Below are 57064 nucleotides of genomic sequence, written 5' to 3'. Positions count from 1 at the left end.
GGCGACGACGTCCGCCCAACCGCGCACACCGTTGGGGCGAGTGGGGTCATCGTCCCCGACTCCCTCCGTGAACGAATCCCCCAAGGCGACATATCGGGCTGAAAAATCCATGCCGCCAGTCTGCCACTTCAGCACTCGGCGCCACAAAGCGCTGAACTGCTATGTGGATCAGGAGTCCCGGAGGATCCAATGATTGTTGTCCAAACGGGCCACAATCTTCTCGCCGATCCGGGCCAGGTCCGTGACGTCGTCGGGCGTCAGGGAGTCCAGCATCAGCGTCCGCACCGACTCCACATGATCCGGCGCCAGGGCCAAAATGGTGGACATGCCGGCGTCGGTCAGGTGCGCCACGGTGACCCGGGCATCGCGCGGGTCTGCCTGCCGGTCCACCCATCCGCGTTTTTGCAGCTTGGTGACCACATGAGAGAGGCGTGACAGTGATGCGCTGGTGCGGGCGGCCAACTCGCTCATGGGAAGGTATCGCCCCTCAGTTTCAGAGAGCATGGCAAGGACGTTGTAGTCGAAAAGTGATAATTTCCCCGCCGACTGAAGCTGGGTGTCCAATGCCGAAGGCAGCAGTGTATTGATGCTCAGAAGCGCCAGCCAAGCGCGGCGTTCATCGGCGTTCAGCCAGCGGGTTTGAGTCATACATCCATCTTAGGAGAATCAGCAGGTTACTTAGGTCTCCCCCTGCTGCCCACCGATAAGCTGACAGCATGTTCGTTGTCTCTTTGACCTACAAGGTCCCCGACGAGATTGTCGACTTCCACCGCCCGGGCCATATGGCGTGGCTTAAGGAAGCGTTCGACGCCGGTGTGTTCCTTGCGTCCGGACGTCGCGTACCAGCTATCGGCGGGGTGCTGCTCTCCAACGCGGACAAGGCCACCCTGGACGCATCACTGGCCGAGGACCCCTTCTACAGCAATGGCGTGGCAGACTTCGAGATCATCGAATTCAGGGCCACCAGCGTGGCCACCGGCTACGAAAACCTGCTGGACAGCTGACGCCCCGGCACACTGACGCCCCGGCCCAACCCCAGCAGGCTCACTCGCCACGCATTCTCACATCCACCAGCTTCTTCAGCCCACCCTTGCGTGGAACCTTCACCGGTTGGGGCCAGCGGGGCTGCAACGAGTCACCCAGGGTGACGCCTCGAAGTTTGCGCCCGAACAAGGGCACCACCCAATCATTGACCCAACGGCGCTGCCGGCGTTCCCATTCGCGCAATTTGAGGCGCTCGGGTGGATCCCATTCTTTCGGGAGGATTTTGTGCGGGACGTTGAGGTGATCCAAGACCTGTGCGGCCAGATACTTATGTCCGGCCTTGGACATGTGGAGCCGGTCCGGCGCCCACATACGTGGGTCCTTATAGGCTTCGAAGCACCAGTAATCCACCAGGACGGCACCGTATTTTGTTGCGAGGGCGCGGACCCTTTGGTTGTAGAGGGTGTTGCGTTTCTTGAATGGCTCCAGGATTGCAGAGACTTTGACGTCGAAACCGGTAAAGAGGACCACCGTGGCGCCCGTGGCGGCAAGCTTTTCCACGAGCATCTCGTAGTCGCTCAGCAGGGCATCCATGTCCGTACCGAAGTCCAGGATGTCGTTGCCGCCGGCGTAGAGGGTGATAAGGGTTGGTTCCATCGCCAGCGCGGGCTCAAGCTGTTCGTCGACGATATGGCGAAGCCTCTTGCTGCGGACAGCCAAATTGGCGTACTCCCAGCCCGGCTCAGCCTTGGCCAGCTTCTCGGCAACCCTGTCAGCCCACCCCCGAACCCCGTTGGGCAGGACATTGCTCGGGTCGCCGACGCCCTCGGTGAAGGAATCGCCAATGGCGACGAACCGCCGTCGCCCTTTCTCCCCAGCACCCACCCCGCTAAGTTATCCCCGGCTGGTGACTTCAGGGGAAAGGGAATGTTAACACAGCTATCAGAGACGCCCGCCCTGCAGCCCGCTTAGCCCTCTGCCTTGCCGCGCCGCCAGTACCCCATGAAGGCCACCTGCTTCCGGTCGATTCCCACATCCCGGACCAGATAACGCCGCATTTCCTTGATGACAAAAGCTTCACCGGCCAGCCATGCGTAAAAGGGAAGCGCGCCGGCAGGGAGGGTGGGGTTCTTGGTGGCTTCGATGGCTGCGGCATCCATTCTTTGGGGAGTGTCCCAGAGAATCTCCTGATCCACGTTCACGTCTTCGGGCTCCGGGCCGGCGGCTGCGCCTGTTCCTGTGAATCCCACCCAGCCGGGCAAGGGAACAGTGCTTGCGACCGCTTGCTTGAGGAGCTCGCCGTGGGGCCGCGACCTGCCTAGTGCGGCGCCGCGCGCCAGCCAGGTGATTTCGACGTCGGCGGCGGTGTTGATGTCGCGGAAGTCGCCGGCCTGGGGCACTTCGAGGAAGGCGTGGCCGGTCATCTGTTGGGGCAGGCTTTCGAGAATGGCGCTGATGGCTGGAACCGCAGTTTCGTCGCCGGCCAAGAGGACATGCTGGGCTAGCCCGGGACGCCATTCGATGCCGCCGTAGGCACCAGCGGTGGAGCACTGGGCTGCCCGGTTATTGGGCCCGATGATGGTCAGAGCGTCCCCTGGCTTCGCAGCAACAGCCCAGTTTGCTGCGGGACCGCCTTGACCGCCGTCGTCGAAGTGCATGACGAAGTCGATGTCGATTTCCGGGTACACAGCGTCGAGGCGCTCGGACCTGACCGTGTAGGTGCGCATGTGGCCGCGGGTAGCCGGGTCCATCGCCAGCCATTCCCGGTACCAGCTTGCCTCTCCCAACTTCAAAGCCGGCAGCGGGAGCGCACGGCCGGACGGGTCCACGGACGGAATCATCAACTTCACCCGCAGGTCCAGCATGTCACCGGCCACGCCGAAGTCGCGCAGGGAGTAGCCACCGAACGTGATCCGGCGGAAAGTGGGGCTGAGTTCCTGCACGGCCGTCACGGTGACGTCGAAGGCAAGAGTCATGGGTTCCACTGCCGCGTTCGACGTGGCCTTCGCCTTGGCTGGTTGCGTGCTCATGAAGCGGTCTCCAGTTCGTTCGTTGGCACATGGTCCGCGTAGTGGCGCCCGATGGGGATGATCAGCGGGGTACCTGAGATGGGGTCCGGAACCACGCGGGATTCCAGGCCGAAAACGTTGAGGACCAGTTCCTCGGTTATCACCACTGAAGCCGGACCTTCGGCCACGATGCGTCCCCCCTTCATGGCGATGACGTGGTGGGCGTAGCGCGCTGCGAGGTTGAGGTCGTGGAGCACGATCGCCACGGTGGTACCGCGGCTGCGATTGAGGTCGGTGATCAGGTCCAGGACCTCCACCTGGTGTGCCAGGTCAAGGTACGTGGTGGGCTCATCGAGCAAGAGGACGTCGGTTTCCTGTGCCAAGGCCATCGCAATCCACACTCGCTGGCGCTGCCCGCCGGAAAGCTCGTCGACGTTTCGATCCGCGAGCTCAAAAGTGCCAGTGGCTTCGAGAGCGCGTTGCACAGCATGATCGTGAAGGGAGGAGTCCCCCGCGCTCCAACTGCGGAAGAAGCCTTGGTGCGGAAACCGACCCCGGCCCACGAGGTCGCGGACGGTGATGCCATCAGGAGCCGTAGGGTGCTGCGGGAGGAGGCCCAACACACGGGCCAGTTGCTTGGCGGGACGGCCATGGATGTCATTCCCATCCAGTGTCACGGAACCGCTGGCCGGCTTGAGTAGCCGCGACAAGCCCCGCAAGAGCGTCGATTTGCCGCAAGCATTTGCTCCCACGATCATGGTCACTTTCCCTTCGGGGATCTCAGTGGAGAGTCCCTCCACCACCTTGCGGTGCTCGTATTTGAGCGTGAGGTCCTTGGCGTTGAGGCGGGCCATATCAGGCTTCCTTTCGGTTCGAGGTGACGAGCAGCCACAGGAGGAAGGGCGCACCGAGAGCGCCGGTGACGACGCCGACAGGCAGCACGGTCCCGTCGAGGATGACGGGGGCAATGTTGGCGGCGAAGAAGTCTGCCAGCAACACAATCAGCGCGCCCACAAGCGCCGACGCCGGGAGGCTGGGTTTACGCACGAGGCGCCGGGCAAGCGGTCCGGCGAGGAAGGCAACGAAAGCGACGGGACCCGCAGCTGCCGTTGCGACGGCGGCGAGGCCGGCGGCGGTCAGCACCAGTCCCAGCCTGGCCGCGTTCACCGTGATCCCAAGACCGGCGGCGGTATCGTCACCGAGTTCGAGAATGCGGAGCGGGCCGGCAAGCGCAATGACAGCGGGAACGAGGATCAGCAGGGACATCCCGAGGACGCCGGCTTTCTCCCAATCGGCCGGGTTCAATGATCCGTTCAACCAGATCAAGGCATCGGCTGCGACGCGGATGTCCGACCTGGTCATGAGGAAATTGATCACTGCTTGCAAAGCCGCGGCGACGCCGACGCCTGCGAGGATGAGCCGGTTACCCGCCGCGTTGCCACGGCTGCCGCCCGCACCCGGACCACTGCGGGAAATTACGTAGATGATAGTGGCGACCCCGAGCGCACCGCAGAGGGAGGCGGCGGAAACCACGGCTCCGGAAGCACCGAAGACCAGAATGGCCGTCACGGCACCTGCGCTGGCACCTGAGCTGATGCCAATGATGTCCGGGCTCGCCAAGGGGTTCCGCAGCATGGTCTGGAAGAGCCCGCCCGCCAAGCCGAAGGCGACGCCGACCATGGTTCCCGTGACAGCGCGGGGCAGTTTGTGTTCCATGACGATAAAGCTGGCGCCCGGAATCTTCTCGCCGCCCGTCAAGTGGTTGAGGACGATGGTGACGAAGTCCGGAATGGTCACCGTGTAGCTGCCCAAGAGCACGTACACCGAGAACATGATGAGAAGGGCCAGGCCCAGGAAAAACGTGGGGCTAGGGACCCGTCGAAGTGGCAACGGATGGGCATGTTTGTCCCGACCATTGCCGTTAAATGCCAGCTCGGCGCGGGCGCGGGGCTTGTAAAAGGTGCTCACAGTCCCGCTCCCTTTCCGCGGCGGATAAGCCAGATAAACACGGGGGCACCCAAGAGGGCCGTCACGATGCCCGCAGGAACCTCACCCGGAAGCAGGATCACGCGGCCGATGATGTCCGCCGTGATGAGCAGGATGGGCGCAGAAACCAGCGAGAACGGCAATATCCAGCGATAATCCGGCCCCGTGATGGAACGGACAGCGTGCGGGATGACCAATCCCAGGAATCCGATGGGCCCAGCCAGCGCAGTAGCGGATCCACAGAGCAATACGACACCCACGGCGGTGATGGCACGCGACAGGGCCACGTTGTGTCCGAGGCCCCGGGCCAAGTCGTCACCCAGCGCCAGGCCGTTGAGGACCCGGCCACTTGCCAGCACGATCGATGCCCCAACAACGAGGAACGGCAGCGCCGGTAGCAGGACTGACCAATCGCGGCCGCCGATGCTACCGACTTGCCAGAACCGGAAACGGTCAAAGATATCTTGGCTGGAGACCAAAATAACGTTCATCAGCGAGAACAGCCCGGCGCTGAGGGCCGCACCCGCCAGGGCGAGTTTGACCGGCGTCGCACCGTCACGTCCCCTGGACGCAATGGCATAAACCACGGCCGCCGCCGCGCCGGCACCGAGGAACGCGAACCAGATGTAACCACTCAGTGAGCTGACTCCGAACAGATAAATACTGACGACGACGGCGAGCGCTGCCCCGGCGTTCAGGCCCAGGATCCCTGGATCGGCCAGCGGATTCCGGGCCACACCTTGCATTGCGGCGCCGGCCAGCCCGAGGGCAGCGCCCGCCAGCACCCCCAGGGCCGTCCGTGGGATCCGGGCGATAACCACAGCGTGGTTCCCATCGTTTGGATCAAAGATGGTGAGGGCTTCCCACACCGTGGTGAGGGAAAGTTCGCGGGCACCTATCGCCAGGGATGCGGCACAGGCTGCAGCCAGCACGACGACGGCGAGCACCAGCCACGTGGTTCGCTTGCCTACCCCATCGGCTGGTCGCGGGCCGCCTATCCCCCTGGTCTGGAGCGCCGTCGTCGTACTTAATCTCATGGGCGTTACTTACCCGTCACGGCTGCTTTATCGGCGGCGGCGCCCAGCTGCGGAAGGAACGCGTCCAAGGCCCACGGGAGGCTCAACGGCGACGAGGCCGAGACGGACAATGTAAGGGTCTGGTCAGTGTCGGCAACCAGTGCACCCTTCTTGACCGCGGGGATCTGCCCGAGTAGCGGGTCGGCCTTGATGGCATCTGCGGTGGTGGAGTCCGGGACCCAGGTGACGAAGACGTCGGATGCGAGTTCGTTGGCCTTTTCCGCGGACCACGGGATGAAGAAATCCGTGGCGGTCTTGGTGTTTTGCGCCACCACGGGCGCGAGCTTCATGCCGATCTCCGTCAGGAAACGGGGCCGGTTGTCGATGGCGGTGTAGATGTTGGCGCCATCGCCCTTGGCGGGTTCGAGGTTTCCGTAGATGAAAGTCTTGTCCTTGATCTGTGGGTATTTGGACACTTTGTCCGTGATGGTCACTTCGGTGTCCTCCACCAACTTCTTGGCTTCGGCTTCCTTGCCCAGCGCCTTGCCGATGACAGTGGTGGTTTCCTGCCATGGGGTTCCATAGGCCAGTTCGGGGTAGGCAACCACCGGGGCGATGTCTGAGAGCTTCTTGTAATCGGCTTCCGTCAGGCCTGAGTAAGCGCCGAGGATAACGTCCGGGTTGAGCTTTGCGATCTCGGTGAAGTTGATGCCATCCACCTCGGAGAACTGAACCGGCGCCTTGTTGGTACCGAATCCGGCTCCCAGTTTCTCCAGCGCGGCGTCCTTCCAAGGCGTGGAGCCTTTGCTGTTGTTGCCCCACGTGTTCTTGGGAACCCCCACCGGAACTACGCCCAGTGCGAGCGCGACGTCATCGTTGACCCACGAAATAGTGACCACTCGCTGGGGCTGTGCCTTGATGGTGGTCTCACCAAAAGCGTGCTTGATGGTCACGGGGAAGGCAGACGCTTCCGCTTCGGTGCGCTGCGTTGCCGAAGCAGCCGGTCCGGTGGAACAGCCCGTGAGGGAAAGGGCGACGACGGCCAAAGCTGCCGTAGCGCTTGCGGCGGTCTTCAGCAGGGCACGGCGGGGAAGAGGGGAAGCCACGAGACTCCTTAGGTAAGTGACGGGAACCTAAGTAAGGCTAGCCTAACCGTTTGCTAATTACGAAACGTTTGCATCACGTAATTCGTCTCACTGGACAGTGGTAGTGAAAAGTTGGCAGGATAGCGGCAGCGGACTACCGCTTCCGCTATCACGACGAGGGGATGAGCATGCGCGCTGTTTCAGCTGCTGCGGCCATGGTTGGCGAGGTGGCCGCTATGGCCTGCTTGGCACAGCCCCACACGTCGGCATCGCACGGGCTTTCCACGATCTAGCCCTTCCAAGCAGCACCTTCCTTTCGATGACCGACGTTTCCGCCATCCCGTGCGCCCATCCCGCGCGCGCCGACGTCGACCATTTCCGAAAGAAGCTTTCGTCATGCAAAAAATTAGCGCCCAACAGATCCGCGCGTCCTTCATCAACGCGAGCCGCTCCGAGGCCGCCAAGCTCAACCTTCCCCACGACTTCGAAACTCTCGACTGGGACAACCTCGAGTTCCTCGGCTGGCGCGACGAGAAGATGCCCCAACGCGGCTACCTGGTGGTCGAGTACCGCGGAAAGCTGACCGGCATCTTGCTCAGGGCGCCCGAAGGCGGCTCTGGAAAGAAGCGCGTGGTCCTCTGCGAGCTCTGCCGCGACGTCTTCTCCAAGGACGACGTGTACCTTTGGGTGGCCAAGAAGGCCGGGCAATCAGGCAAGGACGGAAACACGGTGGGAACGCTGATCTGTGCTGAGTTCGGCTGCAGTACCAACGTGCGCAAGGAACCGCCGGTCAACGAGATCAACCCGGACCCGGCCGTCGTCGTGCTTCGGCAGATCGACGGACTCAAGGCCCGGACGGCCCAGTTCCTGGACCGCGTCCGCGGCGACTCCAAGCGTTAGCCCAGCAGGCGCACGCCGAATGCCACCTAGCGCAGGACAATGTCCACCGGGTTGGCTTCCGAGCGCCAGGCGCCTGGCTCCCCCTGACCGGCAATAACGGGGGCAGTCAGGACGCCTGAGCGGTTGGTCCTCTTGTCCCGCAGAATTTCAGTGACGGAACCGAGGTGCCGGGACAGGTCAATCACGTTTTCGGGAGCGGCCAACAGCAACTGGAACCCAAACTCGTGCAACGCCTTGATGCCCGCACCCGCGAACTCCTCCGAAGCCAGCACGAAAGCTTCGTCCATCATCACCGTGCCGTACGTGGTGAAACCCTGTTCGGCAATGCCCAACTGGTAGCTCAAAGCCGCTGCCATGATGAACGCGGTGAATCGTTGGCGCTCGCCGCCGGACATGGAGCCAGTGTCCGCGTGCATGAAGACTTCCGTCCTCTTCTTGCTCGACTTGCCCGGAACGTCGGCCTTGCCCGGGACGTCGCGGTGCTCCTTGCATTGAATGAACAGGTGCCCGCGGACATCCAACACCTCGGCCCGCCAACGACGGTCCTCCGGAGTTTGCGATCCCAGCCTTTTCACCAGGGATTCCAGGGACTTGTAGCGGGCCGTGAGTTCGGCGTCGTCGTCGCCGTGTGGCGCCGGACCAGTAGCGGCGGCGCGCGAAGGACGCGTGTGCTTTGCCTTCAAGGCGTTCTGGATCGCATCCTTGAATTGCTTGGCCGTGGCCGGAAGCGTCTGCTTGATATCCAGCTCAAGGTAACTTCCCTCGTGGAAGTTCACTTGGGACAGAATTCCGTTGAGCGGCAGGATGCGGCTGGTGATGCTGCGGCGCTCCTCGTCCAACAAATGCAAGAGCGTGCTGAACGATTCGTGCGTCCGCTGGTTGAAGAACAGCCGGAACTCGGCCTCCTGCGCCGGCAAACCATCGCTCACGATCGCGTGGTACCGGGATTCGAAGTCTCCGGCGGCGGCAATTGACGTTCCATGGTCAGCGCTGATCGCGCTGCCCCAGTCGCGCACAAAGGCCTCGAACATGCGCGTCAACCGTTCGGCTGTCGCCTGGCCGCGGGACTCGGCCGAGTGGAGCTCCTCGAGCAACTTGGTGCGGACGTTGTTGGCCAGGTTGTCGAGTTCATAGAGTTGCGTGAGGTCCGCCGCTCCGACGAAGTACGGTTCCAGTGCGGCCACCGTGGAGGCCGACGGCGGTGCTTGGTCAAGCTTTCGCCTCGCGGCATCGAGCAGGCCGTCAGCCGTGGTCATTTGGTGGTCCAGCGCTTTGTATTCGCTCTGGAGCACGGCAGCGGCACCTGTGGAGGACTGGTGCTTTTCACGCACGGACTCGATGGTGGCGCGCAATGGTTCCAAGTCCGCCTGGGCAGCGAGCGCGTCTGCCAGGCGTTGCTCGATCCGGGCCAGCTCTTCTGCTGCCACTGCGGCTGAAACCTGTTCCCACGGACGTTCGTCTTCGGCCACCCTGCGCAGGGCTTCCAGTTGCCGGGCCATGCCCTGATGGGAGTCTTCGCGGCTCTGCGCCAACTCTGCAGCCTTGGCCAACTCGTTTTCCAGCTCCCCCACCCGCGCAGCGACGAGTTCGAGCTTGGAGGCGTTGTCAAAGCCGAGGACGTAGTCCTGACGACTCGTGAACCGGTCGTCCTTTTCCACGGTGTGCCGGTTGCGTTTAACCACGCCACCAAGGCTCAAGCCTTTGTCCAGCGAAGCCAACTCATCCGGGTCCTCCACGCACGGATACGCAAAGTCGACGGCGATCCGCTCACGGACCCATTGCCCGGCGTCGGCGTTGGCCCCCGTGGTGAGAATGTTCAACTTAGTCAAGAGGTCGCCGTCGGACACCTCCTCCACGGCCAGCGCGCCACCGGCCAAAGGCTTGGACACATCGACGGCGCGCAAGGCGCCACGGATCGTGTTGCTGTTCAAGTACCTGGTGACGGCCGCGAAATGCTCGCCCGGAACCAGCAACGTGGTGGCGAGATTGCGCAAGGCACGCTCGGCGGCGGGCCGCCACTGATCCTGCCCCTCAGCCAGGTCGACCAGTTCGCCTCCGAACGGCATCCGTTCTTCCGGGACGCCGGTGGCGGCGGCGATGGCGGCCCGGTTTTCGATGCTCGACGGCGGCAACAGAGACTTGCGCGTCCGTAGCGACAGCAACTCCTGTTCAGCGGCCGCCAGTTCGCGCTTCTTGGTTGCATGGCCGTCGAACGCTTCGAAACGAAGCTCCTTCAAGGCCTCCGAGTCGCCCTTCAATGCCGCTGATCGATCTGCAGCCTGCTCGTGCGCCTGATCCCAGCCCTCGGCCGACCACTCAAGGTCCAAACCGGCGTCGGACAATGCTTTTTTGGCCGCCTCCTCCACCTGCTGGCGCAGCTTGAGTCCCACGCGGGCGTTCTCCAGCGACTGCTCAATCGCCGAGATAGCGTTGCCGCCACGGTTGTTGTAGTCCAGCTCCAACTCCCGGAGCTCCTTGGCCAGCCCCTCCCGGACCGCCCGCTCGCCGGCAAGCTCCTGCGCTTTGGTGTGCGTGAGCTCTTTGAATCGGGCCAACGTCTTCGCGTGAACCGTCACCGCCAACTGCTGCTTGTAGGCAACAAATTCTTCGCCCGCGAGCTCCCGGAGACGGTTTGCCTCCAGCAGCGCCTGGGCGTATTCCTTGTTCAGCCCTGGGACCGGAGCCAACTGGTCGCGCTGCTGCCGGACATCTTCCAACCGTTGGCGGATGGACATCAGGTTGCTGAATTCCTCCACGACGTCGTCCGCGGCGGCCAGCGTGGCCGGAGCATCCAACACCTGGTCACGGAAGAATGTATTGACGCTCCCACCCAAGCCTTTGCCTGCTTGGATGACACGAAGCAGTGGAAGCGCCTGATCCGAATTGATGCCAAGCAATCGGCGGAACCGTTCGGCAAACGCCTTGTGCACATCGAACACTTGGCCGTCCGGGAAAATGCCCTCCAACCCGCCCTTCGTAAACCGTTTCTGCGCGATCCCCTCAATGGCTTCAAGGTCCAACGGCTTGCTGTCAATCACGTAAAAACGTCCGACGCTCGACTCCGTGCCATTCTTGGGCAGGTCGAACAGGGCCGAGACCGTCACCTTCGTGCCGGCCGCGTTGTCGTACGTCAGTGCGACGGCGGACCACGTAGCTCCCGGGCGTTGGAAGGCACTGGCCGAGCCCTCACCAACAGCCTTATCACCAACTTTGCCGCGCATGTAGGTAAAGGTGGTCCGCTTGTCCTCCACAGCACCTCCGGACCGCTGTGCCGCGGCCTCATTGGAGCGCGGACGGGCATCGAAGACGCGCAGCATGGCATCGAACAGCGTAGATTTGCCGACCCCCGAGTTACCGGTTAGGAGGGTGCCGTTGCGATCCACATGCATGGTGTGCGCGCCGTGGAACGTGCCCCAGTTGACCACTTGGACGAGCGCAAGGCGCATCTGGCCGGGGTTGATCTGGTCACCCAGCGGAAGCATGGTTGCGATGGTCACTTGCCTGCCTCCTCATCCTCGGAGCGAACATCCCGATCAAGATCGAGCAAGGGTTCCGTTCCCGATTCATCCGCGGCAACCGCCACCAACGCCTCGATCTGGGCCGGGATGTCGCCAATGTTCTCGAACGGAAGGGCCAGGGGCAGGGCGTTGCTGATGGTGTAGGTATCTTCCAGGGCAGTGGGGAGGAGCAGTTGGCGCGCCAGCAGCTTGTTGATGGTGCGGGTCACGACGTCGGAGTCCCGCAACGCATCCTGCTGGCCGGAGGGGGTGTAGTTGGCCACCAAGTCAGAGATTTCCTCACGGGTGATGGTGGGATCCGTCTGGGCGGTGATGTGACGGTCCAGCAATAAACGCAGGCGCAGCAGCACGATGGTTTCCACGCGGCTCAGTGCCCGTTGCTGGCGGAGGATGCTTGAGCGCGAATTCGAGCCCACCACCTCGGGATCAACGGGGCGCAGCACCGCGATCTTCCGGTCATGGTCCAACTGGAGGGAAAGGAAGAGCTCAGAGAGCCTGCTCCGGAGGATCACTTGGTTATCAAGCAGCGTCGTCCACAATTTCTCTTCACGGCCGCCGTCGATGTATGGCCCTTTCAGGAGCTTCACCAACGCGTGCCGGACCTTCATGGGCAGGACACCCGTATCCCCGGGGAACAGTGCGGCGCCGTCAACGAACGTGTCCCGCGGCGTGACCTGGAAGGGATCCACCGCAACGGCCTCCACCGATTCATCGGCGGCATACTCTTCGGGGGCATCACCTTCGGCGACGTCATCTACGGTGACGTCATCTACGGTGACGTCATCCGCCTCGGTAACGTCCGTCGTCGTGATTTCCTCAGTCATCAGAATCCTCATTCAGTGTGACGACGGGCAAGTAAGCCGTACGTATGCTGCCGTCGATTTGTTCGAAGTCAAGGGGCTCCCAGGCGGACCGGTCAAAGGCGGCGCCGGTGTGAAGTGCCATGGAGAGCAGCGTGCGGACTGTGTTGATGTGCCGTTCTTCGGCCGGCAAATTCTCCCACGCTGCACCGAGCGTCGCCGCCCCGGCCATGGCGGCCCTCACAGCAGCTGGTTTGGCTTTACCGGTGCGCGCGGACCTGACACGGTCAGAATCGCTGAAGGCGATGGGATCGGCCAGGCGTGGCGGCGTCGCGAACTCGTCGGGATCGAACAGCTTGACCATGGCCAGGGACTCGAAACCCGCGTTGTACAGCACCGGCCCGGCCACCAAACCCGGCCGGTCACGCTCGTACGGCATGGACCGGATAGCCTGTTCGGCCTCGGCGAGGACCTTCCGTAGACTGACCGACTGCCGAACGTCATCGCTCTGTATATACGTGTTCAGGCTCTCCGAGAGCTTGCCGTAAATCCGCTGGATCTGGCTGTGTTGCTGCCGGAGTTCGGCCACGAGGTTCTTCAGGGTCTCCCGGTCTTCGTGCGAGAGGTCGTCGGCGAACTGCCTGCTCAGGACTTCACCGATCGCAGAGCGGAAACGCAGTTGCTGCTGCGGGTCCTCCAGGAAAGCCGTGAACGAGCGGAACGTTCGGCCCTCCGGACTTTGCCGCAGCCGCTTGTCTGCCTCGAGGACTTGGGCCATGGTGGCCCCTTTGCTCAAGGACTCGTCGATGATCTGGTTGCGGAGCTCGCCCACCAGTTCTTCGATGCGATCCCGCATCTTCTTGTAGTCCGCCGGAAGGCTGGCAGCAAGGTCAAGGATGTTGCCCGCGGCTTCAACAGCCTCGTCATCATCCAACAGGCCATCGAACTCACCGGAGCTGATGTCCTCCACCAACTGTTGGCGTTCCTGGATTTCCTCTTCGAGGGCTTCCAGGCGGGCGCTTTGGTCCGGGTTGGTTTCGTTAGCGAGCTTCTCCACGTCACCGAGGAGCGTGCCCAGGCGCGAACCGTTCAGCGTTGAGCGGTCGCTTGAAAGGCTGTCAAGGAACGCCAGCACCCGGGCGGCGGGTTCGGTAATTTCATACACGATCTGGCCGGACTGGTTGCGGCGGGTCAGGAAGTGTTTCCGGGTCCACTCATCACCGAAGAGTTTGCCGTTCTGTTGGCCTCCGAGCCCGGGTTCCTGCTTCCGGAGCTGCTCAAGGAAAGCGTCGACGTCGGCGTGGAACTCTTCCAGGGGAAGCTGGGGCCGCGTCCGGGTGAAGGAGGCTTGCAGCACCGCAATGACCCAGGGCGCGGAACGGGTCAGCGCCCACGCGGGACCCTTGGTCAGCTGCTCCAGATCACGAAGGCGGGCACTGATGGCGTCCGCGGAGGTCAGGGCTGAACGGGGCAAGTACTCTCCTTCAGCTGCTGCGAAACGTGGCAGGCAGTGGAAACTGCCCCGTACAAGGTTAACGCAGGGGGCCCACCCAGGCTGCCGCAACCATTCCGTAACCTACCCCTCGGTACGGTTTCAATCACGTATCAACCACTCAAGGGCACGCTTCGTGAGCTGCCAGCACGCGGTCCCCACCCATACAGTCGGTACATCGACGCAGTCACGCAGCGTCCACCACGTAATGCCGCTCCGGGGGGAACAATGAACTTCGATTTCACCGCGCTTGATTCAGCTACGTACGTTTTCATTGGAACACTGCTCATCGCCGCACTCTTGGTGGCCTTCGTTGCAGCAGCCGCATTCGCGGCGATCATTCTCATCGGCGCCATGAGCACTGCTTGGTACGTCGTCAAAGGGGTGCTCGTCACGCTGGTCCAGGGCATCAACTTTGGCTGGGATCGGTTGGTCCATCACGCCGGACAAGTTGAGATCCCGGGCGATTTCCAGACCCAGATTGCCCCTAGTACGGGTAGCTACTCGCGGGTAGCATTGAAGGACAGCTGAAGGGTTCCCACCCAAGGCGGACCCTGGCTCCATCCGGCACCACCGGCCAGAGGAGTGAGAACATGACGTCCGCCACAGACAGCAGCCAGACTGCCGCCAGCGTCAATGCCACCGCAGAAGAAGCACGCGCTGTAGCTGAAGCCGCCCGTGAACCCGAGTGGAACAGGCCCAGCTTCGCAAAGGGCCTCTACCTGGGCAGCTTCGACCTCAGCCTTATCCACCCGTGGCCACAGGCAAACCCGGCAGACGTCCAGCGAGGCGAAGCGTTTATGGCCAAGCTGCTGGCGTTCGCAAAAACCATGTCCGGCCGCACCATCGAACGCGACGCGAAGATCCCGGACGAGTACCTGGCCGGACTGGCTGAACTTGGCGTATTTGGCATGAAGATCCCCCGCGAATACGGCGGCTTGGGGTTGTCCTTGGTCTACTACGGCCGGGCACTGGCGCTTCTGGGCTCCGTCCATCCAAGCTTGGGTGCACTTATCTCCGCGCATCAATCCATCGGCGTGCCGGAGCCGGTCAAAGAGTTCGGCACTCCGGAGCAGAAGCAGCAGTACCTGCCACGTTGCGCCTCGGGTGCCATCACCGCCTTCCTCCTGACCGAGCCCGACGTCGGCAGTGACCCCGCCCGTATGGGCGCCACTGCCGTCCTTTCCGACGACGGCGGATCCTACCTTTTGGACGGCGTGAAGCTTTGGACCACCAACGGGGTGATCGCCGAGCTCGTGGTGGTCATGGCGAGGGTCCCTGCCCATAGCGATCCCGATGGCACCGAGCATAAGGGGGGCATCACGGCGTTCGTGGTGGACATGGACTCTCCCGGTATCACGGTGGAAAACCGCAACGCCTTCATGGGTCTGCGCGGGATCGAGAACGGCGTCACCCGCTTCCACCAGGTCAGGGTGCCTGCCGCCAACCGGCTGGGCCGTGAGGGGCAGGGCCTCAAAATCGCCCTCACCACACTCAACACCGGCCGTCTTTCCATCCCGGGACTCTGTGTCGCAGCCGGGAAATGGAGCCTCAAGATCGCGCGGGAGTGGTCGAATGCGAGGACCCAGTGGGGCAGGCCGATCGGCCATCACGAGGCAGTGGGCAAGAAGATCGCCTTCATAGCAGCCACCACCTTCGCGTTGGAGGCGGTGTTCGAATTGTCGGCGGAAATGGCGGACGCCGGCGTCAAGGACATCCGGATCGAAGCTGCCTTAGCCAAACTCTGGTCCACCGAACTCAGCTGCCGCATCGCCGACGAACTCGTGCAGATCCGTGGTGGTCGGGGCTTTGAAACCGCTGACTCCCTCCAGGCGCGGGGCGAAAGAGCCGTGCCAGCCGAGCAACTGCTCAGGGACCTCCGGATCAACCGGATTTTTGAGGGCTCCAGCGAAATCATGAAACTCCTCATCGCCCGCGAAGCGGTGGACGCCCACCTTGCGGCTGCCGGCGACCTGGCCTCGGCCGATGCAAGCCTCCAGGACAAGGCGAGGGCCGCCGTCGGAGCCTCTGGTTTTTATGCGAAGTGGTTGCCGAAACTTGTGGCAGGGGCGGGGATGGACCCGCGTTCTTACGCCGAATTCGGCCGGCTCGGGAAGCAATTGCGGTTCGTGGAGCGGTCGTCCCGCCGGCTTGCACGGCAAACGTTCTACGGTATGGGGCGCTGGCAAGCCAAGCTCGAATACAAACAGGCATTCCTTGGCAGGATCGTGGATATTGGAGCCGAGCTTTTTGCCATGGCCGCCTGCTGTTCACGGGCGGAGATGCTGCTCCGCACCCATCCCGAACAAGGCGCGGCCGCCTTCGAGTTGGCCGAAGCGTTCTGTGAACAGGCCCGCGTGCGAGTGGACGAATACTTCGACCAACTGTGGCGCAATACCGACGACGGCGACCACGACCTGTCGCGCAAAGTCCTCAACGGCGACTACGCATGGCTGGAGGCTGGGGTCCTGGACCCCTCTGAAGGTACCGGACCGTGGATTGCGGACGCTGTCGCCGGGGCTTCCACCAAGGAGAACCTGCACCGCAAGTACCGCTAGATCGGAAGTACCGCTAGATCGAGGCGACTTCACCGGCCACGTAATACCAGCGCTTACCTTCCCTGACGAACCTGCTGGACTCACGTTGCACGCCACGTTCGCCCCCGGATCGATAGTGCGCAGCAAACTCCACCACGCCCTCACTGTCCAACGGACCGCCCTTGGAAACCGCGAGGATGTCCAGCCTGCGCCACTGCACGTCCGGGTCCAACTCCAAGGAACGCGGGCGGGTGGAGGAATGCCACGTACGCAAGAGGTAGTCCGCATCAAGGACCGCAAAGGCTGAATATCTGGAGCGCATCAGTTGCTCTGCCGTTGGGGCATCAGCCTCGCCGCGATGGAAACGGGCACAGCAATCGGCGTACTGGTCGCCGGACAGGCAGGGGCATGCGCCGCCGCGAAGCAGGGCATGTTCGGGAGCAACGTCACGGGGCATAAAAGCTCGCAATCCGGGGCTGTAAATGAGAGCTGGGCAACATATTTTCCCATGCCAGATAACAGCTTTGAAACAACCCTGCTGTAGCGCCCGGCGGCGCGTGATTCCGTCGGTACTGGACCTTAGGCTAGGTATGCAAGATAGGTGGGCAAGGCGCGCATCACAAAACGACAGCCAGGGGAGGCTACGTGGATGATCCGACAACACTCGCCATCAATCTGACCTACTTCGGGACTTTGGGGCTTGCCGTCCTCATGTTCCTAGGACTCGTGTTCGTGGTCATCATCACGTTGGTTGTCGCCGGAATCGGGCGGCTGCTCGCCGTCGCGCTGATGGCGTTAATCGGAATCTTCCCCAAGAAGGCCAACACACCCATCGTCCATTTGCCGCCCCTTCCGGAACGCAGGCCCGGGGAGGCGACTGCCGACGTCGTCGAGCCCGCAGCGCCCGTGACGGCAACCCCGGCGTCGGGCGGTGCTGCCGCTGCCGCTACAGCGCCCAAGCGTGACCTTTGGGGTGCTGCTCGACGACGACTGGTCGGCGCATCGGCCCCGGCCAAAGACACCCCTGCCCTCGCCAAAGACTGGGCGGACGCAGTTGCCGAAGCCAAGGAAAGGGAAGCCGCCCGGGCCAAGGCCGGTCAACCGCCCGCGATCAAGGTAGCTGTTCGCGAGATCGAGGACCCCACTCCGCCGTCGACCAGCGGGAAAACCCCTACCCCCGCGGCTCCGGATGTCCCGCCGTCGCTACCCGGGAACGGTGGGCCAAAAGCTGGCGCCACACCGCGGAAAGGGAAGTCGTCCAGCGCGATCCGGAAAGGCTCGCTGAGCGGCGCCAGCCGTAACTCGTAGCGCTAGGCTGCCAACTGCCGGAAAGCAGCGCCGTGGTAGATCAATGGTTTCGAGTTGAGGTTGACCGTGCTGGCCTTGACTTCCAACACCACGATCGAATGGTCCCCGGCCACGGTTTCGGAAACAATTTCGCACTCGAACCCCAGTACTGCCCCGTCGATCAGGACCGCCCCCGAGTCACTCACACTGGTATCCAGGCCTGCGAACCGATCGCCCGTTTTCGAAGCCAGTTGCAAGCAAGCCGCTTCCTGGCCCTCGGCCAGGACCGAGACCCCGAGTCGTTGGGCAAGACGCAGCTTGGGCCAGGTTGTGGAGGAGTTCTGGACGGCGAACATGACCAGAGGCGGGTCCAGGGACACCCCCACGGTGAAGGACGAGGCCACTAAGCCCTCGGGTGTGAAGTCAACCATGGCGCTGAATGCGGCAACTCCTGATGGGAACTGTGCGAAGGCAGCCTTGATGGCCGCTGTTTCCTCAACCGTTGTCTGTCTCATTCCGCGGTGCCTTTCGTCCGATACGTGCGTTCCCATCCCATGATTCACGGGGCAGGGAAGACCACAACGTTTGTTGATTCGAAAGACATTTGTGTTTCGCCATGTCAAGAAATGGTGCGAACCGGTACGCGTTCCATTACTTCGAAAGACGAAAAACGAAGAAGTTCTACCACGTGCATTTATGCCCCGAGCGCCCATGTGTAGCCTCGAGTAATCCACCAGCACAGTCCCTCCACAGGAAGCCTCCATGAGCCTCAACGAGCTACGTACGCTGGGACGCACTGGCGCCCTGATCAGTCCCCTCACCCTGGGCACCCTGAATTTCGGTAGTGGTGCCGCGCCCACTGGTCCCGCCGAGAGTGTCCGGATCATCTCGGCCGCACTGGACGCCGGGATCACCAGTATCGACACCGCGGACATCTATTCACAGGGCGAGGCTGAAACAGTGGTTGGCCAAGCCATTCATGGCCGGCGCGATGATGTCTTCCTCGCTACGAAGTTCCACGGACAAATGGGTTCAAACCCAGCGCATGGAGGCAACTCGCGACGCTGGATAGTCCGGGCCGTGGAGGACAGCCTGCGACGGTTGAAGACGGACAGGATCGACCTCTATCTGGCCCACCGCCCCGACTACACCACCGATCTGCTGGAAACCATCACTGCCCTCAACGACCTCATTCGCCAAGGCAAAATCCTGTACTACGGAACGTCTGTGTTCAGCCCCGCGCAGCTGGTCGAAGCCCAGTGGATCGCGAACACCAACCACCTGATTCCTCCCGCCGTGGACCAAGTTCCGTACTCACTCCTGGTCCGCGCCAACGAACGCGACGTCTTCCCCATCACGCAGCAATACGGCGTCGGGGTTTTGAGCTACGGGCCGCTCGACGGCGGCTGGCTGGCCGGTGCGTATCGGGTTGGGTCCGGGCAGCCGGACAGCTCGCGCTTCTCCGCAGTTCCCGGACGCTTCGACGTGCAAGCACCTTTCAACCAAGGCAAGCTGCACGCGGCCGATGCCCTGGCACAACTTGCTGCCCGCCACGGGTTGACGCTCATCCAACTCGCGGTCGGCTTTGCCTTGAACCATCCCGCCGTCACGAGCGTGGTGATCGGGCCACGCACCGAGGAGCACCTCACCGATTACCTGAAAGCCGCAGATGTGGTGCTCAGCGAGTCGATTCTCGATGAAATCGACGAGATCGTGGTCCCCGCGGTCAATTTCCTCGAACGTGATGCCGGCACGGTTGCACCGCACCTCGAGTACCCGGAATTACGACGCCGGTAGTCCTCTTCCGTTGCGAGGCCCGGTTTACCCCCTACTCGCCCCTCGTAGCCTGCAAAGCAGACCCCGCAAACAGGTATTGACGGTGTTCTGTTCGCGGCGTGATGCTTGACCTAAGTGCTGCGGCACGCCGCAGCGTTGGTTTCCAGTAGAACGCCGCAGGCCCATGACCAAGCACCACGTCAAGCAAAGTCCTGCCAGGGCTGTCACCGCCGGACAGCCGACCGAAGGTCCGCTAACTCCTGAAGAACTGCAACTTTCCGGGCGAAATCACTCCATGCCCTTTGAAGCTCTGCACGACGACATCACGCCCGTCGGGCTCCACTACCTGCTGATCCACTTCGACATCCCGCATCTTGCGACTGACTGCTGGAGATTGCGTTTGAGCGGTTCTTTTGAACGCTGCCTTGAATTGAGCCTGGAAGACATCAAAGCCAGGCCGGCCGTCACCATGCCGGTCACCATGGAGTGCGCCGGTAATGGGCGGTCGCTCCTTAAGCCACGGCCGCTGAGCCAGCCGTGGGGCCTCGGGGCCGTGGGCACCGCGGAGTGGACCGGTACGCCCTTGGCACCGTTGCTGGACGAGGCAGGCTTGGCCGATGACGCCGTCGAGCTTGTCTTCACCGGCGCGGACAGCGGCATTCAGGGCGGCGTGGAAGAACCGTACGCCCGCAGCCTGACCATCGAGGAAGCGATGCATCCCGATGTCATGCTGGTCTACGCGATGAACGGCGAACCTCTGCCCCTCCAGCACGGCTACCCGCTGCGGCTACTGGTTCCAGGCTGGTACGGCATGGCGAGCGTGAAGTGGTTGACCTCGATTGAAGCCGTGACCACCAGATTCCTGGGGTACCAGCAGGCGGTGGCGTATCACTACCTGCAGGGTCCCGACGGGCCCGGACTGCCCGTGACACACATCCGCGTCCGCTCACTGATGGTGCCGCCCGGGATACCGGACTTCTACACGCGGCGACGCGTTGTTGATGCCGGTCCCGTGATGTTGCATGGCCGGACTTGGTCGGGACACGGGGAAGTTGAGCGGCTGGAAGTAGGGATCGACGGCGAGTGGATGCCTGCGCATTTGGAACCGCCATTGGGTGACTACGCGTGGCGGCGATGGTCCATGGTGTGGGTCGCGAGCCCGGGCGAGCATGTACTGCAGTGCAGGGCGATGGATACGTCCGGCGCCCTGCAACCCGTGGAGCAGGTGTGGAACTACCAGGGCATGGGAAATAATATAGCGCAGCGGGTTGAGGTGACGGTGCGGTAGGGCCGTTTTGGCGGCTGGGGTTCGTGGTTTCGCCGCGTTAGACTCGTTCAAATCATGAGTATCCCGTCTTCATCCCCGGCGAACGTCCGCGTTGATGCTTGGTTGTGGGCAATCCGCGCCTACAAAACCCGATCAGCGGCCACTGCAGCCTGCCGGGCCGGGCACATCCGCATTAATGGAAATCCTGTGAAGGCATCACAAAGCGTGATTATTGGCGACACCATTCGTGTCCGGGAATCCGGGTGGGAGCGGATCCTCGAGGTACGGAGGTTGATCGCCAAGCGTGTTGGAGCCGAGGCGGCATCGCACTGTTTCACCGACCACACTCCCCCGCGCCCCGTTGCACCCAAGCTCGGGCTGCCCCAGCGGGACCGTGGTGCCGGGCGCCCCACCAAGAAGGACCGCCGGGATATGGAGAAGCTGCGGGGGTAAGTGGCTTACGGGCGCCACTTCTTGATCCAGCACATTTCGCCTGCCATTCGGGGCATCGGGGTCGGTTATCCACAAGCCCTCATTCTTGACATGAATCCACTTCAGCACCCGGCCTAGACTGGCCGACACATCACCGAACGGCTGCTGGGGGAGCTTGTCATGTCACGATTTTCGTTCGCCTTTTTTCCATCTTTGGGTCTCCGGACAGCGTGTCTCGGAGTCATCGCACTTCTGCTTCTTAGCGGGTGCCAAAACGGCCCCGCACCTGCCAGCTCACTCTCCGAGACAAGCTCGACGACGGCGTCGCCGACCTTATCGGGGCCGGCCTCCCCCGCGTCTGCTGGCCCTTCGACGGCTGCGGGGTACAAGCCGGCGGATGCGAAGGGGAAGGCGCAAAACGTGCCGGTTCCGGTGATGCCGGAGCTAGCGAAGGAAAACTCGAAAGCAGGGTTGGAGGCGTTCATCCGGTACTGGTACGCGGTCAAAAACTACGCCAATCAAACTGGTGACATCACAACGTTAGCTACTTTGAGCACGCTGAATGCATTGTTTGTAGTCACATGCAGGCCGCAGCAACGGACAGTAACAGGGATGGGCGATGGACGAACGGCGGTACGCTGCACATTCCCAACGTGGAAACAGATTGGACATCCCAGAGCGACTCACAGGTCACCAAGGTTCAGGTGATTCAGGATGCAATCCACTATTTCAACCGGGATGGGACCGAAGGCCGCCCCTCGGACGCAGCAACCAATGATGCTTTCGCGGTCGTAGCGAAGTTCCGGTCGAGCTGGAAGGTCGTCGATACCGGTGTCATTCGTTAGGTACGTCCGTGGGGCGATATCGGTTCTAGCTCTTTTCGGCACTCTCCTGACTCTCGGTGAACAGGCCCGAACGGAGGCTGACCCCGGTGAGTGGATGAGTTTGAACGACTCTAAGGGAAGCATCGATCTTGACGCTAACTGGGCCTTTGATTCCCTCACAGGGGTAGCTACGGCGAAGCCGGATGGCCCCGCGGCGGAGGATCCGAATCAGTACATGGCTGATGTCCACTGCCGCACCGACAGCCCCGACACCAGAGACCCCGGCTGCAACACCCTGGACTGCCCGCCAAAAACACCCGGCGGCCAAGAAGGAACACCCGTCATCTGGAAACAAGCACCCAAAGCCATCACCAACCCCGGCTGGACCGACTGGATCCCCATCACCGGACCCACGTGCCTCTACGATCCCCAACCAGAAAACGTCCTGGCCAACATCGCAGCCCGCATCCTCACCGACTTCCGACAACTACCCGTCAACCCCGGAACACTCCAAACCCAACCCGCCCCCAACACCCTCAAAGGCGGACCCACCAACTTCTACACCAACACCACCGGCGAACAGACCTTCAACCTCACCATCCTCGGCCAAAACGTCCACCTCACCGCCACCCCCACCAGCTACACCTACACCTACGGCGACGGCACCACCCTCGGACCAACCCCCACCCCAGGCCAACCCCTCCCCCAAACCCAATGGCTCACCACCAACACCCGCACCAGCCACACCTACACCCAAACCGGCAACTACCAAACCACCCTCATCACCACCTTCACCGGAACCTACACCGTCAACAACGGACCCCCACTCCCCATCAACGGAACCCTCAACCTCACCACACCACCCACCACCATCCACGTCTGGAAAACCCAAAAAACACTCGTCGCAGACACCTGCCAACAAAACCCCAACTCCTGGGGCTGCCCCGGAGCAACCCAGTAGCCACGCAATTGCCAACGATTGGTGCAGGGCACGTGATGCTGTCGTGCCCAAAACCAATCTCAAACCCATCAGATCGAAGACCTCAAATGCCGCTTGCATGGGTGTTTCAGGGATATCCACAGGTCTTCGAATCCCACTTCGGCCATTCCCCCGGACCGATCTAGGCTGATCGACACAACACAAACCAGCTAGGAGTACCGAATGATTCGAGACCTTCACGCCTGCAAAAAGACAGTTACGCGTCTAGGTACGGTGGCGATGGCTGTGTCCAGCTTGCTTCTCGTATCTGGTTGCCAGGGCGGCGAAGACCGTTCCACTTCCATAAGTCCCGCACCGCTGTCGAAACAGGTGTCGTCGCCCGCTTCGGCACAGGGCACCATCATCTCCTCCGACGGCTTGTATCAACTCATGCCAGACTTCCATTGCCGTGATGATGGCCCGGATTCCGAGGACAACAGATGCCTGACGCTGGAGTGCCCTGCCACCGCTGACAGCAAGGCAGAAGGGAGGCCTGTCATCTGGAAGAAGGCGTTACGAACAGTAGCCAGCCCCGGATGGCAGGACTGGGTTCCGGTAAGCGGTCCAACGTGCTTCTACGATCCCCATGCCTGATCAGGGGTGCAAGAAGCAGTCGGCTCAGGAGCTGAGAAACCGTGGCGGACGGCCCGCAACGTCACTGCGCGGGAAGCGACTCCCGGTGCCGGATCCTCGAATCGCCGAACTCTATGGCGACAGGCGCAAGCTCCGTGGCCCCTTGCTGTCGGGACTGGGCCTTGCCCACGGCAATGTGGGGCAGCCACCGCGGGGACCTGTAGCCCAGGGCATGGGAAGACAGGATGAAGTCGTCAATGTTGTCGAGCCCAAGGTCGTCCAACAGCACGTGAAGTCCTTGGACAAGGAGTGCTTGGTAGTCATGCACTTCCTGTGGAACGTCCACTTCGAGACCCATAAGGCGTCCGCCGCCCAAAGGAACCAGCCTGTCAGACTTGCCTAGGAATCCCTCCAGGACCGGCAATTCGGTCAGCCAGCTCACAATTTCCGGAAGTACCCTTTCCGGCGTCGAGCGCCCTTTGGTCCAGGCCTCAATGTCCGCCACCAAGTGGTCCAGGATGCCGACGTGCAGCAGTGTCATGTGCAGTCCCTGCGGCTTGCGGAGTGAGACGACGAAGCGGCTGAGTCCCTCGTAGTCGTCAAGTCCGGCGCCAATTCGAAGGACCGGAACCTCAACTGTGACGCGAGGTTCCTCCGGTTTGCCGGGGGTGCGATCGCTGGCGGTCATGAACCACATTATGCGCCGGATGCAAAGCCAGCGGCAGGCCGACGACGGAACGAACTGCCGCCGTCGGGGAGCTACTTCCTTGGACGGGCCTGGACGAGGTTGGCGAACGGAAGCCTCCCGAAGATGGCAATAAAGTCAGCGTGGTAGGCGGCTTCGGCCGCGTTCACGTCGGGCGCGGGGAGTTCCTTCCATGCAATCACCAAGTCGAGGGCGTCGCGCAGTTGCCAGATGAGCCGCGCATCCCAAACGACGGTCGGACGTCCACGGCCGTAGTCCAAGAACTCCTGGATCTGCTGACGAAGTCCTCGGTTGCCTTGACTGCCGGCGCTGGCTTTGCCCAAGTAGAGTACTGAAGCTTCCGGTAGCCATTCGGCTTCCAGGGCTTCCCGCTTGAGGGAGGGGTCCTTTTTCTTGAATGTCCCGGCCGTGCTCTTGCTCAGGAATACTGGCTGGAATTCTGCAGGGCGGAGCACCGCGAAGATACCGGGTCCTTGGGGAATTCGCATGGGGTCGAGTTCATCGAGCGGCCTGAACCCGGTGAAGCCATCCGCGGTGAGGGACTTTTTGGTGAAGAGCATGGTCCATTGTGCTTCAGCGAAGGACAGCACTAAACCGTGAAGCGGTTCTTTCAGCGTTGACAGTGCCTTGTGACCCGTGCCATATTCAAAGCGTGAACCTGTCAGACAGCCGGACAGCCGGACAGCCCGAGTCCCAGAGGGCCCAAACGTCGCACACCCCTATCTCCCGCATTTCGGCGGCCGAGGCGGTCTTCGCGGCTCTCCGGCGCGCCATCGAGGGCGGTCAGTTCGACATCGGGACAAAGCTGAGCTCCGAGGCAACCTTGGCTGCGCAGTACGGCGTGAGTCGCTCCGTTATCCGTGAGGCTTTGAGGTCCTGCAATACTCTAGGCCTCACCGTGACGAAAACCGGCAAGGGCACCTTCATTGTGGCCAACAAAGTCGCAAACGATCTCACGTTGGGCCAATACAGTGCACGCGATCTCAACGAGGCACGGCCGCACATCGAGGTCCCCGCGGCCGGATTAGCAGCTGAGCGCCGCACTGACGAAGAACTCGAGCACCTCAAGGAGATTGTCCAAGAGATGCTCCAGGAAACCGACCCCGAAGCGTGGGTGAACCTGGACGCGAGCTTCCACTCCGCCGTCGCCCGCGCAAGCGGAAACAGGGTGTTCGCCAGCGTTGTCTCGGACATCCGGGAAGCCTTGGCTCACCAGTCCGAAACCCTCAACCTCATTGCAGACCGTCAACACCGCTCGGACGACGAGCACGTGGCTGTGCTCAACGCCATTGAAGCGGGCGATTCCGAGGCAGCCAGCCAAGCAATGGCACACCACCTCCAAGCCGTCAGCATCGCGCTGGACACGATCCTCAGCAAATGACGCCCCAGCACATGACACACATAAAGGACACCATGCCCGCCCCCGAAACATCGGACAGCCCACCGGCCCAGAGAACGCCGCGACACGTCCCACTCGTCGAGGTAACCCGCGATGGCTTGGTGGAAAGCGTTCACTACGGATCATTGGCCGCCCTGGCCCATGATGGAACCCCGGTGATCGAAGCCGGCGAGCCGCAAGCTCCGATGTACCCGCGCTCCAGCCTCAAGCCGCTCCAGGCCGTGGCGCTCCTGAAAGCCGGACTGGACCTACCCCAAAATCTTCTGGCCCTCACCGCCGCCAGCCACTCGGGCGCATCGATGCATCGCGAAGGCGCCCGGGAGATCCTGGGCCTGCACGGCCTGACGGAAGCAGCGCTCGGCAACAGCACCGACCTTCCTTACGGGGTAAAAGAGCGCGAAGAATGGCTCCGCGCTGGCAATGGACCCACCCAGATCGCCCAGAACTGCTCCGGCAAGCATGCTTCCATGACGGCCGTATGCGTCATCAATGGATGGCCTGTGGAGGGGTACTTGCACCCTGAACACCCATTGCAGGTCCTGGTCCGGGACACCATCACCGAACTGACCGGCGAAGAAGCCGCGGCCGTAAGCACTGACGGTTGCGGCACTCCGTTGTTCGCCCACTCCTTGTTCGGCATGGCGCGCGCCTACGGTCGCCTCGCCGCTGCCGATGAGGAAACCAACGAAGGCAAAGTGGCCCACGCCATGCGCCGCTGCCCCGAGATGGTTGCCGGTGAGGGGCGCGACGTGACCGCACTCATGCGCGCCGTCCCGGGCTTGCTCGCCAAAGACGGCTTCGAAGGCCTTCAACTTGTCGGGCTTCCGGATGGCACCGGGTTCGCAGTCAAGATTTCCGACGGCGGCGACCGGGCCCGCATGCCCATCACCGTCGAGGTGCTCCGCCGGTTAGGCGTCGACGGCGGAAGCTTGGACACGCTTCAGAGCCCACCCGTGTTGGGCGGCGGCCACCCGGTCGGCGAGCTCCGCGCGGCCCCTATTTTCAGCAAGAACTAATCCAAGGACAGCGATGACCACCGTTGATCAAGCGATCCCCCTCCGTTCCGAACACGACCTCCTAGGTGACCGCAACGTTCCCGCGGATGCCTACTGGGGTGTCCATACTCTCCGAGCCATCGAAAACTTCCCCATCACAGGGCAACCCCTATCCACCAACCGGCACCTCGTCCGAGGTTTGGCCGCGGTAAAGCTGGCAGCTGCCCGCACCAACCACGAGCTCGGCCTCCTCGACGCCGAACGAGCCGGAGCCATCGAGCAAGCTTGCCAGGACGTCATGGACGGCATGCTCCAGGACCAGTTCATGGTGGATGTGATCCAAGGCGGCGCGGGCACGAGTTCCAACATGAACGCCAACGAGGTTTTTGCCAACCGCGCTTTGGAGATCCTGGGCTACCCCAAGGGCGAGTACTCCAGGCTCCACCCGAACGATCATGTCAACCTGAGCCAGTCCACCAATGACGTCTACCCGACGGCGGTGAACCTCGCCACGATCTTCTCGGTCAAGGAGCTGCTCCTGGCCCTCGAAGAGTTGGAGCTGGCGTTCGCGGAAAAGGGCCGCGAGTTCCGAACCGTAGTGAAGATGGGCCGGACCCAATTGCAGGACGCTGTTCCGATGACGCTGGGCCAGGAGTTTGGCGGCTACGCCGTAACCATCGGCGAGGACCGGGCCCGGCTGGATGAGTCAAACATGCTCATCCACGAAATAAACCTTGGCGCCACAGCCATCGGAACGGGCTTGAACGCCCCTGCCGGCTACGCGGAAGCCGCCTGCCGCCACTTGGCTGAGATCACCGGCCTTCCCCTCCTTACCGCGGTGGACCTGATCGAGGCCACCCAGGACGTTGGTGCCTTTGTACACCTGTCCGGCGTGCTGAAGCGCGTCGCGGTGAAGCTGTCCAAGATTTGCAACGACCTCCGCCTGCTCTCCTCCGGACCCCGCGCGGGACTGGGCGAGATCAACCTTCCGGCAGTGCAGTCAGGTTCGTCGATCATGCCCGGCAAGATCAACCCGGTGATCCCGGAAGTGGTCAGCCAAGTGGCCTACGAGGTCATCGGCAACGATGTCACCGTCACCATGGCCGCAGAGGCGGGACAGCTTCAGCTCAACGCCTTTGAACCAATCATTGTGCACAGCTTGCACAAGAGCATCTCCCATCTGGAAGCAGCCTGCCGCACCCTGACAGCACGCTGCGTCCGGGGCATCACCGCAAACACCGAACGGCTACGGCTTACCGTGGAGCAGTCGATCGGTCTCGTCACGGCATTGAACCCCCATATCGGCTATGCCTCCGCAACCGCCATAGCCCAAGAGGCGCTGGCAACCGGTAAGGGCGTAGCAGAGCTGGTCCTGGAGCATGGCCTGCTGACAGCTGGCCAGCTGGAGGATCTCCTCAGCCCTGAACGTCTGGCAAATCTGAGTAAACAGGCTGAACCCAGCCAATGATCCGGGAGCTCCAGCCAGCCCCAACGGCTTGAGCTATCCGTCCCTTCGATAAGCTACACCCCACGTGGCAGTGTCCAGTGAGCCCGGAACCCAGCCGGACGCGTCAGGACACCCAAATAGGACATCCCTAAGGATTCACATGAGCAACCCCATCACGGACCACACAGTCCCGCCGCAAGCGCACGCAACCGAGAAGGCACTCCACACGGAGGACTCCGGCTACCACAAAGACCTAAAACCCCGGCAGATCCAGATGATCGCGATCGGCGGTGCAATCGGTACCGGCCTGTTCCTCGGTGCCGGAGGCCGACTGAACGCTGCTGGCCCGTCCCTTGTCATCGCCTACGCCGTCTGTGGTTTCTTCGCCTTCCTGATTCTCCGTGCCCTCGGCGAACTGGTCCTCCACCGCCCGTCGTCGGGCTCGTTTGTCTCCTACGCCCGCGAGTTCTTCGGTGAGAAGGCCGCGTTTATCTCCGGTTGGTTCTACTGGATCAACTGGGCCACCACCACCATTGTGGACATCACGGCGGCGGCCCTTTATATGAACTTCTTCGGTAAATACGTGCCCTGGATGGGCGCCGTGCCGCAGTGGGCCTGGGCGCTCATTGCCTTGGTTGTGGTGCTGAGCCTGAACTTGGTTTCGGTCAAGGTCTTCGGCGAGATGGAATTCTGGTTCGCGCTGATCAAGGTCGCGGCCCTGGTTTCGTTCCTGCTGGTGGGCACCTACTTCGTCATCTTCGGCACCCCGGTCTCCGGCCAGCAAGTGGGCTTCAGCCTCCTCTCTGACCACGGCGGGATCTTCCCCAACGGCATTCTGCCCATGATCATCCTGATGCAAGGCGTACTCTTCGCCTATGCTTCGATTGAGCTCGTAGGCACTGCGGCCGGTGAAACGCCCAATCCGGAGAAGATCATGCCCAAGGCCATCAACTCGGTGGTTTTCCGCATCGGCGTTTTCTATGTAGGTTCCGTCATCCTGCTCGCGTTGCTGCTCCCCTACACCTCGTACCAGAAGGGTGTCAGCCCGTTCGTGACGTTCTTTGGTTCCATCGGCATCCAGGGCGTGGACGTCATCATGAACCTCGTTGTCCTGACGGCCGCGTTGTCCTCATTGAATGCAGGCCTTTACTCCACCGGTCGCATCCTCCGTTCCATGTCGGTTGCCGGCTCGGCGCCAAAGTTCGCCCAGCGGATGAACAAGGCCGGTGTCCCGTACGGTGGTATCGCCATCACCGCAGGTGTCTCCTTGCTGGGCGTTCCGTTGAACTACTTGGTCCCGGCCGACGCTTTCGAAATCGTCTTGAACGTAGCGTCCGTGGGCATCATCGTCACGTGGGCCACGATCGTCCTGTGCCAGATGCAGCTCAAGCGGTGGTCCGAAAAGGGCTGGCTCAAGCGGCCGTCCTTTCGGATGTTCGGGGCTCCCTACACCGGTTACCTTGCCTTGCTGTTCCTGGTGGGCGTCCTGGTCATGGTGTTCATCGAATCTCCCCTCACCATGCTCGTTACGGCCATCGCCTGCGCCCTGATGATCGTTGGTTGGTTCATGTGCCGTAAGCAGATCCACGAGCTCGCCGCCACCCGCGACGGCTACACGGGCAGTGCCCCTGTCATTGCGAACCGCCCGCTTCCGGCCAGCGATAAGTAGCACCGGTACCAACTACCGACGTACGACGGCGGCACCCGGGTTCCGTACTTTCGGAACCCGGGTGCCGCCGTCGTACGTTAACGCGTCGCAGTCCAGACGTCCGATGACTCGTGTCTACTATTGGTCCATGGCTGTCACAGACGAAGCGATCAGCAAGATCAAGGACATGCTGATCCGAGGGGAGCTCAAGGCTGGCGACCGTCTTCCGCCGGAGAAAGAACTGAGCGAAAGGCTTGGCCTGTCCCGCAGTTCCCTGCGCGAGGCGGTTAAAGCCCTCGAGCTGATCCGCGTGCTGGACGTCCGCCGCGGAGACGGCACCTACGTGACCAGCCTGAACGCAAGACTGCTCAACGAGGCAGTCGCCTTCGTAGTAGATCTGCACCAAGACCGCTCGATCCTGGAGCTCTTTGAAGTCCGTCGGATCCTGGAGCCGGCCACTGCCCAGGTGGCGGCTGGAAAAATCGGCGACGATGAACTGGGCGCCCTGCGCGGCACCCTGGAGGGCATCGACGAAAACACGGACGTCAAGGAACTGGTGGCCCACGATCTCACCTTCCATGGCATCATCACCGATGCGGCCGGAAACGAGTACCTCGGCGGCCTGCTCGAGGCCTTGTCCAGCAGCACGGCGCGGACCCGGATCTGGCGTGGATTGGTGCAGGAAAATGCCGTAGCGAAGATGTTGGACGAGCATCGCGCCATCGCGGACGCACTCGAACGGCGCGACGCTGAGCTGGTGAGGGCCCTCATGACCGTGCACATCAGCGCAGCGGAGAAGTGGCTGCGGCAAACCTTTTAAGGCGGGCTTCCTCGAAGGAAAAGCGGCTAAACATCAGATCGGTAACCTGCGTCGGGTCACATTTCCGAAATCCTGGCGGATGCAGCGACACTGGAGTCCGGATGTCAGTCCCGATCGCACGGAGGAAGCCATGACCTTGAAATTCGCCAGGCTGGGTAGTGCCGGAAACGAACAACCCGTTGTCATTGCCCCGGACGCAGACGGTTCGGAGAAGTACTTCCGCCTCACGTCACTGACTCAGGACATCGACGGCGGCTTCCTGGCCTCGGGCGGCATCGAACGCACCCGCGAAGCCCTGAATACGGGCAAACTTCCCGAGATCTCACCGGAGGGACTACGCGTTGGGGCTCCTGTTGCGCGCCCCGGTGCCGTCGTGGCCATCGGACTGAATTACGCCGCCCACGCTGCCGAATCGGGTGTCGCCGCGCCCGAAGCTCCCGTTGTGTTCCTCAAGCCAACCAACACCATCGCCGGTCCGTTCGACGCCGCACCCATCCCGCCGTCGTCGGAGAAGTACGACTGGGAAGTGGAACTGGCCATTGTCATCGGGCGGGAAGCGTCGTACCTTTCTTCCGTTGCCGCGGCGGCGGAATGCATCGCTGGCTTTGCCGTGGCGAACGATCTCTCCGAGCGCGAATACCAGATCCCCGGGGCCGCCGGACAGTGGACCAAGGGCAAGTCGCTTCCCGGATCCACGCCCTTGGGCCCGTGGCTGGTACCGGCCTCGGAGGTGGACCCGAACAATTTGCGCCTCCGGACCCTGGTCAATGGCGACGCGAGACAGGACTCGGTTACCTCGGACATGATCTTCGATCCGGCCACGATCGTCCACCACCTCAGCCAGTACATGGTCCTGGAACCGGGCGACGTGATCATCACGGGAACACCCGAGGGCGTGGCGATGTCCGGGCGCTTCCCGTTCATCCAGCCTGGTGACGTGGTGGAACTGGAAATCGAGGGCCTGGGACGTCAACGCCAGGAGTACTTCCGGGCAGAAGTCCGCTGACGTAGCAACTGCCGGAGCTCAAGAGAGAGCCCTACTCGCTCACCAGCTCGTCAAGTTCCGGCAGCAAGTGGGGGTTGATCCGGCGCAGGATTGCCTCCACCTCCTCGCGGGGAACAGCGGTATAAAGCACCGGCCGGGCATCGTCATGACGGGACACCGGTGGCTTGTCCGGCCACTTCTCAGCCAACGCTTGGACCCGTTCAGGCAGGGAGTTGTGCGCGTTGTCGGCAATTTTCACCAGCGTCGCATCGTGGTCCTTGGCGACGTCATGGATGAAGGCTGCGTAATCATCGGGATGCTCGTGGAAGCGCTGGGTAACGCGTTCGATGATGTCCGCGGCCCGCTCTGAAACGCCCATATCCAGCAGGGCCTGCCTCGTGATGGGAGTATCCTCGGCGATGGCATGGAGGTATCCGGCGATCTGGATATCGTCATCGAAGTCGGCGAGCGCATCTCCGACGGCCAGGACGTGCTCGCGGTATGGACGCTTGAGTTTGTCCTTCTGACGGTTGTGAGCCACCTCGGCCAGGACCCGGGCGGTCTCGACGGTGAAGCGTGGTTCGGTCATGTAGTGCCTCCGATTTGATGACGTGCCTGGGGGATCGGCCCTCACCTCAGGCTAGCCGGTCCTCGGCGTCTAATCCTGCACGGCCCTAGCTGCGATCGCCACAGTGATTGCCCGAGGCAGGCGCTGGGCGAACCCGGCGGCCAAGCGGTTCGCCCAGCCGGACACCACGCTGCCGGGCGTTCCGCTGCGGTCCAGGGCTTTGATAGCGGTCTCGACAACCTGCGATGGCATTTGCATGCGGCCCACCGCGGCAGACTCGCTTCCGAGCACCTCGAAGAACTCGGTGCTCGTAGCTCCGGGGCAAAGGGCCAACACGCTGAGGCCCGAAGCCCTGGTTTCGTGCGCTACAGCCTCAGTGAAGCTCAGGACAAAAGCCTTGGTGGCGCCGTATACAGCCATGCCCGGGATGGGCTGGAAAGCTGCGGTGCTCGCAACATTGACCAGCGCGCCCTTTGCTGATGACAGCATGCCTGGAAGGAAAGCGCGGGTGATGTCCACCAAGGAGGCGACGTTCAGTGATATCTCGGAGGCAATCGCGTCAGGGTCCTCCTCCGCGAAAGGGGACCGGGTGCCGAAACCTGCATTGTTGATCAAGGTATCCACCGTGATTCCCCGGCTGCCGAGGTCTGCGGCCAACTCCCGCCCTGCGCCAGGGCGGGCCAAATCCATGGGCAGTACTGTCACGGTCACCCCGTGCTGGGAACGGAGTTCCCCCGCCAGCTCTTCGAGGCGGTCAGCGCGCCGCGCTACCAAGACGAGGTTTGCGCCACGGGCAGCGAAACGCTCGGCGAACTCGGCCCCGAGGCCGGAGCTTGCTCCGGTGATGAGTGCCGTGGTGCCGCGGTAGGTCATGGTCATGGTGTGTCCGATCGGTGGGCTGAGGGTCTGGGAGATGCGTCGAAGCAATGTAGTCGCTGACAACATGGTAGGCACCGACTACTTTGTTGTCAATGCCAACATTGCCTTAGGCTTGATACATGACCGACCAGCCCTACCACCACGGCAAGCTGCGCGAGGCACTCCTTGAGCGGGCCATGGAAACCATCGAAGAAGCCGGGCTGGAGGGGCTATCCCTCCGGCAGTTGGCGCGGGACATGAACGTCAGCCATGGTGCCCCGGCAAAGCACTTCCGGGATAAACAAGCGTTGATTGATGCCATGGCGCTGGCCGGATTTCGCTCCATGAATCACCTTTTATCTGAAGCATCTGCCTCAGGCGAGGATCTGCAAGATCGCTTCCTCAGCGTCGCGAAGGTTTACGTGGACTACGCGGTGGCCCATCCGGCCCTCGTCAACGTCATGTATTCCACCAAGCACCATCCCGGTTCCAGCACTGAGCTTCGCACCACCGGGGAGCAGAGTATCGAGATGGCCCGCGCCCTCATCGCCGAGGCCCAAGAGGCAGGGGCGTTAGCTCCGGGGGATCCCGATACCTTGGCAAAAGTCTGTTTCGTGAGCCTGCACGGCGCCGCCCTCCTGGCCGCCGGTAGGCATCTGGACGGGATGGCCGTGTCGGACATCGTCCAGGCCACGACCGACACTTTATGGGCCGGCATGGCCGCCGGGGTTCCAGCAGCCCAGCTTGGCTGATTTCGGGTCGGGGGCTCGCTGACACCGCCAGCCAGCAACTCAGCTGACCGGCGTTTTCCACACCCATGCTTGCCGAGGCAACAGATCCGGCGCGAACTCCCCTAGCGCTGATGGCAGCGGGCCCGGTGGCAGCCCCAACGACTCCAGGATCAGGTCCCGCACGCGCTCTGCGGAAAGTCCGACGGCGGCAAGATCCGCCAGCGTCACCGCGCCGTCCCGCTTCGCCAGCCTCGCGCCGTCGTGGTTAACCACCAAGGGAACATGGGCAAATTCCGAGGTGGGAAGGCCGAGCAGGTTCGCCAGGTACGCCTGCCGCGGGGTGGACGGAAGAAGATCCTCGCCGCGCACCACCTGGTCGATCCCTTGTGCGGCGTCGTCCACAACGACGGCGAGATTGTAGGCCGTCACCCCGTCATTCCGACGCAGCACGAAGTCGTCCACCACGCCGACGTATCGGCCATGCAACCCGTCCTCAACAGCCCACTCGGTGACGTCGGAACGTAAGCGGATGGAGGCCGGACGCGAGGCTCGCCTGATCTCACGTTCGGCCTTGGTTAGCCGCCGACACGTCCCGGGATAGGCCCCCAGGGGTGCGTGCGGGGCGGACGGCGCTTCCTGGATTTCCTTGCGCGTGCAAAAGCACTCGTACGTGCGGCCTTCGGCCTCAAGGTGCGCAATGGCGTCTTGGTATAAAGCGGTTCTTTCCGTTTGGCGTACGACGGCGGCGTCCCAACTAACGCCCACGGCCTGGAGATCACGTAGCTGCCCGGTCTCGGCCCCGGAACGTGCCCGATCCAAGTCCTCAACACGGAGGAGGAAGTCCCGGCCCGTGGACTTGGCGAAGAGCCAGGCCAGCATGGCCGTGCGCAGGTTCCCCACATGGAGTTCGCCGGACGGACTCGGGGCAAATCGGCCTGCGGAAGTCATGAACCTAGCCTATGTGGCCCCAGTTGCAAGACCGGAGCTGCGGCGCGGACGGCAGGAGAGGTTGGCAGGGCCGGAGGGCGGGACCGGAAAACACAAGAGCCCCTCAGCGACCGCAACGATCCGGTGGCTCAGGGGCTCTTGAGGTGTCCGCCCCACGACGGGCGAGATGCAGAATGACGATGCTGTGAACAAGAGTCAATCAGCGGCGGTCTCCTTGCGGGAATCCGTACAGGTTTGCGGGTGGTGTGCCGCGTCCCTGCTGCCTGCAGGATCCGGCGGTAGCCTTGTCCTGCTTCGTTGCCACTATTTCAGCAGGACACATACAGTTGGCGCAACGGGCTGGCTTATCATTGGTCAATCTGACCATCCCAAGAACATCCAGCAGACAGGAAGTGGTCACTTTGCAGGAACTCGACTCCACGGACCGCCGTATTCTCGCGGCATTGGACGAGGACCCCCGGGTACCGATCATGGTCCTGGCGCAGAAACTGCACCTGGCTCGGGGCACCGTCCAATCACGACTGGAGCGCATGGCGGGATCGGGAGCTCTTCGGTTGAACAGCAGCCGCGTACTACCCTCGGCGCTGGGCCGCGGAGTTGCCGCAGCGGTCAGCGCCGAACTCGACCAGAGCCACCTGGACGAGGCCATCGCAGCCCTCCGCAGGATACCGGAAGTGCTCGAATGCCACGCGCCTGCCGGCGACACAGACCTCATCATCAGGGTGGTGGCCAAGAGCCCTGATGATCTTTACCGCGTCTCGGAAGAGATCCGGCTATGCCCCGGGATCGTACGCACTTCCACCAGCATGTTCCTCAGGGAAGTGATTCCCTACCGAACCACCGGCCTGCTTGAGGAGTAGCCGCCCCTAGACCGGGGGCCCGGTGTTGGTCTTGAGATTCTTCATCACCAACGTTGAAGTAAGGCGCTCGACGGCGGGTAGCGCCGCGAGCTCGTCGTCGTAAAACCGCTGGTATGCGGGAAGGTCCGCAGCAATCACCTTCAGCAGGTAATCCGGGGAGCCGAACAACCTCTGCGCTTCCACGATGTTGGGACTTGCCGTGACTCGAGCTTCGAAGGCAGCCATGGTCCCCCGGTCCACCTGCCGGAGGGTGACGAAGACTATCGCTTCGAAGCCCAGGCCCACAGCAGCGGGATCGATCTCCGCGCGGTAGCCCCGGATCACCCCCGTGGTCTCGAGGTCCCGGAGCCTGCGATGGCAGGGCGCCACCGTCAAACCCACCTTGGAGGCCAGTGCCGTGGCGGTCATCCGGCCGTCTTCTTTTAGGTGCCGCAAAATACTTCTATCAATACCGTCAATCACGCAATAATCTTACTCAAACGGCAGAGAATTGGGCTAAATCAGTGAACACTTATCGGGCTCTTTCTTCTAGAGTTTTGCTACCAACTACTCTTGGAGAGATCGTGAACCCGCAGCTGTTCCTCGCCTTCATGCTGGTGGCGGTCACCCTGGCCTGCACACCCGGCGTCGACTGGGCCTATTCCATCTCGGCCGGGCTCCGCCAGCGCAGTTTTGTTCCTGCAGTCGCGGGCCTTTGCAGCGGATACCTCATCCACACGCTGCTCATGGCCGCAGGGCTGGCCGCGTTGCTCGCCGGGGTTCCCGGGCTCCTCGGTTGGCTGACCATAGCCGGAGCCGCCTACCTGCTGTGGCTTGGCTTCACCACCGTGCGCGGCTGGCGCGGTGCCACCTTCAGTGCGGAAGCCGGCGTCGTGCAGTCCCACAACCACGTCCGCACCTTCTTCCAAGGCATGGGCACCAGCGGCGTCAACCCCAAAGGATTACTGTTCTTCGTGGCCCTGGTGCCACAGTTCGTCAGCCCCGAGGCCGCCCTTCCCGTTCCGGTCCAGTCGGGCCTTTTGGGCCTGACGTTCGTCATTCTTGCCGGCTTGGTTTACACCGGCGTGGCCATGACATCGCGCAAGCTGCTGGCCTCACGGCCCGGCGCGGCACGTGTGGTTACCCTGTCCAGCGGCATCATCATGATGGGTCTGGGCGCGGTGTTGCTAGCCGAACAGCTCCTCCCCCTCATTCCCGTGGCAAGCACCTAGCGGTTATTGCCCACCCAGTTCCCTGAAGTCGCTCTCCCATAAGCGGCGCATCTCAGCGTCCTTGCGGATCACGTCCACTGTTTCGAGTTCCGCCGGCGGTAACTGCCGCTTGGACCAGGGAGTCAAGGTGCGACGACCTTGGTCCAAAGCAAGGAGTGCGCGGTCCGTAATAGCGTCGTTGCGCAAGGCCAAGCTGGTCTTCCGACGCCGCAAAACTTCCTTGAGTGCCGATTGGGCCCCTTCAAGGTCCCCCCTCGCCCGCTGGGCCCGTGCCCGAATAAGCAGCAAGGCCGCGGAGAGGTCGTCCGTATTCAGCAAGCCCTCGGTCCACACCACCACGTCCCCGTACCGTCCCAGCGAATACGCCGCCGTGCAGCGCGCCAAGGCCGACGGCAACGACGGCGGCAGGCCCACCACAGCTTCCAGGGCGGACTCCGTCAAACCCATCTCGCGGAGGCAGTGGGACAGGGCCAGGAACACGGATTCCTCGCTGAAGAAGACAGGCACCTCGATGCGTTCGGCCACCTCAACCCGGGTGACCACCTGGCCCAGGTAGGCCGCCGAGAACTGGCTGGCGTCGTCGTCGATCCTTGTTGTCAGTCCTCGCCGGAGCAGTTCGGATGCGCGCAGGTAACTGCCTTGCTTGTACGCCAGCAGGCCTGCCATGATGTGGCACAGCCCGGCCCACCCCGGATACATCCGGCCCAATGCAATCAGGCGCTCCGGCTCGGTGGCGCTGAAAACGGCATCGTGCATTGCCTTGGCCGGCCTGGAAGCCATTATCCGGGGCCGGGGAACCGTGCCGAGGACTGAAAGCCTCGCGCCGTCGCGCCCGCTGAGGACGCCGGACAACATCCCGCCCACGCCGTCAGCCAAGCCCCGCACAGGAGTGCGGACATACCCTTCGCGGAAGGGCGTGAGGTCACGGGTATCGTGGAACACCGAGTGCGTGCGGCCGTTGGGTACTTGGCTCATGAACCCATGCTAGCCGCCGTCGAACTGCGGCCGAACCCCTGCTATTGCAGGCAATTCAGGAGTATTATGGCGGCGTCGGCAAGGTTTTGCCACAGCCCTTGCCGCAGGTCGGCTCTCCAAGGAGAAGAGCCGGGTAACCGCGTGAAAGGGAGGACTGATGACCACCGCTTCGCATCCCACCGAACACCACCACATGATGGGGTTAACGCTTCACAACACCGCCATGGGCGTCGGCATTGTTTTTCTGCTGGTAGGCATCCTGGGCTTCATCCCGGGAATCACCACCAATTACGGCGCTATGACCTTCGCGGGGCATGAATCCGGCGCCATGCTGCTTGGAGTCTTCCAAGTGTCCATACTTCACAACATCGTCCACATGCTGTTCGGCGCTGCCGGCTTGGCCATGGCTCGGAACGATCGCATGGCCCGCCTGTTCCTGATCGGCGGCGGCGCTGTGTACCTCGTTCTCTGGATCTACGGCCTGCTCATCAACCAAGACACGGGCGCCAACTTCGTTCCGTTCAACACGGCGGACAACTGGCTGCACCTCATCCTCGGCGTTGCAATGATCGGCGTTGGCCTGTGGCTCGGACGGGATGCCATGGAGGGGACCGCCGCGCGGAGGCGCATGTAGAGATCAGTCACCTCCGGTCGAGCTGGCATTTAGCGAACAGTCCCAAGGATTGGGATTGCCAATAAATGCCAGCTCGACGGCGGATGGAGACTAGTGGGCGGAGGGAGACGAGCGCGGGGCGCGGCCACCCAGGCGGCCCGTGACTTTCGCCGCAGCCTCGGCACAGGCTTCGCCGAGGCTTTTTAGTGTGTCCGGGGAAACGCGGAACTTGGGCGCCGGGATCAGCACAGAAGCCACGATGTCACCCCTGTGGTCATAGACCGGTGAGGCTACACCCACTTCCTCGATGGAGGTTTCACCGAAATTCACCGCCCATCCGCGCTCGACCGAGTCCTCCAGCCGCACGAGGTAGGACTCGACGGCGTCGTCGTCCGCACCGGGCAGGCTGATGGAACCACTGCGCAACAACTGACGCACCCTGTCCTGGTTCTCGGCCGCAAGGAACACCTGCACAGATGAACTGAAGGCCTCGTTGTAACGGGCACCCAAGGGGGCCAGGTGCTTGACCTGGTGGCGGCTGGGAATCTGCTCCACGCACATAGATTCGCTGCCGTTCCAGACCATGAGTGCACTGGTCTCCCCTGTTCTCTCGGTCAGTTCGCGCAGCACGGGGTAGGCAACTCGGCGCTCCTCGAGCTCGGCAAGCAGTGGGCCGGCCATCGCGATCATCCCCAGCCCCAAGCGGAACCTGCGTGAATCGACGTCGCGCTCCACCAGGTTCTCCTGCTCCAACGTGGCCAGGATGCGGGAAACAGTGCTCTTGTGCAAGCCAATCCGCCCGGCAATTTCGGTCACTCCCAGGAGTGGCTCGTCGGCAGTGAAGCTCCTCAGGACGGCAATGGCGTTGACGATGACCGAAGTGCTCTTGCTGTCACCGTTGCTGTTTCCGTTGTCAGGAGTGTCGCTGGATTCCGAGGGAGTCATGGGTTCACTATATTTGCCCGGAGCGGCCGGATGTCCCGGTACAGGCCAGCGGACACCGTGCACTGCGTCCGCCGGCCCCTCACCTAGGCTCCGATGATGTTGTGCTCGGGGCCGAACGGGAACTTGGTGATGTTCTCGGCACCGTCTTCGCCCACTACCAAGATGTCGTGCTCCCGGTATCCACCGGCGCCCGGCTGGCCGTCCAGGACGGTGATCATCGGTTCCATCGAGACCACCATTCCCGGCTCCAGGACTGTGTCGATATCCTCGCGCAGTTCCAAGCCGGCTTCCCGACCGTAGTAGTGGCTGAGCACACCGAACGAGTGGCCGTAGCCAAAGGTGCGGTTGGCCAGCAAGCCGTGGCTGACGTAAATCTCGTTGAGCTCGGCGGCAATGTCCTTGCAGACGGCGCCCGGCTTGATGAGTTCCAGGCCGCGCTTGTGGACTTCCACATTGATGTTCCACAGTTCGAGGGAGCGGGCATCCGGCTCACCGAAGAACAGGGTGCGCTCCAGTGCCGTGTAGTAGCCGCTGGTCATGGGGAAACAGTTCAGGGACAGGATGTCGTGCTCTTGGATCTTGCGCGTCGTGGCCCAGTTGTGCGCCCCGTCCGTATTGATGCCTGACTGGAACCAGACCCAGGTATCGCGAATTTCGGAGTCCGGGAAGGTGCGGGCAATTTCATGGACCATGGCTTCGGTACCGATCAGGGCGACCTCGTACTCGGTGATTCCGGCAGTGATGGCGTTGCGGATGGCCTCGCCGCCCAGGTCACCGATGCGCGCACCGTGCTTGATGACAGCAATCTCTTCGGCCGACTTGATCATGCGCTGCCGCATGGCGGCCTGTGCAACATCCACAAGGGTCGCTCCGGAGAAGGCCTCCTGGATTTTGTTGCGGTTATCCAGGGGAAGCGAGTCATCTTCGACCCCGATGCGGCGCGGGTTGATACCGCGGGTGCGAAGGACTTCCTGGATTGCGTGGATGTAATTGTCGCGGCGCCAGTCCGTGTACACCAGATTCTCGCCGTAGCTACGGCGCCAGGGCATGCCGGCGTCGATATTTGCGGTGATGGTGACCGTGTCATCCTTGGTAACCACCATCCCGTAAGAGCGGCCGAAATAGGTGAAGAGGAAGTCGGAGTAGTACTTGATGGAGTGGTAGCTGGTGAGGATAACGGCGTCGAGTTCCTTCTCGACCATAATGCTGCGAAGGCCGGCGAGACGGCGCTCGAACTCGGCGTCGGAGAAGGTCAACGACACCTTCGCGCCATTGTTGAGGACCTTGGTGCGTTCGAGCTTGGCGACGTCGTTGACAGCCTCGTTCTGGGTAATGGTCATGGGTATTCCTTTCAATGGGTGGGTGTAGTCAGCCCTGCTGCAGAGGCTTCTTGGAAGTCTCGGAAGCGAACAGGACCGCGATGAGGGAAACTATGGAGGCGGCCACGAGGTACCAGCCGGGGGCCAGCTTGCTGTGGGTCATGCCAATCAGGAGGGTCGCCATAAACGGGGCGGTACCACCGAACAGGGCGTTCGAGAGGTTGAAGCTGACCGCGAAACCCGTGTAACGGACCTTCGTCGGGAACAGCTCGGCGAGGAAACTCGGCAACGTGCCGTCGTTGAGCGTGAGCATGCCGCCGAGAAGGATCTGGACGAGCACAATCACCAGGAAGTTCCGGGTGTCCAAGAGCAGGAAGGCCGGAACGGTCAACAAGATAAAGAGCACGGATGCACTGAGAAGCATGCGTTTGCGACCGAACTTATCCGAAGCGATGCCCGTCAGGAAGATGAAGCCGATGTAGCTGGCCAAGGCAATGGTGGTGGCAAGGAACGATTCCGTGGCACCGAAACCCAGCTCTTCGGACAGGTATGTGGGCATGTAGCTGAGGATTACGTAGAATCCCACAGCATTGAGCAGCACCGCACCCGTAGCGATAACCAGCTGTTTCCGGTAGGTCCTGAACATCGCCAATGCCGGCGCTTTAGCGTTGTGATCTTTCACGGCCAGCTCTCGAAAGGCCGGAGTGTCCTCGAGTTTCGTCCGGATGTACCGGCCGATCAGACCCATGGGCGCCGCCAGCAGGAACGGCAGTCGCCATCCCCAGCCGCCCAGCTGCTCCGAGCTGAGCAGCAAGCTAAGGAGGGCAGCCAACAAAGAGCCCAGCAGCAGTCCCGCTGCGGTGCTTGCAGGCACGACGGCGGCATAGAGCCCGCGGCGATTGGCCGGCGCGTACTCCACCAGGAAGGCCGATGCGCCGGCGTATTCGCCCGCCGCGGAGAAACCTTGGACTACCCGAACCAGCAGGAGCAAGATGGGCGCCATGACCCCGATGGTTGCGTAGCCGGGGATCAGTGCAACGCAGAAGGTGGCTATCGACATCAGGACGATCGATAGGCTGAGGGCCTGCTTGCGGCCAAGCCTGTCCCCGATATGGCCCCAAATGAAGCCTCCAAGCGGCCGAACGAAGAAGCTGACGGCGAAGACTCCGAACGTCGCCAATAGTGCGGTTTGGCGGTCGGACTGGGGAAAGAAAACTGTTGAAATAACGCCAGCCAGGTAACCGTAGACCGCGTAATCAAACCATTCGACAAAGTTTCCGATGAAGCTCGCGGTGACTACTCGCCGTCGAGTGTCCTTGCTGACTTTGTAGTTTGGGGCGCTTGCCGGGTTCGAGCTGGAGGAAGGGCTGCCTTGTTCGGCTGCCACAGAGGATTCATTACTCATGTGTCCACCAAAATCTAGATGGTTGCATTTATCGCAACGCTGTTGCATCAGACTAAGTGTGGAGTGGGTCACGGTCAAGGGCTCGCCACAAATGGTTGCAGACTTAAGGGGGGCGGCCTTGCGCAGGCGATGAGAAGTTGAAGAACCAACAATGTAGTTGCGCACACAGCAACTATGTTGCGACGGAGTGGCGATTCCGTCAGGTGTGAGGTCCTAGAGCACGCTGCGGATGGTTTCCTCGAAGCTGACCACGTGATGCAGCGCGAGCTCGGCGGCGCGGTCTTCGTCGCCGTCGGCAATGGCAGCCAACAGCTCCGCGTGTTCGGAGATGTGTCCGGACACCGACGGCATCTTCTCGAGCATGTGGCACCAGATGCGGGTAGAGAGGTTGTCGTAACGGATCAGGACATCTTCCAAATGCGCATTGGCGGAGGCCTTGTAGATCAGCCGGTGCACCTGGATGTCGTAGCGCATCAGTTCCTGCGAGGACGCATCCTGGCCTTCAAGCTCACGGATCGCGGCGGCCACCGAGCGGAGTTCCGAACGCATGGCGGGGCTGGCCATCCGGGCAGCTTTGCGGGAAGCAAGCGGCTCCAAAAGCTCACGGATTTCCGAGACTTCCGCAAGCTGGGTGATATCGACGCCGGTGGCAAAGGTGCCGCGGCGTGGATAGGAGACCACAAGATGGTCGCCCTCGAGCCGCTTGATCGCCTCACGCACGGGAGTGCGCCCAATGCCGAGCTCGGCAGCAACCTGGCCATCATTGATGGGATCACCCGGCTTGATGTCGAGCATGATGAGCCTGTCGCGCAACAGCAGGTAAGCGTTCTCCGCCAAGGAGGCGCCTTCCGGTGCTGATTGCAATGCTTCCAATGCCGCGCTCATGAGCCTCTCCCGTCGCCTTACCATCCAGTCTGCTGGACGAGTTGCAGTAGACCTGTTGACGACCCTGTGATCTCCAACATACTATGGCAACAGTTCTAATATATCAGTTGCCCAACAGTCGGCCACTACACACTCTTCCGAAGGAGAACACCATGGTTGAACCGCTGATCCGCCCGCTCGCACAGGCGGACCCGGAGGTTGATCAGGCGATCGCCCAAGAACTTATTCGGCAGCAAAGCACGCTTGAGATGATCGCGTCCGAGAACTTTGCCCCTACCGCCGTCATGGAAGCCCAAGGCTCGGTGCTGACCAACAAGTACGCCGAAGGCTACCCCGGCAAGCGGTACTACGGCGGCTGCGAACACGTTGATGTGATCGAGCAGCTGGCCATCGACCGGCTGAAGTCACTCTTTGGAGCCGAATTCGCCAACGTACAGCCCCACTCGGGCGCACAAGCCAATGCCTCGGCCATGCACGCGCTCATCAACCCGGGCGACACCATCATGGGCTTGAACCTGGCCCACGGCGGCCACTTGACCCACGGCATGCGGATCAACTTCTCCGGAAAGCTGTACAAGGTTGTTCCGTACAGCGTCCGCGAAGACACGCACACCATCGACATGGCTGAGGTGGAACGCCTCGCCGTCGAGAACAAGCCACAACTGATCGTGGCGGGCTGGTCTGCCTACTCCCGCCACCTCGATTTCGCCGAATTCCGCCGTATCGCGGACTCCGTGGGGGCATACCTGATGGTGGACATGGCCCACTTTGCCGGCCTGGTTGCTGCGGGCTTGCACCCGAGCCCGGTGCCGCACGCCCACATCGTTACCAGCACCACGCACAAGACGCTCGGCGGACCGCGCGGTGGAGTGATCCTGACCAACGACGCCGACATCGCCAAGAAGGTCAACTCAGCTGTGTTCCCGGGCCAGCAAGGCGGACCACTGGAACACGTCATTGCAGCCAAAGCAGTAGCGTTCAAGATGGCCGCCGAGCCCGAGTTCCAGGAGCGCCAGGTACGCGTCCTCGAAGGTGCCAAGATCCTGGCCGACCGGCTCCTGCAGGACGACGTCGCAGCCGCCGGCATCTCCGTGGTCAGCGGTGGAACAGATGTGCACCTTGTTCTCGCCGACCTGCGCCACTCCGAACTGAACGGACAGCAGGCAGAAGACGCCCTGCACCGGATCGGCATCACGGTGAACCGCAACGCGGTCCCGTTCGACCCGCGCCCGCCGATGGTCTCCTCAGGGCTGCGGATCGGCACTCCAGCCCTTTCCGCCCGCGGTTTCGGTGCTGCGGAATTCACGGAAGTTGCCGACATCATTGCGACGGCGTTGATCGCCGCAGCGACCAGCAACTCCGAAGGAGGCGAAGCTGCGGTCAGCGGCACCTTGGCTGAGGAGACCGCCGTCGAACTCCGCAACCGCGTCACCGCCCTGGCTGACAGGTTCCCCCTTTACCCGCACCTTTCCAACGGCAATGGCAATGGCGCCCTCACCGAACTGGACGCAGAAATGATTGGAGCAGCCCAGTGAGCGCAGACCACCTCCCAGAGCACCCGGACTTCCTCTGGCGCAACCCTGACCCCAAGAAGTCGTACGACGCCGTGATTGTTGGCGGCGGCGGGCACGGGCTTGCCACGGCCTACTTCCTGGCCAAGAACCATGGCATGACCAACATCGCCATCCTGGAAAAGGGTTGGCTGGCCGGCGGCAACATGGCCCGCAACACCACCATCATCCGGTCCAACTACCTTTGGGACGAGAGCGCAGCCATTTATGAGCACGCCCTCAAGTTGTGGGAAATCCTCCCCGAGGAACTCGAATACGACTTCCTGTTCAGCCAGCGCGGTGTCATGAACCTGGCGCACACCTTAGGCGATGTTCGCGAAAGCATCCGCCGCGTGGGCGCGAACCGGCTCAACGGCGTGGATGCTGAATGGCTTGACCCGCAGCAGGTCAAGGAGTTGTGTCCCATCCTGAACACCAGCGACAACATCCGCTACCCCGTCATGGGCGCCACCTACCAGCCGCGTGCCGGCATCGCCAAGCATGACCACGTGGCTTGGGCGTTTGCACGAAAGTGCGATGAGCTCGGCGTGGACATCATCCAGAACTGCGAAGTCACCGGCTTCATCAAAGACGGCGACAAAGTCACAGGCGTCAAAACCAGCCGTGGAACCATCAACACCGAAAAGGTGGGCCTCTGCGCCGCCGGGCACAGCTCGGTCCTGGCGGAGATGGCCGGGTTCCGGTTGCCGATCCAGTCCCACCCGCTCCAGGCACTCGTCTCCGAACTCCACGAGCCTGTCCACCCCACGGTGGTTATGTCCAACCACGTCCACGTCTATGTCTCCCAAGCCCACAAGGGCGAACTGGTGATGGGTGCCGGCGTCGACTCCTACAACGGCTACGGCCAGCGCGGCTCGTTCCACGTGATCGAGGAGCAGATGGCGGCAGCTGTTGAGCTCTTCCCGATATTCGCCCGTGCACACGTACTCCGGACGTGGGGCGGGATCGTGGACACCACCTTGGATGCTTCCCCCATCGTGGGAGTCACCCCCGTGGAGAACATGTTCGTCAACTGTGGTTGGGGAACCGGTGGATTCAAGGGCACCCCGGCGGCGGGACTTACGTTCGCCCACACCATCGCCACTGGCGCTCCGCACGAGCTCAACAAGCCTTTTGCGCTTGAACGCTTCGAGACCGGTGCCCTGATAGACGAACACGGCGCGGCAGCCGTAGCCCACTAGCAGCCTCCAGCACAGGACAGGAAAGACATGCTCCTCATCTCATGCCCCAACTGCGGGCCGCGTGACGAAACCGAATTCCACTACGGTGGCCAGGCGCACATCGCCTACCCGGAGAACCCCAATGACCTTAGCGACCGTGAATGGGCCGAATACCTGTTTTACCGCGAGAACACCAAGGGCACCTTCGCCGAACGCTGGGTCCACAGCACTGGTTGCAGGCAGTGGTTCAACATGCTCCGCGACACCGTGAGCTATGACATCCACGCCATCTACGCAATGGGTCAGCCCCGCCCCGACTACCCGGCCGACCAAGCCAGCGCACCTGGCCTCGCGCCAGGCGCCGCTACCCCGGCTTCGTCCGCCACCACCCCCACCTCTTCGGAAGGAGTCTAGAGATGACTAGCAAGAACGCACGTCTCGCTGCAGGCGGCCGCATTGATCGCAGCATCTCCTGGCGATTCACCGTGGACGGTCAGGAGTTCGTTGGCCACCCCGGCGACACCATTGCTTCAGCCCTGCTGGCCAACGGCCGCATTAACGCAGGCAACTCCCTCTACGAGGACCGTCCGCGAGGCATCATGTCCGCCGGCGTCGAAGAGTCCAACGCCTTGGTCAAGATCGCGCCGCGCTTCCCCGGCCATGTGGCAGAATCCATGCTCCCTGCCACAGCCGTTTCCTTGGTGGACGGGATGAACGTGGAGTTCCTCTCCGGCCTGGGAAAGCTGGACCCTGCCGAGGACAAGGCCGAGTACGACAAGAAGTACGTCCACACCGACGTTTTGGTAGTCGGTGGCGGGATTGGCGGCCTGGCAGCTGCACGGGAAGCCGTGCGCACGGGTGCCCGGGTTATCCTCATCGACGACCAGCCCGAATTGGGCGGCTCCCTGCTCTCCGGTTCCACCGCCGAGGGCCTTGCCGAAACCATCGAGGGCATGCCCGCATTGGAATGGGTAGCCGACGTCGAGTCCGAGCTCGTTTCCGCCGCTGAATGCACGGTCCTGAACCGAACCACGGCCTTCGGCTCGTACGATTCCAACTACTTCATCGCGGCGCAGAACCGCACCGACCACCTGAGCGTCCCCGCGGCGTCCGGCGTCTCCCGCCAGCGTATTTGGCACATCCGTGCCAAGCAGGTTGTCCTGGCCCCGGGAGCCCACGAGCGTCCTCTGGTCTTCGAGAACAACGACCGCCCCGGCATCATGCTCGCCTCGGCTGTGCGGACCTACCTCAACCGTTACGCCGTGGCAGCCGGATCCCGCGTCGTCATCAGCACCACCAACGACTCCGCTTACGCTCTTGCCGCGGACTTGTTGGCTGCAGGCGTGTCCGTTGCCGCCGTCGTCGACGCCCGTCCGCAGATCAGCGCCAAAGCTGCTGCCGCCGTCGAGTCCGGTATCCGGGTCCTGATCGGCAGCGCGGTGGCGGATACCTCCGCGAATGCCAGCGGCCGCCTGGACGGCGTCACCGTCCGCAGTATTAACGACGACGGCGAACTCACCTCGGGAATCGAAAAGTTGGCTGCCGATCTGCTGGCAGTCTCCGGGGGTTGGAGCCCGGTGGTCCACCTCCACAGCCAGCGCCAGGGCAAGCTCCGTTGGGATGACGGGCTCGCTGCGTTCGTTCCCGCGAAGCCGGTCCGCGACCAGCAGGTGGTGGGCTCAGGCCGTGGAAGCTTCGAACTCCAGGACTGCTTGGCAGAAGGCATCTCCGCAGGAGCGGCCGCATCGATCGCCGCCGGTTTCGAGTCCTCGACCACCCCCGTTGAACTTCCGGCGCCGGTAGCGAGCGCCCCGACCCGTCAACTCTGGCTGGTTCCCGGCCAAACCGGTGAACCGGGCGAATGGCACCAGCACTTCGTCGATTTCCAGCGCGACCAGACCGTAGCCGATGTCCTCCGCTCCACCGGAGCTGGAATGCGCTCGGTGGAGCACGTCAAGCGGTATACCTCCATCAGCACCGCCAATGACCAAGGCAAAACCTCCGGCGTCAACGCGATCGGCGTCATCGCCGCTGCGCTGAAGTACGGCGGAGCGGACGCCGTCCCCGGGATCGGTGAAATCGGCACTACGGCCTACCGTGCGCCGTTCACCCCCGTGGCCTTCGCTGCCTTGGCCGGCCGTCAGCGAGGTGAACTGTTCGACCCCGCACGCGTGACCTCCATCCACCCGTGGCACGTTGCCCAAGGCGCCCTGTTCGAGGACGTTGGACAGTGGAGGCGCCCTTGGTACTACCCCCAGGGTGGCGAGGATATGGACACGGCAGTCCTGCGTGAGTGCGCCGCAGTCCGGGAATCCGTTGGCTTTATGGACGCCACCACCCTGGGCAAGATCGAGATCCGCGGCAAGGACGCAGGCGAATTCCTGAACCGCATCTACACCAACGCCTTCAAGAAGTTGGCGCCCGGATCTGCCCGCTACGGCGTCATGTGCACGCTCGATGGCATGATTTTCGACGACGGCGTGACGCTCCGCCTGGACGAGGACCGCTACTTCATGACCACCACCACCGGCGGTGCTGCCAAGGTGCTGGACTGGTTGGAGGAATGGCACCAGACCGAATGGCCGGGTTTGGATGTGGTCTTCACGTCCGTGACAGAGCAGTGGACCACTATCGCCGTCGTCGGCCCGAAGTCCCGTGCGGTGATCGCAAAGGTGGCCCCGCAGCTTGCCGGGAATGGCGGTCTGGACACTGAGGCCTTCCCGTTCATGACGTTCCGCGAGACCACGTTGGCTTCGGGAGTGCAGGCGCGAATCTGCCGCATCTCTTTCTCGGGTGAGCTCGCCTACGAAATCAACGTTCCGTCCTGGTACGGCTTGAACACCTGGGAGGCAGTCGCCGCCGCCGGTGCCGAGTTTAATATCACGCCCTACGGCACGGAAACCATGCACGTTCTCCGCGCCGAGAAGGGATACCCAATCGTCGGTCAGGACACCGACGGCACGGTGACTCCGCAGGACGCCGGGATGGAATGGATCGTCTCCAAGGCCAAGGACTTCATCGGAAAGCGTTCCTACCTCCGGGCCGACGCCAGCCGGGAGGACCGCAAGCACCTGGTGAGCGTCCTGCCAGTGGACCACTCGTTGAGGCTGCCTGAAGGTACCCAACTCGTGGAGAAGGGCATTCCGGTCAACCCGGCGTACGGACCGGTTCCCATGGAGGGCTTCGTGACCTCCAGTTACCACAGCGCCGCGTTGGGCCGTTCGTTCGGCTTGGCCCTGATTCACAACGGCCGCAATCGCATCGGCGAGACCCTGGTGGCCTCGTTGGGAGACCAATTGGTGGACGTGGTTGTTGGCGAAACCGTACTTTTCGATGTTGAAGGGACCCGCAAAGATGGCTGAAACAGCAACACCAGCAGAAACCGCAAACGTCGACCATGTCAGGGCGGCGCGGCGCAGCCCCGGCCAGCACCTGGCTGAGGCGTTCGCCTCCGGTTCAGTGCCCGGCACGGTGACACTCACCGAGATCCCGTACCAAACCATGGTGGGTATCCGGGTAGACAGGGAGTCCGACGGCGGTGCGCGCGTGGCGTCGCTGACCGGCGGCTTGCCGGCTGCGTGCGGTGAGGTAACGGGCGCAGGTTCAATCAACTCACTGTGGCTCGGCCCGGCCGAGTTCCTGGTTGTGGCGCCGGAAGAGGCCCACGATTCATTGGGTGGTTCCCTGGTTGCCGACCTGACCGCGGCGCTGGGCAGTGATCCAGGCCAGGTGGTGGACCTCTCCGCTAACCGGACCACGTATGAACTCTCGGGCAGCCGGGCACGCGCAGTCCTTGAGAAGACCTGTTCCTTGGACTTGCACCCGCGGGTCTTCAAGGCCGGAACTGCTCTGGCCACCGAGCTGGCGCACATCCCCGTGTTGCTGTGGAAGACAGGCGAGGAGAGCTACCGGGTCTTCCCGCGGGCATCCTTTGCCGACTTCCTGGGACGCTGGATCCTGGACGCCATGCGGGAGTACGCCTCGCCCGAGGTCCCCTAATGGCATTGAGTGTGCTTGACCTGTTTTCCGTTGGCATCGGGCCGTCGTCCTCCCACACGGTGGGCCCGATGCGGGCGGCAAAGCAGTTCACGGATGGTCTTGAATCGTCGGGCCAGCTCTCGGCAACGGTGCGCGTCCAAGCTGAGCTCTTCGGCTCGCTGGGCGCCACCGGCCGGGGCCACGGCTCGGACAAGGCCGTGGTGCTCGGGCTTCAAGGTGAATCACCCGAAACCGTGGACACGCGAACAGCGGATGACCAGGTGGCAGCAGCAGCCCTCGACGCCGAGCTGCACCTCGGTGGCGATCACCGGGTGGACTTCAACTGGGACGAGGACGTTGTGCTGCATCGCCGCAAATCGCTCCCCGCCCACCCCAACGGCATGACTTTCCGGGCATTGGACCACTCGGGCGCTGTTTTGCGCGAGCGCAGCTACTACTCCATCGGGGGCGGCTTCGTGGTGGACGGCGATGTCTCCGGCGCCGACAAAGTAGTAGCCGATGACACCGTGCTCCCCTACCCCTTCACCACCGCCGACGAGCTCCTGGGCATCTGCGAGCGCGAAGGCAAATCCATCTCGGACATCATGTTGGCCAACGAACTCGTGTGGCGATCCGAGGACGAGCTCCGCGAAAAGTTACTGGGCATTTGGGCCGTGATGCGTGAGTGCGTGGACAACGGCTGCTCGGCCGAGGGAATCTTGCCGGGAGGTTTGAAGGTGAGGCGACGGGCGCCGTCTTTGTTTAAGACCCTGGCTGCCACTGACGCAGACCTGAAGGGTGCAGGATCAGCGGACCCGTTGCTCGCCATGGAGTGGGTGAACCTGTTCGCTTTGGCGGTCAACGAGGAAAATGCGGCGGGCGGCAGGATCGTCACCGCACCCACGAATGGGGCTGCGGGCATCGTTCCGGCTGTCCTGCACTATTACATGAAGTTCGTTCCGGGAGCCAACGACGACGGCGTTGTTCGCTTCCTGCTCGCGGCGGCCGCCGTCGGGATCCTGTTCAAGATCAACGCCTCCATTTCCGGTGCCGAGGTGGGCTGCCAGGGCGAGGTGGGTTCTGCTTGTTCCATGGCCGCCGCTGGTCTCTGCGAGGTGCTGGGCGGAACGCCGGAGCAAGTGGAGAACGCGGCCGAAGTGGGCATTGAGCACAATCTTGGCTTGACGTGCGACCCCGTGGGCGGGTTGGTTCAGATCCCGTGCATCGAGCGCAACGCCATTGCCAGCGTGAAGGCGATCAATGCGGCCCGTCTTGCCTTGCACGGAGACGGCAGCCACAAGGTGTCCCTGGACAAAGCCATCAAGACCATGCGCGAGACAGGCGCAGACATGAAAACCAAGTACAAAGAGACCTCCCGTGGAGGCCTTGCCGTCAACGTAGTGGAGTGCTAGCCATGACTGCCATCCAAACTGAAACTGCTGCTGTTTCGCCGGACACCACGGTGGAGCATGTGCTCACGCTTGACTGTCCCGAAGGCCCCGGCATTGTGCATGCGGTGTCCGGCTTCCTGTTGGAGCACGGCTGCGACATCATCGACAACAAGCAGTTCGGCGACCGCGCAGAAGGCCACTTCTTCATGCGCGTGCACTTCGCGTCCGCCGGCGATTCCTCCACGCTGGATGAATTGAGGAATGCTTTCGCTCCGGTGGCCGAAAAGTACGGCATGTCATGGCAGCTGGAACGCCAAGGCTACAAACGCAAAGTGCTGATCATGGTGTCCAAGTTCGGGCACTGCCTCAACGATCTCCTGTTCCGTGCCCGGATCGGCGAGCTGCCCATTGATGTGGTGGGGGTGGTGTCGAACCACACCGATCATCAGGGCATTGTGGAGTGGCATGGGATTCCGTTCTTCCACGTGCCGGTCACGGCGGCCACAAAGCCCGCCGCCGAGGGGCGCCTGCTGGAAATCATTGACGAACTGGACGTGGAACTCATTGTGCTGGCCCGGTACATGCAGGTCCTCAGCGACAACCTGGCCCGGAAGCTCGACGGCCGTGCGATCAACATCCATCACTCATTCCTGCCCAGCTTCAAGGGTGCCAAGCCTTACCACCAGGCTTACGCGCGGGGAGTGAAAACCGTAGGCGCCACTGCGCATTATGTGAACGGCGAGCTGGATGAAGGACCCATCATCGCCCAGCAGGTGGTGGAGGTGGACCACACCTTCGGGCCGGATGATCTGGTGGCCGCCGGACGGGATACCGAGTGCAAGGCGCTGAGTAACGCGGTTCGCTGGCACTGCGAGGGCCGGATCATCCTGAACGGGAACCGTACGATCGTGCTGAAGTAGGCCCCTCAGGACCTACAACCGCGCCAACTTCGTTGCCAGGTGGAGTCCGGCCAGCCGGCCGGTTCCCCTGGGGTCGCCCCCACAGAGCTCGAAGATCTTCTGCAGCCTGTGGTGCATGGACTGCCGCTCCAGGTGCAGTTCGCGCGCCGCCTGTGCAGTGTTGCACCCGGTATCCAGCCACACTGTCAGCGTGCGGAGGAGCTCGGACCGCCTCAGCCGGTCATGTTCGACGACGGCCCCCAGCTGACGCTGAACGAACGAGCCCCGGGAGGCGACGTCCAGGTGTTCCCCGGCAAGCCGCTCCACGGCGTAGGCTTCAGCGTCCACCAGGCTGCCTTCGTCCCCGGCCATATCAAGGCTGCGGCGCGCTTCAGCCAGGGACCACGGTGCCTCATCGATGCCATTGCCAAGGGGCCCCACGGCAATGGCTGATCCGGCGGGCAACGCCAAACCCCGCAGCCCCGCCACCAAGGCAGCGCGCGTCGATGCGCCACCGCTGAGTGAGGCAAGCGCGATCAGCTCCGCGTTGTTGGCATAACTGGCGCTGTGGGACACGACTTCGCGCATCAACGCATCCAAACCGGCTCGAAGATGCCCGGCCCGTGCAGACCGGATCACCACGGCAGCGACGGGCCCATCAACCGAAAAGCCCGACGCCGGCCCCAGTTGCCGGAGTTGCCACGTTTGGCTGCCCGAATTGATGGCACGCATCAACTCAATGCCAGCCAATTCCTTCAATCCCGGCGGCATCCGTTGCAACAGGGCCAGGCCAAGGATGTCCACGGACCTCTCGCCTGCCACGCGCGCAAGGCCGCTGTCGCCGTCGTCGGGCACTTCCAACTCGAGGCGGGCGGCCAGCACGCCGCGGACCGGGACATCGACGGTGGTGACCGTCCCGCCCGCGCCGGGTCCACCGGCCGCCCCAAGGGTAATGCCCGACGGCGAGACGAGCCTCGCGCCAGCCCCGGTGGTTTCCGCCAAGACAGCCAGCAGTTGATCCAGGCCGCCGCCGTGGGCCAGCTCGGCAGCCATGGCATGGCTTGCCTGATCGCCGCGCTGGAGATGCTCCACGGACTCGCTGACCAGGAGTGAGTTGATTTCCTGCATGACGGCAACGAACGGGACAACGTGACGGAGCTCGATGATCGGCAGCCCGGCGGACTGGGCGACCTCCAACATGTCGGCGGGGATGGCCGGCAGCGCGGGACCGGTCTCCAGAGCCAGGGCCGCGATGCCCCGGTCGGCCAGCCCCCGGACATACTCGACGCGGCGCTCCGCCGTTTGACCCGCGAGCGCTTGGCCCCCGCTCAGGAGCAGTTCCCCGCCACGCAGCAGCGGCGCGATGTCCAAGACCTCGCTGGAGTGAACCCAACGGACGGGCCTTGTAAGGGCACCGTCCGCCGCGGACATGATGCGGGGATCCGTACCTTTGAGGGTTTCGCTGTTCAGGGCTTGCCCAAGCAGAATTGACATGACACTCCGTAAGATGTGACCGGTATTTCTTTAGACACATCGTATCTTGTTGCTGTGATCTGGGGCACATAGCCTTAGGGGGTCCCTTTCAAATACGGAGGCTCTCCCCATGCAAGACAACCTCTCTCCTGCGCCACCAAGTTTTTCCCAACACAGCCCAGCTTCCCAACACAGCCCTTCCTCCCAAGACAGCACAGCGCAGTCAGGTCCGGCAATGGCGCCGGGCCATGACAGCGAAGCCTGGCTCCAACCCATCCCCGAATCAGACCGCACCCGCAAGGTCTCCGGCCAGTTCTGGATATGGGCTGGCGCCAACCTCGCGCCCATCAACTGGGTGCTCGGGGCGCTCGGAATCAACCTCGGACTCGGGTTCGCGGACACCGTGACCGTCCTGGTCCTGGGAAACCTGATCGGCATGCTGCTGTTCGGCTGCTTCGTGCTCCTGGGCCAAAAGACCGGCGCCACCGGCATGGTCCTGGCGCGTGCGGCGTTCGGGCGTCGCGGCAACTACTTGCCGGCTGCCATCCAGGCGCTCCTGGTGATCGGCTGGTGTGCCGTCAACACGTGGATCATCCTGGACTTGGTCATGGCCCTTTTCGGAACGCTCGGCTGGGTGGATCCCACAGCCCACAACTACGCCTGGAAGATCGGCGTCGCCACGGTGATTATGGCAGCACAGGTGGCGATCGCCTGGTTCGGCTACAAGGCCATTGCCGCCTTTGAGAAGTGGACGGTTCCGCCAACCATCATCATCCTTGCCGTGATGTCAGCCGTCGCGTGGTTCGGCATGAAAATCGACTGGGGCTACCCCGGCCCTGCCGGACACATCCTGGCCGGAGCTGACCGGATTGCCGCAATGAGTGCCGTGATGACCGCCATTGGAATCGGTTGGGGCATCACCTGGTTCACCTACGCAGCAGACTACTCACGCTTTGTGAGTACCTCGGTTCCCAAGCGCAAGGTCTACCTCGCATCTGTTCTGGGCCAATTCATTCCCGTTGTATGGCTAGGTGTCCTCGGCGCAAGCCTTGCAACGAACAGCGGCGAGATTGATCCCGGCAAACTGATCGTGCAGAACTTCGGCGCCATGGCACTGCCCGTGCTCCTCCTTGTACTGCACGGCCCGATCGCCACGAACATCCTCAACATCTACACCTTTTCGGTGGCCACGCAGGCGCTGGATATCAACATCAACCGCCGCAAGCTCAACCTCTTCGTGGGCGTCTTCTCACTTCTTGCTGTGGTGTTCTTTATCTTCCAGGAAGACTTCGCCTCCGTGCTGGATGCTTGGCTGATCGGGCTCGTCGCATGGGTAGCTGCGTGGGGCGGCATCATGCTGGTGCACTACTTCTGGCTTGAGAAGCGCTGGCCCGCCAAGGTCGACCGGCTCTTTGATCGGATCGGTACGCGCCGGCTCCCCGTCGTCAACTGGGCAGGAATCACCTCCCTGATCCTTGGCATCTTCGCCACCTGGCTATTCATGTATGGGCTGATTCCCATCATGCAAGGCCCTATTGCGGTGGCTTTGGGCGGCTGGGATCTCTCATGGCTGGCCGGCGGACTCACCAGCGCCGGAGCCTACGCACTCCTCGGGCCGCGGGCCCACCGGAAGTTCCTCCTTGCCGATGCGAACCACGTTTCAGTCACACAGCCAACGCCGGCAACACCTGGCTCACCGGCCGTCCCGGAAAGGACCACAGCATGAACCAGTCCGCATTCGCCGATTCGCTGCACCCCGTGAGATGGCCGGAAGGCTTCAAAGCCGCAGCCTCCTTCACCTTCGACGTCGATGCCGAGTCCTGCACCATCGCCCATGATCCGGCAAGCACGCGGCGGATGTCCCTCATGAGCCACCAGTCGTATGGGCCCAAAATCGCCGTCCCGCGTCTCCTCCAGATCCTGGACCGCCAGGACATCAAGGGAACATTCTTCGTTCCCGGGTTCACGGCTGACAGCTACCCCGACGTCGTCCGCCGGATCGCGGACGCCGGGCATGAGATCGCCCACCACGGCTACCTCCATGAGCCCATGCAGGGCATTGATGCGGCCACCGAAGCCAGCTACCTCGATCGCGGTCTGGAGGCGCTCGCCCGTGTGGCCGGCGTGCGGCCGGTAGGTTACCGGGCACCCTGGTGGGAACTGAACTGGCAGTCCCCGGCCCTGTTGGCGGACCGCGGCTTCCTCTACGATTCAAGCCTGCTCGACGGCGATGCCCCTTACCGTATGGCGGTCGCCGAAGATGACTCCCGGGACATCGTGGAGATTCCTGTCGACTGGGCATTGGACGACTGGGAGCAGTACGCGTTCTACCCCGGCGTAACCGGCAGCGGCGTGATCGAGAACCCGGCCAAGGCCTTGGCAATGTGGACCCTGGAGGCCCAAGCCCACCACGCCCAAGGCAGTTGCTTCGTACTGACCAACCATCCGTTTATCTCCGGTAGGCCGTCACGCGCGGTGGCCCTGGAACAACTGATCGAGCGGGTGAAAGACCTTGAAGGAATGTGGGTCACCACGTTGGCGGAGATCGCCGGGCACACCAAGTCCACTGTGCAGGAAGTTCACACGCACGCCCGGATCGATGTGCCGCTGTTCCCGGGCGCCGGAGCAACATTCCGGCCGGCGCAAGTCAGCGTTCCTTCACTGCGCTAACCCATCCGGGCTTTAGCCGTTCACGGCGTGGATCCACACACCGATGATCCACGTACTCGCCGCGGCGCAGGCAAGGCCAAACTCCACCAGTATTCCGACGCCGGTGGCCTTCAGCGCCGCACCGCTCGACCGGAGCGCAGCCTTCAAGTCACGGGTGCGTTGGACTTCGCTGAGCAACAAACCAAGGGCGAAACCAGTGAAGAGGCCCAGCACCGGAATCACGAACATCCCCACGACCGCCAGCGCAACACCGATCAGCACCGACCTGTTCGGAACGCCGTGCTGTTTGAGCCTGCGACCAGTCAAGACAGCGCTTGAAGCCATCCCGGCAACCACAAACACCATGCCGACTGCGAAGACAATCCAGCCTAGTGGGCCGGCACCGCCCCAGATGGCCCAAGCCAGCAGGCTCGCACCGATGAGCAGGCTGCCTGGCAGGACAGGGATGATGACTCCGGCCACGCCCACCGCAATGGCCAGGCCGCACAAGATCGTCACCGCGAGTTCGGCATTCATGGGCCCAGTCTACGGTCGGGAAAGGCTGGCTCTGTTCTTCAGCAAGTACGACGGCGACGCTCCCCACGCGGGGGGCGTCGCCGCCGTCGGGCTTGCTTGGAGCGTTAAGCGTCCGTCGCCGAGGCGGCTGCGGCGACCGCAGCGGTGACGGCGGGTGCCACGCGGGCATCCAGCGGGCTGGGCACGATGTAATCCGCGGACAGCTCCTCGGCAGCCAGCTCAGCGATGGCGTTGGCGGCAGCGATCTTCATGGCCTGGGTAATACGGCGGGCCCCAGCGTCCAACGCGCCGCGGAAAATGCCGGGGAAGGCGAGGACATTGTTGATCTGGTTCGGGAAGTCACTCCGGCCCGTGGCAACGACGGCCGCGTACTTCTGCGCGACCTCGGGAAGAACTTCCGGGTCCGGGTTGGACAGGGCGAACACGATCGACTGATCGTTCATCAGCTTCAGGTGCGCTTCGTCGACCTTCGAGGAGGAAACGCCTACGAAGACGTCGGCCCCCGTGAGGCCTTCCCCAGGGCCACCGCTCACGCCGCGGGGGTTGGTGCGCTGGGCCATCCGGGCCTTCACACTGTGCGGATCGGCAACGAGGTCTGCGCGCTCGGCGTTGACCACGCCCTT

56 protein-coding genes and 1 pseudogene (2 of these 57 running past the window's edge) are annotated in these 57064 nt (G+C 62.7%); 30 read left to right on the top strand and 27 right to left on the bottom strand.

The window, feature by feature from the left end:
• Window positions 1-111, bottom strand: the 5' portion of a protein-coding gene (locus SB659_RS11840; RefSeq protein WP_410550543.1) for an SGNH/GDSL hydrolase family protein. It extends 654 nt beyond the left edge of the window; the window shows 111 of its 765 coding nt (coding positions 1-111); the start codon lies at window positions 109-111; its stop codon lies beyond the left edge, outside the window.
• Between the two features lie 57 nt (window positions 112-168).
• Window positions 169-648, bottom strand: coding sequence for a MarR family winged helix-turn-helix transcriptional regulator (locus SB659_RS11835; protein ID WP_410550542.1), 480 nt, complete (start codon window positions 646-648; stop codon window positions 169-171).
• Between the two features lie 68 nt (window positions 649-716).
• Here SB659_RS11835 and SB659_RS11830 point away from each other — a divergent pair, with 68 nt between their 5' ends.
• Window positions 717-1004, top strand: coding sequence for a YciI family protein (locus SB659_RS11830; protein WP_410550541.1), 288 nt, complete (start codon window positions 717-719; stop codon window positions 1002-1004).
• Between the two features lie 40 nt (window positions 1005-1044).
• Here the strand turns inward: SB659_RS11830 and SB659_RS11825 are convergent, their stop codons facing one another.
• From SB659_RS11825 to SB659_RS11800, 6 genes are all read right to left on the bottom strand, one after another.
• Window positions 1045-1869 carry an SGNH/GDSL hydrolase family protein gene (locus SB659_RS11825; RefSeq protein ID WP_284978860.1) on the bottom strand — a complete coding sequence of 275 codons (825 nt, stop codon included), beginning with the start codon at window positions 1867-1869 and terminating at the stop codon, window positions 1045-1047.
• 83 nt (window positions 1870-1952) lie between these two features.
• A complete protein-coding gene (locus tag SB659_RS11820) occupies window positions 1953-3014 on the bottom strand; it encodes a siderophore-interacting protein (RefSeq protein ID WP_284978859.1) in 1062 nt (353 codons plus the stop codon).
• The gene (locus SB659_RS11815; protein WP_410550540.1) at window positions 3011-3847 is read right to left on the bottom strand and encodes an ABC transporter ATP-binding protein; all 837 of its coding nucleotides are present in this window, start codon (window positions 3845-3847) and stop codon (window positions 3011-3013) included. Before SB659_RS11815 ends, SB659_RS11820 begins: the two co-directional genes overlap by 4 nt.
• A gap of 1 nt (window position 3848) precedes the next feature.
• Window positions 3849-4826 carry a FecCD family ABC transporter permease gene (locus SB659_RS11810; RefSeq protein WP_410550553.1) on the bottom strand — a complete coding sequence of 326 codons (978 nt, stop codon included), beginning with the start codon at window positions 4824-4826 and terminating at the stop codon, window positions 3849-3851.
• A 131-nt stretch (window positions 4827-4957) separates the two neighbouring features.
• Window positions 4958-6016, bottom strand: coding sequence for a FecCD family ABC transporter permease (locus SB659_RS11805; protein WP_410550539.1), 1059 nt, complete (start codon window positions 6014-6016; stop codon window positions 4958-4960).
• A 5-nt stretch (window positions 6017-6021) separates the two neighbouring features.
• The gene (locus SB659_RS11800; RefSeq protein WP_410550538.1) at window positions 6022-7101 is read right to left on the bottom strand and encodes an iron-siderophore ABC transporter substrate-binding protein; all 1080 of its coding nucleotides are present in this window, start codon (window positions 7099-7101) and stop codon (window positions 6022-6024) included.
• A 375-nt stretch (window positions 7102-7476) separates the two neighbouring features.
• On the opposite strand from SB659_RS11800, the gene SB659_RS11795 reads away from it, so the two are divergent.
• A complete protein-coding gene (locus SB659_RS11795; RefSeq protein WP_284975053.1) occupies window positions 7477-7980 on the top strand; it encodes an FBP domain-containing protein in 504 nt (167 codons plus the stop codon).
• 26 nt (window positions 7981-8006) lie between these two features.
• Here the strand turns inward: SB659_RS11795 and SB659_RS11790 are convergent, their stop codons facing one another.
• From SB659_RS11790 to SB659_RS11780, 3 genes are read right to left on the bottom strand one after another with little or no spacing between them, the layout of a single operon-like run.
• Window positions 8007-11477, bottom strand: coding sequence for an ATP-binding protein (locus tag SB659_RS11790; RefSeq protein ID WP_410550536.1), 3471 nt, complete (start codon window positions 11475-11477; stop codon window positions 8007-8009).
• Window positions 11474-12322, bottom strand: coding sequence for a DUF4194 domain-containing protein (locus SB659_RS11785; RefSeq protein ID WP_284978854.1), 849 nt, complete (start codon window positions 12320-12322; stop codon window positions 11474-11476). Before SB659_RS11785 ends, SB659_RS11790 begins: the two co-directional genes overlap by 4 nt.
• Entirely contained in the window at window positions 12315-13772 is a 1458-nt protein-coding gene (locus SB659_RS11780) for a DUF3375 family protein (RefSeq protein ID WP_284978853.1), read from the bottom strand. The genes SB659_RS11785 and SB659_RS11780 overlap by 8 nt, the downstream gene beginning before the upstream one ends.
• Before the next feature lie 246 nt (window positions 13773-14018).
• Here SB659_RS11780 and SB659_RS11775 point away from each other — a divergent pair, with 246 nt between their 5' ends.
• Window positions 14019-14321: a hypothetical protein gene (locus SB659_RS11775; protein ID WP_410550535.1), complete on the top strand. Its 303-nt coding sequence runs from the start codon at window positions 14019-14021 to the stop codon at window positions 14319-14321.
• Window positions 14322-14383: 62 nt separating this feature from the next.
• Window positions 14384-16348, top strand: coding sequence for an acyl-CoA dehydrogenase family protein (locus SB659_RS11770; protein ID WP_410550534.1), 1965 nt, complete (start codon window positions 14384-14386; stop codon window positions 16346-16348).
• Between the two features lie 13 nt (window positions 16349-16361).
• Here SB659_RS11770 and SB659_RS11765 read toward each other — a convergent pair whose 3' ends face one another.
• Window positions 16362-16784 carry a YchJ family protein gene (locus SB659_RS11765; protein WP_410550533.1) on the bottom strand — a complete coding sequence of 141 codons (423 nt, stop codon included), beginning with the start codon at window positions 16782-16784 and terminating at the stop codon, window positions 16362-16364.
• A 188-nt stretch (window positions 16785-16972) separates the two neighbouring features.
• Here SB659_RS11765 and SB659_RS11760 point away from each other — a divergent pair, with 188 nt between their 5' ends.
• Window positions 16973-17635, top strand: a complete 663-nt coding sequence (locus tag SB659_RS11760) for a hypothetical protein (protein ID WP_410550532.1) — start codon at window positions 16973-16975, stop codon at window positions 17633-17635.
• Window positions 17636-17637: 2 nt separating this feature from the next.
• Here the strand turns inward: SB659_RS11760 and SB659_RS11755 are convergent, their stop codons facing one another.
• The gene (locus SB659_RS11755) at window positions 17638-18129 is read right to left on the bottom strand and encodes a flavin reductase family protein (protein WP_284978848.1); all 492 of its coding nucleotides are present in this window, start codon (window positions 18127-18129) and stop codon (window positions 17638-17640) included.
• Between the two features lie 247 nt (window positions 18130-18376).
• On the opposite strand from SB659_RS11755, the gene SB659_RS11750 reads away from it, so the two are divergent.
• The 6 genes and pseudogenes from SB659_RS11750 to SB659_RS11725 all read left to right on the top strand — a co-directional run bounded on the left by SB659_RS11750 (window position 18377) and on the right by SB659_RS11725 (window position 23486).
• Window positions 18377-19411, top strand: a complete 1035-nt coding sequence (locus tag SB659_RS11750; protein WP_410550531.1) for an aldo/keto reductase — start codon at window positions 18377-18379, stop codon at window positions 19409-19411.
• A gap of 163 nt (window positions 19412-19574) precedes the next feature.
• Window positions 19575-20678: a sulfite oxidase gene (locus tag SB659_RS11745; RefSeq protein ID WP_410550530.1), complete on the top strand. Its 1104-nt coding sequence runs from the start codon at window positions 19575-19577 to the stop codon at window positions 20676-20678.
• Between the two features lie 54 nt (window positions 20679-20732).
• Window positions 20733-21110 (top strand): RNA-binding S4 domain-containing protein, encoded by a 378-nt coding sequence (locus SB659_RS11740; RefSeq protein ID WP_018779945.1) that lies wholly within the window; start codon window positions 20733-20735, stop codon window positions 21108-21110.
• 159 nt (window positions 21111-21269) lie between these two features.
• Window positions 21270-21934: pseudogene (locus SB659_RS11735) on the top strand (DUF6318 family protein).
• A 100-nt stretch (window positions 21935-22034) separates the two neighbouring features.
• Entirely contained in the window at window positions 22035-22874 is an 840-nt protein-coding gene (locus tag SB659_RS11730; RefSeq protein ID WP_410550529.1) for a hypothetical protein, read from the top strand.
• A gap of 258 nt (window positions 22875-23132) precedes the next feature.
• The gene (locus SB659_RS11725; RefSeq protein ID WP_410550528.1) at window positions 23133-23486 is read left to right on the top strand and encodes a hypothetical protein; all 354 of its coding nucleotides are present in this window, start codon (window positions 23133-23135) and stop codon (window positions 23484-23486) included.
• 61 nt (window positions 23487-23547) lie between these two features.
• Here the strand turns inward: SB659_RS11725 and SB659_RS11720 are convergent, their stop codons facing one another.
• A complete protein-coding gene (locus SB659_RS11720) occupies window positions 23548-24153 on the bottom strand; it encodes a hypothetical protein (RefSeq protein ID WP_410550527.1) in 606 nt (201 codons plus the stop codon).
• A gap of 71 nt (window positions 24154-24224) precedes the next feature.
• Window positions 24225-24731, bottom strand: a complete 507-nt coding sequence (locus SB659_RS11715; protein WP_410550526.1) for a hypothetical protein — start codon at window positions 24729-24731, stop codon at window positions 24225-24227.
• 92 nt (window positions 24732-24823) lie between these two features.
• Between SB659_RS11715 and SB659_RS11710 the strand changes: the two genes are divergently transcribed.
• The 6 genes from SB659_RS11710 to SB659_RS11685 all read left to right on the top strand — a co-directional run bounded on the left by SB659_RS11710 (window position 24824) and on the right by SB659_RS11685 (window position 31486).
• Complete coding sequence (locus SB659_RS11710) at window positions 24824-25552, top strand: FadR/GntR family transcriptional regulator (protein WP_284978842.1); 729 nt, start codon at window positions 24824-24826, stop codon at window positions 25550-25552.
• 11 nt (window positions 25553-25563) lie between these two features.
• Complete coding sequence (locus SB659_RS11705) at window positions 25564-26586, top strand: asparaginase (protein ID WP_410550525.1); 1023 nt, start codon at window positions 25564-25566, stop codon at window positions 26584-26586.
• Window positions 26587-26599: 13 nt separating this feature from the next.
• Window positions 26600-28033, top strand: a complete 1434-nt coding sequence (locus SB659_RS11700) for an aspartate ammonia-lyase (RefSeq protein WP_410550524.1) — start codon at window positions 26600-26602, stop codon at window positions 28031-28033.
• Window positions 28034-28172: 139 nt separating this feature from the next.
• Complete coding sequence (locus tag SB659_RS11695) at window positions 28173-29681, top strand: amino acid permease (RefSeq protein WP_410550523.1); 1509 nt, start codon at window positions 28173-28175, stop codon at window positions 29679-29681.
• 127 nt (window positions 29682-29808) lie between these two features.
• Window positions 29809-30480, top strand: coding sequence for a FadR/GntR family transcriptional regulator (locus SB659_RS11690; protein WP_410550522.1), 672 nt, complete (start codon window positions 29809-29811; stop codon window positions 30478-30480).
• 130 nt (window positions 30481-30610) lie between these two features.
• Window positions 30611-31486, top strand: coding sequence for a fumarylacetoacetate hydrolase family protein (locus SB659_RS11685; protein ID WP_410550521.1), 876 nt, complete (start codon window positions 30611-30613; stop codon window positions 31484-31486).
• A 31-nt stretch (window positions 31487-31517) separates the two neighbouring features.
• Here SB659_RS11685 and SB659_RS11680 read toward each other — a convergent pair whose 3' ends face one another.
• Window positions 31518-32054: a phosphohydrolase gene (locus SB659_RS11680; RefSeq protein ID WP_410550520.1), complete on the bottom strand. Its 537-nt coding sequence runs from the start codon at window positions 32052-32054 to the stop codon at window positions 31518-31520.
• A 69-nt stretch (window positions 32055-32123) separates the two neighbouring features.
• Window positions 32124-32912 carry an SDR family NAD(P)-dependent oxidoreductase gene (locus SB659_RS11675; RefSeq protein WP_410550552.1) on the bottom strand — a complete coding sequence of 263 codons (789 nt, stop codon included), beginning with the start codon at window positions 32910-32912 and terminating at the stop codon, window positions 32124-32126.
• 119 nt (window positions 32913-33031) lie between these two features.
• On the opposite strand from SB659_RS11675, the gene SB659_RS11670 reads away from it, so the two are divergent.
• Window positions 33032-33643 carry a TetR/AcrR family transcriptional regulator gene (locus tag SB659_RS11670; RefSeq protein WP_410550519.1) on the top strand — a complete coding sequence of 204 codons (612 nt, stop codon included), beginning with the start codon at window positions 33032-33034 and terminating at the stop codon, window positions 33641-33643.
• Between the two features lie 39 nt (window positions 33644-33682).
• Here the strand turns inward: SB659_RS11670 and gluQRS are convergent, their stop codons facing one another.
• Window positions 33683-34570 (bottom strand): tRNA glutamyl-Q(34) synthetase GluQRS, encoded by an 888-nt coding sequence (gene gluQRS / locus SB659_RS11665; protein WP_410550517.1) that lies wholly within the window; start codon window positions 34568-34570, stop codon window positions 33683-33685.
• Window positions 34571-34971: 401 nt separating this feature from the next.
• Between gluQRS and SB659_RS11660 the strand changes: the two genes are divergently transcribed.
• A complete protein-coding gene (locus SB659_RS11660; protein WP_410550551.1) occupies window positions 34972-35430 on the top strand; it encodes an Lrp/AsnC family transcriptional regulator in 459 nt (152 codons plus the stop codon).
• Between the two features lie 6 nt (window positions 35431-35436).
• Here the strand turns inward: SB659_RS11660 and SB659_RS11655 are convergent, their stop codons facing one another.
• Window positions 35437-35892, bottom strand: coding sequence for an Lrp/AsnC family transcriptional regulator (locus SB659_RS11655; protein ID WP_284978832.1), 456 nt, complete (start codon window positions 35890-35892; stop codon window positions 35437-35439).
• Window positions 35893-35993: 101 nt separating this feature from the next.
• On the opposite strand from SB659_RS11655, the gene SB659_RS11650 reads away from it, so the two are divergent.
• Window positions 35994-36641 (top strand): LysE family translocator, encoded by a 648-nt coding sequence (locus SB659_RS11650; RefSeq protein WP_410550515.1) that lies wholly within the window; start codon window positions 35994-35996, stop codon window positions 36639-36641.
• A gap of 3 nt (window positions 36642-36644) precedes the next feature.
• Here SB659_RS11650 and SB659_RS11645 read toward each other — a convergent pair whose 3' ends face one another.
• Window positions 36645-37616 (bottom strand): hypothetical protein, encoded by a 972-nt coding sequence (locus SB659_RS11645; protein WP_410550514.1) that lies wholly within the window; start codon window positions 37614-37616, stop codon window positions 36645-36647.
• 157 nt (window positions 37617-37773) lie between these two features.
• Between SB659_RS11645 and SB659_RS11640 the strand changes: the two genes are divergently transcribed.
• Entirely contained in the window at window positions 37774-38250 is a 477-nt protein-coding gene (locus SB659_RS11640) for a DUF4383 domain-containing protein (protein WP_284978829.1), read from the top strand.
• Window positions 38251-38340: 90 nt separating this feature from the next.
• Here SB659_RS11640 and SB659_RS11635 read toward each other — a convergent pair whose 3' ends face one another.
• The 4 genes from SB659_RS11635 to SB659_RS11620 all read right to left on the bottom strand — a co-directional run bounded on the left by SB659_RS11635 (window position 38341) and on the right by SB659_RS11620 (window position 42783).
• A complete protein-coding gene (locus SB659_RS11635; protein ID WP_410550513.1) occupies window positions 38341-39174 on the bottom strand; it encodes an IclR family transcriptional regulator in 834 nt (277 codons plus the stop codon).
• 83 nt (window positions 39175-39257) lie between these two features.
• Window positions 39258-40514 carry an aminopeptidase P family protein gene (locus tag SB659_RS11630; RefSeq protein WP_410550512.1) on the bottom strand — a complete coding sequence of 419 codons (1257 nt, stop codon included), beginning with the start codon at window positions 40512-40514 and terminating at the stop codon, window positions 39258-39260.
• A 28-nt stretch (window positions 40515-40542) separates the two neighbouring features.
• A complete protein-coding gene (locus tag SB659_RS11625; protein WP_284978826.1) occupies window positions 40543-41898 on the bottom strand; it encodes an MFS transporter in 1356 nt (451 codons plus the stop codon).
• A gap of 213 nt (window positions 41899-42111) precedes the next feature.
• Window positions 42112-42783: a GntR family transcriptional regulator gene (locus SB659_RS11620; protein ID WP_284978825.1), complete on the bottom strand. Its 672-nt coding sequence runs from the start codon at window positions 42781-42783 to the stop codon at window positions 42112-42114.
• A gap of 152 nt (window positions 42784-42935) precedes the next feature.
• On the opposite strand from SB659_RS11620, the gene glyA reads away from it, so the two are divergent.
• Genes glyA through purU form a run of 7 tightly spaced genes read left to right on the top strand, consistent with a single transcriptional unit; the run spans window position 42936 to window position 51803 of the window.
• Window positions 42936-44318 (top strand): serine hydroxymethyltransferase, encoded by a 1383-nt coding sequence (gene glyA, locus SB659_RS11615; protein ID WP_410550511.1) that lies wholly within the window; start codon window positions 42936-42938, stop codon window positions 44316-44318.
• Window positions 44315-45535, top strand: coding sequence for a sarcosine oxidase subunit beta family protein (locus SB659_RS11610; RefSeq protein ID WP_284975017.1), 1221 nt, complete (start codon window positions 44315-44317; stop codon window positions 45533-45535). The genes glyA and SB659_RS11610 overlap by 4 nt, the downstream gene beginning before the upstream one ends.
• Before the next feature lie 27 nt (window positions 45536-45562).
• Window positions 45563-45928 carry a sarcosine oxidase subunit delta gene (locus tag SB659_RS11605; RefSeq protein WP_284978823.1) on the top strand — a complete coding sequence of 122 codons (366 nt, stop codon included), beginning with the start codon at window positions 45563-45565 and terminating at the stop codon, window positions 45926-45928.
• A 2-nt stretch (window positions 45929-45930) separates the two neighbouring features.
• Window positions 45931-48876, top strand: coding sequence for a 2Fe-2S iron-sulfur cluster-binding protein (locus SB659_RS11600; protein WP_410550510.1), 2946 nt, complete (start codon window positions 45931-45933; stop codon window positions 48874-48876).
• Window positions 48869-49513 (top strand): sarcosine oxidase subunit gamma, encoded by a 645-nt coding sequence (locus tag SB659_RS11595; RefSeq protein WP_410550509.1) that lies wholly within the window; start codon window positions 48869-48871, stop codon window positions 49511-49513. Before SB659_RS11600 ends, SB659_RS11595 begins: the two co-directional genes overlap by 8 nt.
• Complete coding sequence (locus SB659_RS11590; protein ID WP_410550508.1) at window positions 49513-50904, top strand: L-serine ammonia-lyase; 1392 nt, start codon at window positions 49513-49515, stop codon at window positions 50902-50904. Before SB659_RS11595 ends, SB659_RS11590 begins: the two co-directional genes overlap by 1 nt.
• 2 nt (window positions 50905-50906) lie before the next feature.
• Window positions 50907-51803 carry a formyltetrahydrofolate deformylase gene (gene purU / locus SB659_RS11585; RefSeq protein WP_410550507.1) on the top strand — a complete coding sequence of 299 codons (897 nt, stop codon included), beginning with the start codon at window positions 50907-50909 and terminating at the stop codon, window positions 51801-51803.
• 12 nt (window positions 51804-51815) lie between these two features.
• Here purU and SB659_RS11580 read toward each other — a convergent pair whose 3' ends face one another.
• Window positions 51816-53276, bottom strand: coding sequence for a PucR family transcriptional regulator (locus SB659_RS11580; protein ID WP_410550506.1), 1461 nt, complete (start codon window positions 53274-53276; stop codon window positions 51816-51818).
• A 109-nt stretch (window positions 53277-53385) separates the two neighbouring features.
• Here SB659_RS11580 and SB659_RS11575 point away from each other — a divergent pair, with 109 nt between their 5' ends.
• Both SB659_RS11575 and SB659_RS11570 read left to right on the top strand, forming a co-directional pair.
• Window positions 53386-54981: a purine-cytosine permease family protein gene (locus SB659_RS11575; protein ID WP_410550505.1), complete on the top strand. Its 1596-nt coding sequence runs from the start codon at window positions 53386-53388 to the stop codon at window positions 54979-54981.
• A complete protein-coding gene (locus tag SB659_RS11570; protein ID WP_410550504.1) occupies window positions 54978-55925 on the top strand; it encodes a polysaccharide deacetylase family protein in 948 nt (315 codons plus the stop codon). Before SB659_RS11575 ends, SB659_RS11570 begins: the two co-directional genes overlap by 4 nt.
• A 12-nt stretch (window positions 55926-55937) precedes the next feature.
• On the opposite strand, the gene SB659_RS11565 is transcribed toward SB659_RS11570, so the two are convergent.
• Entirely contained in the window at window positions 55938-56441 is a 504-nt protein-coding gene (locus SB659_RS11565) for a DUF456 domain-containing protein (RefSeq protein ID WP_410550503.1), read from the bottom strand.
• Between the two features lie 104 nt (window positions 56442-56545).
• Window positions 56546-57064: the 3' end of an NADP-dependent malic enzyme gene (locus SB659_RS11560; protein ID WP_410550502.1), read on the bottom strand. The gene runs 681 nt beyond the window's last position; the window shows 519 of its 1200 coding nt (coding positions 682-1200); its start codon lies beyond the right edge, outside the window; the stop codon is at window positions 56546-56548.

The sequence above is a fragment of the Arthrobacter sp. SIMBA_036 genome, from assembly GCF_046535135.1.
In the GTDB taxonomy this organism is placed as follows: domain Bacteria; phylum Actinomycetota; class Actinomycetes; order Actinomycetales; family Micrococcaceae; genus Arthrobacter.
Note: the sequence above shows the minus strand (reverse complement) of the source record. Positions and strands in the feature narration are given on the sequence as shown.

Bases quoted from the DNA above. Each gene is read 5' to 3' on its own strand.
- SB659_RS11835 (WP_410550542.1), bottom strand. From the start codon at position 648: ATGACTCAAACCCGCTGGCTGAACGCCGATGAACGCCGCGCTTGGCTG.
- SB659_RS11830 (WP_410550541.1), top strand. From the start codon at position 717: ATGTTCGTTGTCTCTTTGACCTACAAGGTCCCCGACGAGATTGTCGAC.
- SB659_RS11820 (WP_284978859.1), bottom strand. From the start codon at position 3,014: ATGAGCACGCAACCAGCCAAGGCGAAGGCCACGTCGAACGCGGCAGTG.
- SB659_RS11815 (WP_410550540.1), bottom strand. From the start codon at position 3,847: ATGGCCCGCCTCAACGCCAAGGACCTCACGCTCAAATACGAGCACCGC.
- SB659_RS11810 (WP_410550553.1), bottom strand. From the start codon at position 4,826: ATGTTCTCGGTGTACGTGCTCTTGGGCAGCTACACGGTGACCATTCCG.
- SB659_RS11805 (WP_410550539.1), bottom strand. From the start codon at position 6,016: ATGAGATTAAGTACGACGACGGCGCTCCAGACCAGGGGGATAGGCGGC.
- SB659_RS11795 (WP_284975053.1), top strand. From the start codon at position 7,477: ATGCAAAAAATTAGCGCCCAACAGATCCGCGCGTCCTTCATCAACGCG.
- SB659_RS11785 (WP_284978854.1), bottom strand. From the start codon at position 12,322: ATGACTGAGGAAATCACGACGACGGACGTTACCGAGGCGGATGACGTC.
- SB659_RS11775 (WP_410550535.1), top strand. From the start codon at position 14,019: ATGAACTTCGATTTCACCGCGCTTGATTCAGCTACGTACGTTTTCATT.
- SB659_RS11770 (WP_410550534.1), top strand. From the start codon at position 14,384: ATGACGTCCGCCACAGACAGCAGCCAGACTGCCGCCAGCGTCAATGCC.
- SB659_RS11765 (WP_410550533.1), bottom strand. From the start codon at position 16,784: ATGCCCCGTGACGTTGCTCCCGAACATGCCCTGCTTCGCGGCGGCGCA.
- SB659_RS11755 (WP_284978848.1), bottom strand. From the start codon at position 18,129: ATGAGACAGACAACGGTTGAGGAAACAGCGGCCATCAAGGCTGCCTTC.
- SB659_RS11750 (WP_410550531.1), top strand. From the start codon at position 18,377: ATGAGCCTCAACGAGCTACGTACGCTGGGACGCACTGGCGCCCTGATC.
- SB659_RS11745 (WP_410550530.1), top strand. From the start codon at position 19,575: ATGACCAAGCACCACGTCAAGCAAAGTCCTGCCAGGGCTGTCACCGCC.
- SB659_RS11740 (WP_018779945.1), top strand. From the start codon at position 20,733: ATGAGTATCCCGTCTTCATCCCCGGCGAACGTCCGCGTTGATGCTTGG.
- SB659_RS11725 (WP_410550528.1), top strand. From the start codon at position 23,133: ATGGCTGTGTCCAGCTTGCTTCTCGTATCTGGTTGCCAGGGCGGCGAA.
- SB659_RS11720 (WP_410550527.1), bottom strand. From the start codon at position 24,153: ATGACCGCCAGCGATCGCACCCCCGGCAAACCGGAGGAACCTCGCGTC.
- SB659_RS11715 (WP_410550526.1), bottom strand. From the start codon at position 24,731: ATGCTCTTCACCAAAAAGTCCCTCACCGCGGATGGCTTCACCGGGTTC.
- SB659_RS11705 (WP_410550525.1), top strand. From the start codon at position 25,564: ATGACACACATAAAGGACACCATGCCCGCCCCCGAAACATCGGACAGC.
- SB659_RS11700 (WP_410550524.1), top strand. From the start codon at position 26,600: ATGACCACCGTTGATCAAGCGATCCCCCTCCGTTCCGAACACGACCTC.
- SB659_RS11695 (WP_410550523.1), top strand. From the start codon at position 28,173: ATGAGCAACCCCATCACGGACCACACAGTCCCGCCGCAAGCGCACGCA.
- SB659_RS11690 (WP_410550522.1), top strand. From the start codon at position 29,809: ATGGCTGTCACAGACGAAGCGATCAGCAAGATCAAGGACATGCTGATC.
- SB659_RS11685 (WP_410550521.1), top strand. From the start codon at position 30,611: ATGACCTTGAAATTCGCCAGGCTGGGTAGTGCCGGAAACGAACAACCC.
- SB659_RS11680 (WP_410550520.1), bottom strand. From the start codon at position 32,054: ATGACCGAACCACGCTTCACCGTCGAGACCGCCCGGGTCCTGGCCGAG.
- SB659_RS11675 (WP_410550552.1), bottom strand. From the start codon at position 32,912: ATGACCATGACCTACCGCGGCACCACGGCACTCATCACCGGAGCAAGC.
- SB659_RS11670 (WP_410550519.1), top strand. From the start codon at position 33,032: ATGACCGACCAGCCCTACCACCACGGCAAGCTGCGCGAGGCACTCCTT.
- gluQRS (WP_410550517.1), bottom strand. From the start codon at position 34,570: ATGACTTCCGCAGGCCGATTTGCCCCGAGTCCGTCCGGCGAACTCCAT.
- SB659_RS11645 (WP_410550514.1), bottom strand. From the start codon at position 37,616: ATGAGCCAAGTACCCAACGGCCGCACGCACTCGGTGTTCCACGATACC.
- SB659_RS11640 (WP_284978829.1), top strand. From the start codon at position 37,774: ATGACCACCGCTTCGCATCCCACCGAACACCACCACATGATGGGGTTA.
- SB659_RS11635 (WP_410550513.1), bottom strand. From the start codon at position 39,174: ATGACTCCCTCGGAATCCAGCGACACTCCTGACAACGGAAACAGCAAC.
- SB659_RS11630 (WP_410550512.1), bottom strand. From the start codon at position 40,514: ATGACCATTACCCAGAACGAGGCTGTCAACGACGTCGCCAAGCTCGAA.
- SB659_RS11625 (WP_284978826.1), bottom strand. From the start codon at position 41,898: ATGAGTAATGAATCCTCTGTGGCAGCCGAACAAGGCAGCCCTTCCTCC.
- SB659_RS11620 (WP_284978825.1), bottom strand. From the start codon at position 42,783: ATGAGCGCGGCATTGGAAGCATTGCAATCAGCACCGGAAGGCGCCTCC.
- glyA (WP_410550511.1), top strand. From the start codon at position 42,936: ATGGTTGAACCGCTGATCCGCCCGCTCGCACAGGCGGACCCGGAGGTT.
- SB659_RS11605 (WP_284978823.1), top strand. From the start codon at position 45,563: ATGCTCCTCATCTCATGCCCCAACTGCGGGCCGCGTGACGAAACCGAA.
- SB659_RS11600 (WP_410550510.1), top strand. From the start codon at position 45,931: ATGACTAGCAAGAACGCACGTCTCGCTGCAGGCGGCCGCATTGATCGC.
- SB659_RS11595 (WP_410550509.1), top strand. From the start codon at position 48,869: ATGGCTGAAACAGCAACACCAGCAGAAACCGCAAACGTCGACCATGTC.
- SB659_RS11590 (WP_410550508.1), top strand. From the start codon at position 49,513: ATGGCATTGAGTGTGCTTGACCTGTTTTCCGTTGGCATCGGGCCGTCG.
- purU (WP_410550507.1), top strand. From the start codon at position 50,907: ATGACTGCCATCCAAACTGAAACTGCTGCTGTTTCGCCGGACACCACG.
- SB659_RS11580 (WP_410550506.1), bottom strand. From the start codon at position 53,276: ATGTCAATTCTGCTTGGGCAAGCCCTGAACAGCGAAACCCTCAAAGGT.
- SB659_RS11575 (WP_410550505.1), top strand. From the start codon at position 53,386: ATGCAAGACAACCTCTCTCCTGCGCCACCAAGTTTTTCCCAACACAGC.
- SB659_RS11570 (WP_410550504.1), top strand. From the start codon at position 54,978: ATGAACCAGTCCGCATTCGCCGATTCGCTGCACCCCGTGAGATGGCCG.
- SB659_RS11565 (WP_410550503.1), bottom strand. From the start codon at position 56,441: ATGAATGCCGAACTCGCGGTGACGATCTTGTGCGGCCTGGCCATTGCG.